The organism is Arthrobacter vasquezii (assembly GCF_029455255.1).
GTDB classification, from domain to species: Bacteria; Actinomycetota; Actinomycetes; order Actinomycetales; family Micrococcaceae; genus Arthrobacter_D; species Arthrobacter_D parietis.
The window spans coordinates 1-57,671 of record NZ_JAROKN010000013.1 but is presented as its reverse complement, the minus strand read 5'-3'; the positions used below and the strand labels follow the sequence as shown (position 1 = coordinate 57,671).

49 protein-coding genes (1 of these 49 running past the window's edge) are annotated in these 57,671 nt (G+C 60.4%); 23 read left to right on the top strand and 26 right to left on the bottom strand.

Going from position 1 to position 57,671, the window contains the following annotated elements:
* The 5 genes from P4U43_RS07510 to P4U43_RS07490 all read right to left on the bottom strand — a co-directional run.
* Positions 1–428, bottom strand: partial view of a gluconokinase gene (locus P4U43_RS07510; protein WP_277358162.1) — the 5' portion only. It extends 121 nt beyond the left edge of the window; only the first 428 of its 549 coding nucleotides appear in the window; the start codon lies at positions 426–428; the stop codon falls past the left edge of the window.
* Positions 425–1,654 carry a D-mannonate dehydratase ManD gene (gene manD / locus P4U43_RS07505; protein ID WP_277358161.1) on the bottom strand — a complete coding sequence of 410 codons (1,230 nt, stop codon included), beginning with the start codon at positions 1,652–1,654 and terminating at the stop codon, positions 425–427. The genes P4U43_RS07510 and manD overlap by 4 nt, the downstream gene beginning before the upstream one ends.
* Positions 1,655–1,679: 25 nt before the next feature.
* Positions 1,680–3,473, bottom strand: coding sequence for a beta-glucuronidase (uidA, locus tag P4U43_RS07500; protein WP_277358160.1), 1,794 nt, complete (start codon positions 3,471–3,473; stop codon positions 1,680–1,682).
* A gap of 87 nt (positions 3,474–3,560) precedes the next feature.
* Complete coding sequence (locus P4U43_RS07495; RefSeq protein WP_277358159.1) at positions 3,561–4,928, bottom strand: MFS transporter; 1,368 nt, start codon at positions 4,926–4,928, stop codon at positions 3,561–3,563.
* Positions 4,929–5,023: 95 nt separating this feature from the next.
* Complete coding sequence (locus P4U43_RS07490; protein WP_318533011.1) at positions 5,024–6,304, bottom strand: glycoside hydrolase family 1 protein; 1,281 nt, start codon at positions 6,302–6,304, stop codon at positions 5,024–5,026.
* Positions 6,305–6,352: 48 nt separating this feature from the next.
* Between P4U43_RS07490 and P4U43_RS07485 the strand changes: the two genes are divergently transcribed.
* Positions 6,353–6,976, top strand: coding sequence for a TetR/AcrR family transcriptional regulator (locus P4U43_RS07485; protein ID WP_277358158.1), 624 nt, complete (start codon positions 6,353–6,355; stop codon positions 6,974–6,976).
* A 50-nt stretch (positions 6,977–7,026) separates the two neighbouring features.
* On the opposite strand, the gene P4U43_RS07480 is transcribed toward P4U43_RS07485, so the two are convergent.
* The 10 genes from P4U43_RS07480 to P4U43_RS07435 form a co-directional block, all read right to left on the bottom strand.
* Positions 7,027–7,848: an ATP-binding cassette domain-containing protein gene (locus P4U43_RS07480; protein WP_277358157.1), complete on the bottom strand. Its 822-nt coding sequence runs from the start codon at positions 7,846–7,848 to the stop codon at positions 7,027–7,029.
* Entirely contained in the window at positions 7,845–9,668 is a 1,824-nt protein-coding gene (locus P4U43_RS07475) for a dipeptide/oligopeptide/nickel ABC transporter permease/ATP-binding protein (protein WP_277358156.1), read from the bottom strand. Before P4U43_RS07475 ends, P4U43_RS07480 begins: the two co-directional genes overlap by 4 nt.
* The gene (locus P4U43_RS07470) at positions 9,665–10,606 is read right to left on the bottom strand and encodes an ABC transporter permease (RefSeq protein ID WP_277358155.1); all 942 of its coding nucleotides are present in this window, start codon (positions 10,604–10,606) and stop codon (positions 9,665–9,667) included. Before P4U43_RS07470 ends, P4U43_RS07475 begins: the two co-directional genes overlap by 4 nt.
* A 55-nt stretch (positions 10,607–10,661) precedes the next feature.
* Positions 10,662–12,230 carry an ABC transporter substrate-binding protein gene (locus P4U43_RS07465; protein WP_277358154.1) on the bottom strand — a complete coding sequence of 523 codons (1,569 nt, stop codon included), beginning with the start codon at positions 12,228–12,230 and terminating at the stop codon, positions 10,662–10,664.
* A gap of 133 nt (positions 12,231–12,363) precedes the next feature.
* On the bottom strand, positions 12,364–13,689 hold the full coding sequence (locus P4U43_RS07460; RefSeq protein ID WP_277358153.1) for a mannitol dehydrogenase family protein: 1,326 nt from the start codon (positions 13,687–13,689) through the stop codon (positions 12,364–12,366).
* A 59-nt stretch (positions 13,690–13,748) separates the two neighbouring features.
* Positions 13,749–15,146, bottom strand: coding sequence for a glucuronate isomerase (uxaC, locus tag P4U43_RS07455; protein ID WP_277358172.1), 1,398 nt, complete (start codon positions 15,144–15,146; stop codon positions 13,749–13,751).
* Between the two features lie 331 nt (positions 15,147–15,477).
* Positions 15,478–18,057, bottom strand: a complete 2,580-nt coding sequence (locus P4U43_RS07450; RefSeq protein WP_277358152.1) for an alpha-L-rhamnosidase — start codon at positions 18,055–18,057, stop codon at positions 15,478–15,480.
* A 7-nt stretch (positions 18,058–18,064) separates the two neighbouring features.
* Complete coding sequence (locus tag P4U43_RS07445; RefSeq protein WP_277358151.1) at positions 18,065–18,964, bottom strand: carbohydrate ABC transporter permease; 900 nt, start codon at positions 18,962–18,964, stop codon at positions 18,065–18,067.
* A 2-nt stretch (positions 18,965–18,966) separates the two neighbouring features.
* On the bottom strand, positions 18,967–19,851 hold the full coding sequence (locus P4U43_RS07440) for a carbohydrate ABC transporter permease (protein WP_277358150.1): 885 nt from the start codon (positions 19,849–19,851) through the stop codon (positions 18,967–18,969).
* A 72-nt stretch (positions 19,852–19,923) separates the two neighbouring features.
* The gene (locus tag P4U43_RS07435) at positions 19,924–21,237 is read right to left on the bottom strand and encodes an ABC transporter substrate-binding protein (protein ID WP_277358149.1); all 1,314 of its coding nucleotides are present in this window, start codon (positions 21,235–21,237) and stop codon (positions 19,924–19,926) included.
* Positions 21,238–21,347: 110 nt separating this feature from the next.
* On the opposite strand from P4U43_RS07435, the gene P4U43_RS07430 reads away from it, so the two are divergent.
* The 9 genes from P4U43_RS07430 to P4U43_RS07395 all read left to right on the top strand — a co-directional run bounded on the left by P4U43_RS07430 (position 21,348) and on the right by P4U43_RS07395 (position 31,059).
* Positions 21,348–22,385 (top strand): LacI family DNA-binding transcriptional regulator, encoded by a 1,038-nt coding sequence (locus tag P4U43_RS07430; protein ID WP_277358148.1) that lies wholly within the window; start codon positions 21,348–21,350, stop codon positions 22,383–22,385.
* Between the two features lie 102 nt (positions 22,386–22,487).
* Entirely contained in the window at positions 22,488–23,984 is a 1,497-nt protein-coding gene (locus P4U43_RS07425) for a lyase family protein (protein ID WP_277358147.1), read from the top strand.
* Positions 23,981–25,549: an SLC13 family permease gene (locus tag P4U43_RS07420; protein WP_277358146.1), complete on the top strand. Its 1,569-nt coding sequence runs from the start codon at positions 23,981–23,983 to the stop codon at positions 25,547–25,549. The genes P4U43_RS07425 and P4U43_RS07420 overlap by 4 nt, the downstream gene beginning before the upstream one ends.
* A gap of 95 nt (positions 25,550–25,644) precedes the next feature.
* On the top strand, positions 25,645–26,652 hold the full coding sequence (locus P4U43_RS07415; RefSeq protein WP_277358145.1) for a LacI family DNA-binding transcriptional regulator: 1,008 nt from the start codon (positions 25,645–25,647) through the stop codon (positions 26,650–26,652).
* Positions 26,653–26,690: 38 nt separating this feature from the next.
* Entirely contained in the window at positions 26,691–27,845 is a 1,155-nt protein-coding gene (locus tag P4U43_RS07410; protein WP_277358144.1) for an enolase C-terminal domain-like protein, read from the top strand.
* Positions 27,845–29,053: an MFS transporter gene (locus P4U43_RS07405; RefSeq protein WP_277358143.1), complete on the top strand. Its 1,209-nt coding sequence runs from the start codon at positions 27,845–27,847 to the stop codon at positions 29,051–29,053. Before P4U43_RS07410 ends, P4U43_RS07405 begins: the two co-directional genes overlap by 1 nt.
* Positions 28,939–29,880 carry an IclR family transcriptional regulator gene (locus P4U43_RS07400; RefSeq protein WP_277358171.1) on the top strand — a complete coding sequence of 314 codons (942 nt, stop codon included), beginning with the start codon at positions 28,939–28,941 and terminating at the stop codon, positions 29,878–29,880. The genes P4U43_RS07405 and P4U43_RS07400 overlap by 115 nt, the downstream gene beginning before the upstream one ends.
* A gap of 19 nt (positions 29,881–29,899) precedes the next feature.
* Positions 29,900–30,223 carry an FAD-dependent oxidoreductase gene (locus P4U43_RS18065; RefSeq protein ID WP_404800712.1) on the top strand — a complete coding sequence of 108 codons (324 nt, stop codon included), beginning with the start codon at positions 29,900–29,902 and terminating at the stop codon, positions 30,221–30,223.
* A complete protein-coding gene (locus P4U43_RS07395; protein WP_277358142.1) occupies positions 30,220–31,059 on the top strand; it encodes a shikimate dehydrogenase family protein in 840 nt (279 codons plus the stop codon). Before P4U43_RS18065 ends, P4U43_RS07395 begins: the two co-directional genes overlap by 4 nt.
* 380 nt (positions 31,060–31,439) lie before the next feature.
* On the opposite strand, the gene P4U43_RS07390 is transcribed toward P4U43_RS07395, so the two are convergent.
* Genes P4U43_RS07390 through P4U43_RS07380 form a run of 3 tightly spaced genes read right to left on the bottom strand, consistent with a single transcriptional unit; the run spans position 31,440 to position 34,183 of the window.
* On the bottom strand, positions 31,440–32,207 hold the full coding sequence (locus P4U43_RS07390; protein ID WP_277358141.1) for a hypothetical protein: 768 nt from the start codon (positions 32,205–32,207) through the stop codon (positions 31,440–31,442).
* A 3-nt stretch (positions 32,208–32,210) separates the two neighbouring features.
* Positions 32,211–33,752, bottom strand: coding sequence for a relaxase/mobilization nuclease domain-containing protein (locus P4U43_RS07385; protein ID WP_277358140.1), 1,542 nt, complete (start codon positions 33,750–33,752; stop codon positions 32,211–32,213).
* The gene (locus tag P4U43_RS07380) at positions 33,749–34,183 is read right to left on the bottom strand and encodes a plasmid mobilization relaxosome protein MobC (RefSeq protein ID WP_277358139.1); all 435 of its coding nucleotides are present in this window, start codon (positions 34,181–34,183) and stop codon (positions 33,749–33,751) included. Before P4U43_RS07380 ends, P4U43_RS07385 begins: the two co-directional genes overlap by 4 nt.
* On the opposite strand from P4U43_RS07380, the gene P4U43_RS07375 reads away from it, so the two are divergent.
* The 3 genes from P4U43_RS07375 to istB all read left to right on the top strand — a co-directional run bounded on the left by P4U43_RS07375 (position 34,164) and on the right by istB (position 37,176).
* On the top strand, positions 34,164–34,709 hold the full coding sequence (locus tag P4U43_RS07375) for a hypothetical protein (RefSeq protein ID WP_277358138.1): 546 nt from the start codon (positions 34,164–34,166) through the stop codon (positions 34,707–34,709). The genes P4U43_RS07380 and P4U43_RS07375 overlap by 20 nt on opposite strands.
* Before the next feature lie 461 nt (positions 34,710–35,170).
* Positions 35,171–36,388 carry an IS21 family transposase gene (gene istA, locus P4U43_RS07370; protein WP_277358137.1) on the top strand — a complete coding sequence of 406 codons (1,218 nt, stop codon included), beginning with the start codon at positions 35,171–35,173 and terminating at the stop codon, positions 36,386–36,388.
* Positions 36,388–37,176 carry an IS21-like element helper ATPase IstB gene (gene istB / locus P4U43_RS07365; protein WP_056549599.1) on the top strand — a complete coding sequence of 263 codons (789 nt, stop codon included), beginning with the start codon at positions 36,388–36,390 and terminating at the stop codon, positions 37,174–37,176. The genes istA and istB overlap by 1 nt, the downstream gene beginning before the upstream one ends.
* A 323-nt stretch (positions 37,177–37,499) precedes the next feature.
* Here the strand turns inward: istB and P4U43_RS07360 are convergent, their stop codons facing one another.
* The 7 genes from P4U43_RS07360 to P4U43_RS07330 form a co-directional block, all read right to left on the bottom strand.
* On the bottom strand, positions 37,500–38,498 hold the full coding sequence (locus P4U43_RS07360; protein WP_277358136.1) for a hydroxyacid dehydrogenase: 999 nt from the start codon (positions 38,496–38,498) through the stop codon (positions 37,500–37,502).
* 161 nt (positions 38,499–38,659) lie between these two features.
* Entirely contained in the window at positions 38,660–39,349 is a 690-nt protein-coding gene (locus P4U43_RS07355) for an RraA family protein (RefSeq protein WP_277358135.1), read from the bottom strand.
* Between the two features lie 81 nt (positions 39,350–39,430).
* Positions 39,431–40,966 carry a tripartite tricarboxylate transporter permease gene (locus P4U43_RS07350; RefSeq protein WP_277358134.1) on the bottom strand — a complete coding sequence of 512 codons (1,536 nt, stop codon included), beginning with the start codon at positions 40,964–40,966 and terminating at the stop codon, positions 39,431–39,433.
* A complete protein-coding gene (locus P4U43_RS07345; RefSeq protein WP_277358133.1) occupies positions 40,956–41,492 on the bottom strand; it encodes a tripartite tricarboxylate transporter TctB family protein in 537 nt (178 codons plus the stop codon). The genes P4U43_RS07350 and P4U43_RS07345 overlap by 11 nt, the downstream gene beginning before the upstream one ends.
* Positions 41,483–42,493 (bottom strand): tripartite tricarboxylate transporter substrate binding protein, encoded by a 1,011-nt coding sequence (locus P4U43_RS07340; protein ID WP_277358132.1) that lies wholly within the window; start codon positions 42,491–42,493, stop codon positions 41,483–41,485. The genes P4U43_RS07345 and P4U43_RS07340 overlap by 10 nt, the downstream gene beginning before the upstream one ends.
* Positions 42,493–43,566: an Ldh family oxidoreductase gene (locus P4U43_RS07335; protein ID WP_277358131.1), complete on the bottom strand. Its 1,074-nt coding sequence runs from the start codon at positions 43,564–43,566 to the stop codon at positions 42,493–42,495. The genes P4U43_RS07340 and P4U43_RS07335 overlap by 1 nt, the downstream gene beginning before the upstream one ends.
* Positions 43,567–43,661: 95 nt before the next feature.
* Entirely contained in the window at positions 43,662–44,582 is a 921-nt protein-coding gene (locus tag P4U43_RS07330; protein ID WP_277358130.1) for an NAD(P)-dependent oxidoreductase, read from the bottom strand.
* A gap of 265 nt (positions 44,583–44,847) precedes the next feature.
* On the opposite strand from P4U43_RS07330, the gene P4U43_RS07325 reads away from it, so the two are divergent.
* The 5 genes from P4U43_RS07325 to P4U43_RS07305 all read left to right on the top strand — a co-directional run bounded on the left by P4U43_RS07325 (position 44,848) and on the right by P4U43_RS07305 (position 50,498).
* Positions 44,848–45,483: a GntR family transcriptional regulator gene (locus P4U43_RS07325; RefSeq protein WP_277358129.1), complete on the top strand. Its 636-nt coding sequence runs from the start codon at positions 44,848–44,850 to the stop codon at positions 45,481–45,483.
* 1,221 nt (positions 45,484–46,704) lie between these two features.
* A complete protein-coding gene (locus P4U43_RS07320) occupies positions 46,705–47,931 on the top strand; it encodes a hypothetical protein (RefSeq protein WP_277358128.1) in 1,227 nt (408 codons plus the stop codon).
* Positions 47,932–48,167: 236 nt separating this feature from the next.
* Positions 48,168–49,271 carry a type I restriction endonuclease gene (locus P4U43_RS07315; protein ID WP_277358127.1) on the top strand — a complete coding sequence of 368 codons (1,104 nt, stop codon included), beginning with the start codon at positions 48,168–48,170 and terminating at the stop codon, positions 49,269–49,271.
* Between the two features lie 61 nt (positions 49,272–49,332).
* On the top strand, positions 49,333–50,016 hold the full coding sequence (locus P4U43_RS07310) for a DUF2306 domain-containing protein (RefSeq protein WP_277358126.1): 684 nt from the start codon (positions 49,333–49,335) through the stop codon (positions 50,014–50,016).
* Complete coding sequence (locus tag P4U43_RS07305) at positions 50,013–50,498, top strand: GNAT family N-acetyltransferase (protein WP_277358125.1); 486 nt, start codon at positions 50,013–50,015, stop codon at positions 50,496–50,498. The genes P4U43_RS07310 and P4U43_RS07305 overlap by 4 nt, the downstream gene beginning before the upstream one ends.
* A gap of 88 nt (positions 50,499–50,586) precedes the next feature.
* On the opposite strand, the gene P4U43_RS07300 is transcribed toward P4U43_RS07305, so the two are convergent.
* Positions 50,587–51,825 (bottom strand): cobalamin-independent methionine synthase II family protein, encoded by a 1,239-nt coding sequence (locus P4U43_RS07300; RefSeq protein ID WP_277358124.1) that lies wholly within the window; start codon positions 51,823–51,825, stop codon positions 50,587–50,589.
* Positions 51,826–52,239: 414 nt separating this feature from the next.
* Here P4U43_RS07300 and P4U43_RS07295 point away from each other — a divergent pair, with 414 nt between their 5' ends.
* From P4U43_RS07295 to P4U43_RS07275, 5 genes are all read left to right on the top strand, one after another.
* The gene (locus P4U43_RS07295; RefSeq protein ID WP_277358123.1) at positions 52,240–53,217 is read left to right on the top strand and encodes a LacI family DNA-binding transcriptional regulator; all 978 of its coding nucleotides are present in this window, start codon (positions 52,240–52,242) and stop codon (positions 53,215–53,217) included.
* Positions 53,218–53,262: 45 nt separating this feature from the next.
* The gene (locus P4U43_RS07290) at positions 53,263–54,591 is read left to right on the top strand and encodes an ABC transporter substrate-binding protein (protein ID WP_277358122.1); all 1,329 of its coding nucleotides are present in this window, start codon (positions 53,263–53,265) and stop codon (positions 54,589–54,591) included.
* A gap of 84 nt (positions 54,592–54,675) precedes the next feature.
* Positions 54,676–55,683, top strand: a complete 1,008-nt coding sequence (locus P4U43_RS07285) for a carbohydrate ABC transporter permease (RefSeq protein ID WP_277358121.1) — start codon at positions 54,676–54,678, stop codon at positions 55,681–55,683.
* On the top strand, positions 55,683–56,573 hold the full coding sequence (locus tag P4U43_RS07280) for a carbohydrate ABC transporter permease (protein ID WP_277358120.1): 891 nt from the start codon (positions 55,683–55,685) through the stop codon (positions 56,571–56,573). The genes P4U43_RS07285 and P4U43_RS07280 overlap by 1 nt, the downstream gene beginning before the upstream one ends.
* Positions 56,570–57,671 (top strand): alpha-amylase family glycosyl hydrolase (locus P4U43_RS07275; RefSeq protein WP_277358119.1); only part of this gene is annotated, 1,102 nt, incomplete at its 3' end. The genes P4U43_RS07280 and P4U43_RS07275, both read left to right, overlap by 4 nt.

Below are 57,671 nucleotides of genomic sequence, written 5' to 3'. Positions count from 1 at the left end.
GAGTCGAGGAGGCTGCTGGGCATGAAGTGATGTGGGCGCGATTCCGCCCGGCGCGCAAGCAGATCCCGGTCCCCCGTCAAGTGCACGAACACTGCCTCGGGCGCGGACGTGCGGATCCGATCTCGATACGTGCGCCGTAGCGCCGAGCAAGCAATGATGGCGCCCTCTTCTGGTCGAGCGTGAGCAAGTGTTGCTCCTACCTTATCGAGCCACGGCCAGCGGTCATGGTCCGTCAGCGGTGTGCCCGCCGCCATCTTCGCTACGTTCTGTTTGGGGTGAAGATCGTCACCGTCCTTCCATGGAATGCCGGTGACCCGAGAAAGCTCTGCCGCTACTGACGACTTGCCGACAGCAGAGACGCCCATTACCACCACGAGCGGCTGATTGCCGGTGGGCGTCGGCGGGATCTCATTCGTGATGACGCTCACCAGTCGTGGACCGTTCCGTCGCTCAGACGGTTGTAGGGCAGGTAGGCCTGCTGGTACGGGAAGGACGCGGCTGCTTCCTCATTGAGCTCGACACCGAGACCCGGATTGTCACCCGGGTGCAGGAAGCCGTCAACGAACGTCATCGACTGCTCGAAGACAGTGTTGGTCTTGTCGCTGTGTTCCATGTATTCCTGGATCCCGAAGTTGTGGATCGCGAGACCGACGTGGGTCTGGGCGGCTAAGCCGACCGGGGAGACGTCGGTGGGTCCGTGGAAACCGGACTTGATCTGGTACTGCGCCGCGTAGTCCATGACCTTCTTCAACGGGGAGATACCGCCGAAGTGCGTCGACGCCGCACGGACATAATCGATGAGCTGGTCGCGGATCAGGGTCTGGAAATCGAAGACGGTGTTGAAGATTTCGCCGACTGCCAGCGGAGTGGTGGTGTGCTGGCGGATCAGCCGGAAGGCGTCCTGGTTCTCCGCCGGCGTAACGTCCTCCAACCAGAACAGGTCATAAGGCTCCAACGATTTGCCGAGTTTCGCTGCCTGGATCGGAGTCATCCGGTGGTGGCCATCGTGCAGCAACGGCAGCTCGGGCCCGAACTCATTTCGGACAGCTTCGAAGACGGTCGGGATGTGGCGCAGGTAGGCCCGGGTGTCCCAGTCCTCCTCGGTCGGCTGGGCACCGCGACCTGCCGGTTCGAAGTCGTACCGCTCCCCGGTTGCCTGGGCCTGGGCAGCCACACCGTAGAGTGCCTTGATTCCGGGGACGGATGTCTGCACACGGATGGACTTGTAGCCCTCTTCGAGGTGCTGGCGGATGGAGTCGAACAGCTCGGGAATGTCCCGGCCGGATGCGTGCCCGTACGTGCGCAGCGCCGTCCGGGAAGCACCGCCAAGCAGCTGGTACACCGGCATGCCGGCAGCCTTGCCCTTGATGTCCCACAGCGCCATGTCCACGGCGGCGATTGCCGCCATCGTCACTGGACCCCGACGCCAGTAAGCGCTGCGGTACAGGAACTGCCAGGTGTCCTCGATTCGGTGCGGGTCCCGACCTATGAGGAGCTGAGTGACGTGCTCCGTGAGGTAGGTGGCAACCGCGAGTTCGCGGCCGTTGAGGGTGGCATCACCGAGTCCGGTGATCCCCTCGTCGGTGGTGATCTTGAGGGTCACGAAGTTCCTGCTCGGACTTGTGACGATGACTTCTGCCTTCTGAATGATCATTGTTTGCCTCGTGTGGGTGGGATGGTTACTCTGCTGTGCCGGGCTTGCGGCCGTTAAGTCCGCGCCAGCGCTGCCGCAATGCGTGCGCAGCGGCTTTAGGACGGCGTTCACGGGTGAAGACCCCCTTCTTGTTACCGCCCACCCGGTGGAGACCGTCGGTGGTTGCGAAGTCGGCGAAGTTCCAGACCTGCTCGCCGACGAACTGCGGGAACCGGTCAAATACGCGGTGGTTCATGGCCAGGTATTCGGTCTGGTATTCCTCGGTCCAGACCGTGTCCCATACGGCGTGCAGACCAGGCTGGGTGTCGGCGCCGTATTCCGACATCATGATCGGTTTGTCGGCACGCTCGATCCAGCCTCGTATATCACCATCGAGCATGAGCTCGGCCGATGCAAGGTCACCGGGGCTGATGTACCAGCCGTAGTAGCGGTTGAGGCTGATGACGTCGAAGAGATCGACGATCTGGTCGTTCTTGTAGGTTGCGAACATCACCACTGAGTATGTGAGGGGTCGGGTCGGGTCCAGTTCACGAGCGAGTTTCACCAAGGGCTCGAAATATTCGCGGGCGCCGTCCTCGTTTGAGGCGGGTTCGTTCGCGATGGACCACATGACGACGGAGGGGTGGTTCTTGTCCCGGCCGATCAGCTCGCGCAGGTGCTGCTGGTGCGCGGCGTGGGTGTTGTTGTTCGCGTACTGTTCTGAAAATGTGGGGAATGGCGGGGTGCCGGTCATGCCGCCGACGACGCCCATGTTCAATCCCACGGCGGCTGTCTCATCGATGATGACGATGCCGTGTCGGTCAGCGAATTCGATGACCTCCTCCGCGTAGGGGTAGTGCGAGGTCCGGAACGAGTTGGCGCCTACCCAGTCGAGGAGCTGGAAGTCGTGCACGAGGTACGCATTGTCGTGGCCTTTGCCGCGGACGTAGGTGTCTTCGTGCTTTCCGAAACCGGTGAAGTAGAAGGGCTTGCCGTTGATCAGGAAGTCGTGACCGCGGACCTCGACCGTACGGACCCCGACCGGGAGGTCGTAGCAGTCAATCAGCCCTTCCTCGTTGAAGGCTTCAACGGTGAGTTCGTAGAGGTATGCCGCTCCGGGTTTCCAGAGTGTGACATTGGGGACGGTTAGCGATCCTGCATTGCCCCGCCCTTCGGCGACGACTGTGCCGTCCGCGTCGGCTAGCCGCACCCTCACATCGAGGCCAGCCGGGACCTGGACCGTATAGTCGACAACGCCGTTTGTGCCTTCGAAATCGGTGATGACGGTGACGTCCTCGATACGGGATTTCGGAGCGCTGTGGAGCCAGACGGATCGGGCGAGGCCGGCGTAGTTGTAGAAGTCGTGGAAGTAGACCTGTTTGGGGCGGCCGTCATACCCGACCTCGATCTTGCCGGGCGGGATGGTCTCGTTGGTCAGGTCGCCGCTGACGGCTGCCGTCAGCCGGAACGCTTGCCCTGCGGCGACGACGTCGGTGAGGTCGATGTCGAACGGGGTGTAGCCGCCGACGTGCTCGCCGACGATTTGGTCATCGACATAGATTTTTGCGGCGTGGGTGGCTGCGTCGAAGCGCAGCAGTATCCGCTCGTCGGTCCAGCCGCGGGGTACGCGTACTTCCCGCTGGTAGTACACCCACCCCACATGGTTGCGAATCTCCCGATCGATGAACAGGTCGTTGTAACTGGCAGGGACCGCGGCCTCAAGGGGCGTATCGAGCGCCGCGGTCCAGGGCTGTTCGGGGAGTCGGGAGTCGATCCCAAACCGCCATACACCGTCGAGGTTGACGAGTTCGCGGGTGGAGGTGTTTTTGGGCTTCAGCATCGAATGCCTTTCTGCGCATCGGCGCGGTTCACTGGGAAAAGTACATCAGAACAAGCAAGAATTGGCAATCGGTTGCCAGCGCACACCCTATCTCACTCCTTTAACCCGGGTAGCAATGAGGATGCCCCCGATTGCAGACAGAAGCGCAGTGGAGAGATAAAGGGCAGTGAAGTTCTGCTCCCCGCCACCGATCAGCAGCAGAAGTGGCGCGCAGACCGGCGCTATTACACCGGGAATCTTTTGGGCGAACATGTTGATCGCCATGTATCGCCCGGCCTGTCTCTCTCGATCCGGTAACACGTCGAGAACGAGTGCCTGCCCTACGGAGGAGAATGAAGCGATTCCGAGTGAACTGACCAGGGTGCCGACGATGATCGACGCTAGGTCACCGGCAAATGCGGAAATGATGGATCCTGTCGCAAAGACCAGTGTGCCGAGCAGGATGAAGGGTCTGCGCCGCGCAGTGCGGTCGCTCAACCAGCCGACTCCGATCGATCCCAGGGTCGCCGTCCCGACGCTGAGTGCCGAGGTCAGTGCCATCACACCGGCGACGTCTGGCAGTGCGAGATCCAGGCGTTGGGAATAGAAGTAGACCGAGAAGCTGGTAGTTGACGTGAGCCCGAGGAAGAAGATGAAGCGTCCCAACCAGTTCCAGGCGAAATCCGGTGAGTCCTTCGGGCGGAAGAGGTAGCTTTTGAGCACCGCGCCCGGTGTAAGGCGTTCACTGTGCCGGACGGAGCGACTGTCGGCCTCGGGGGCGAAGGCAACGAAGAGGCCGATGAGGACGACCGCGACCGCTGCCGGTATAGCGAACACAAGGAACGGCTCTCCTCGCAAGGGGGCGACGAGCAGAATGCCGACTACTGGGGAGATCTGCATCATCAGATTTGTCAGCCCGGAGACCTTTCCTCGCTGGCTCGCTGGCAGCCGGTCAGCCTGCCAGTTGCCCACCGAGGCTCCGGCTGTGCCCCATCCAACCGTTGAGAGAACCCAACCCATGGTGAGCACCCAGATATTGGGTGCCGTTGCCATGACCGCGACGGACGCAGCGCCGACAACAAGGCCTGCCACGGTGAAAGGGCGTCGACGGCCGAACCGGGAACGGGTACGGTCGCTGAGGATGCCGGTCAGTGGCGCAACAACGAGCGTCACGGCAGAGCCGATGCCGAACATCATGCCGAGGATATCCGCGCGACCGGGAGCGAGCATATCGAGACGAACCGCAAGCGAGTACGTCATGGGCACAACCATTGCCATGCCTACTCCGAAGGTCGCGGCAACCAGCAGGACTATAGTCCACGGGGGTACTGGTGGTGATTCCGTGTTCGCGGTTTCGCTCGTCAGAGTTACCTGTGAGGGCGAGTGCGGTAGGGAAGCATTGGCCGCCGGGACGCGTTCCGCGGGTCCCATAGCGACGTACTCCTGCCGCTGCTCCTCCTCAATCCGGCGGCGCATCAGTCAGTCGCTGCGCCGCCGCGGAACTGCCCGGCCGGTTGTAGGCTGAGCTTTCCTCGGATGGGTGGACCGGTATTCTCGTAGGCGACCATGGTCTAAGCGAGACCGTTGTTCCGCGCGACTTCACCCAGCCAGCCCAGGCTCGGCTTCGGCGTGCGGATGAAGGTGGCCCGGTCGACTTCGACCAGTCCGAAGGTCGGTTCCCAGTGACCCCACTCAAAATTGTCCAACAGGCTCCAGTGCAGATACCCGCGCACGTCCACTCCATCGGCCATTGCGCCGGCCAGCCCTCGCAGGGCTTCTCCTGTATAGCGGATCCGCTGAATGTCGTCAGCTGTGGCTATGCCGTTTTCCGTAACTAGGATCGGCACTCCCCCGGTCATCTTCCATGCGTGGCGGACGGCCATCTCGAGCGCATCGGGCCGGTAGGCGGTGCCAACGAGGGTGTTATCGGGCCGGATGGGGTGTGGCACGAGACCTCCCGCGTCGACTTCCTGGCTTGAATAGGCTTGCACACCAGTGAAGTCATCGCCGCGGCTGCCTTCCCAATACACATCCTCCTTGCCCCAGCGAATCTCTTGCAGCTTTTCCTCGCCGCCGGGCGCGGCCGTCAATGCGCCCGCAGCGATCGTCCAACCGACCTTGGCGCTGGTGCGAGCCCGGATAATTTCCCGTGCGGCATGGTGGATCTGCACGAACATCTTCCCGATTTCCGGATCGGCATAGGTCAGGAACTCGCCATGAGACTGCTTTTTCTCCTTGGTTCCCTGCTCGCCTTCCACCGTCGGGCTTTGCCATTGGGCACCACCGGCCTGCTCCATCCGGCGCATCGCCGTCATGATCGCGGCCTGCATGTTCGGCTCGTTCATGGTGACGACCCACTCGACGCCGTCGAGAATACTGGTCGCTTCTGCAACAAAACGCTGAAACAACTCCGAGGCATCTGAGGCCAGCCAGCCGCCGGCTGCGGCAAACCACTGCGGCGTCGTGAAGTGCTGCAGTGTCACCACCGGCGTGACACCCCGCTCGAAACAGAACTCGATCATGCGGCGGTAATGTGCGAGCTCGGCCCTTGAGAAGTGACCGCGCACCGGCTCGATGCGGGCCCACTCCAGGCTGAAGCGGTAGGACGTCAGTCCGGCCTCTGCCAGGAGTGAGATGTCCTCCCGGTAGCGGTGGTAGCTATCGCACGCATCGCCTGAGAGCTCCATGCCCGGTACCTGCTGCTCGCGTGACCACCAGTCACTGTTGACGTTATTGCCCTCGATCTGATGGCCCGCAGTGGCTGACCCCCACAAGAAGCCGACAGGGAAGTGAGTCATGAAAAAGCCCTTTTCCTCTTCGATATGAACCCGTTGCTGACAACCGGTTGCCATAGCGTATCATAAATTCGAAAGCTCTCACTACTTTTTCTGGAGAATCGAATGGGTCGGCAGTATGCGAAGACTCCCGGGCTTCGGGCCTCGATCATCGAGGCCTGTTCTGTTGCCTTCAGTGAGTCGGGCTTCCACGGAGTTTCCATGGCCGAAATCGCCCGTCGTGCCGGCATCAGTCACACAGGGCTGCTACATCACTTCCCGCGCAAGGAGATTCTGTTGACCGCGGTGCTCGAGCTGCAGGATGAACGGGGCGAGCGGTATCTCCGAGACAATGGCGTGCTGTCAGGGACGGACGATCCGGTCGCCGTTCTTCGCGGGATGATCGTTTCCCTTGTTGAGCGCGACCGCCATGCGGGCCTCGTCGAGCTGAGCGCCACCCTCAGCGGGGAAGCTACGTCTCTAGGTCATCCTGCGCATGACTTCTTCGCCGACCGGTACCGCAGGGTCCGTAGCTTCCTCACCCGCCTCTTCACGGTGATACAGGAAGAGCAGCGCCTATCCTCGGCATTACCGCCGGAGCACCTGGCCGCACTGACCATTGCGGTCACCGATGGACTGCATACCCAGTGGTTGTACGCCCGTGACGAGCTTGACGTTGAGTCAATCATTCACGATTTCCTCGCATCGATTGTGAAGGACTTCGATGCTGAGCAGCCGATTGTTCAGTGAGGTGCCACACCATTCACCCGGGCGGCACCAAGTACTCTTTCGGCCAGTTGTTACGCTGCGGTTAGTTTGCGCCGGTCCTCGCGTCGCTGGCGCTGCTTGATGGGATCAGCCACAGGCGCTGCCAGAAGAAGGCGTTGAGTGTACGGATGCTCCGGGTCGGAGGTCATCTTGGCCGCAGGACCCGTCTCGACAAGATCACCTCGGTACAGCACCGCGACGCGATGACTGATGTGTCGCACTACCGACAGATCATGGGAGACGAACAAGTACGCGACACCGGTGGCACGCTGAATCTCTACGAACAGATCCAGAACACGCTCCTGTGTGGAGAGATCCAGGGCAGACACCGGCTCATCGCAAACAATCAGCTTCGGCTCCGGTGCAAGTGCGCGCGCGATGGCTACCCGCTGGCGCTGACCGCCGGAGAATTCGCGAGGCAACCGCTGCTCAGCGTCGGCTGGAAGCCCCACCTGGTCGAGGAGGGTCTTCACTCGTGCGCGCGCGTCGCGGCTGGTCGCACCCTGAACCACAAGAGGCTCGGCCAGGATGTCCCCGATTGTCAGGGAAGGATTCAGTGAGGTGTAAGGATCCTGGAAGACGACCTGGATGTCCTTCGACAACGCACGACGCTCCCGTGGCTGCAGTCGATCGATTCGTCGTCCGTCGAAGTCAATTTCACCTCCGGACGGCTGAACAAGTCCAAGTACAGCGCGCCCGATGGTTGTTTTTCCGGATCCCGATTCACCGACGAGCCCGAGGCATTCGCCGCGGTCAACGCTCAGCGAGACCCCATGCAGGACTTCGATGGGCCGGGCGCGCCACCCTCGGCGGGGGAAGGTAACTCTTAGGTCTCGGATATCGAGAAGGCTCATGTGTGCATCCCTCCACTGAATGCCGCAACCGGTGGATCGGTGCGGACCTTGTCTTCGTCCAGAATGGCGCGCAGCAGCATTTGGGTGTACTCGTGCCGGGGATTCTGGAAGATCTCGACGGCGGATCCAGCTTCCACGACAACGCCTCGCTGCATCACAGCGATACGCTCACAGACGTCTGCAACTACTCCGAAATTGTGGGTGACGAGAAGCACGGCCAGGTCAAGCTCCGCCTGCAGATCACGCAGGAGGTCGAGGATCTCGGCCTGTACGGTGACGTCCAGGGCGGTCGTCGGCTCGTCGGCGATGAGTAGTTTCGGACGGCTTGCGACGGCGCCGGCGATCAGGACTCGTTGAGCCATGCCGCCGGAGATCTGGTGGGGGTAGGAATTGAAGGTGCGCTCGGGGTCAACGATACCGACGCGCTTCAGAAGTGCGAGGATGCGATCCTTCGCCTCCTTCTTGGAGATCCCCAATGCTGCGCGCGCTCCCTCGACGAGCTGCGCTCCCACCCGGAAGTTCGGGTCGAGGTTCGACATTGGTTCCTGTGGTATGTAGGCGATGTCCTTGCCTCGCAGTGCTCCCATTTGACGATCGGTAAGGCCCACAAGCTCCTGTCCGTCAAACAGGATGGAACCCCGTGTGATGATCGCATCGTTGGGCAGAACACCAAGGGTTGCGAAGGCGGTCTGGGACTTTCCTGACCCGGATTCTCCGACCAGTCCCAACACTTCACCCCGTCGGATCTGGAGGGAAACGCCCTTCACTACCTCGTTGAGTGATCCGTTGGGGCTTTTGTAGGCGATGCCGAGGTCCGAGATGTTCAGCAGGGAATCAGTGGCGGGATCAGTGGGGTCCTTCACCGCTGTGGCTGCGACCTGCTGACCTTTCTTCACCTTCACCGGTTTGGGTTTTGACCCCTCAAGAATGTCGCGCAGGGAGTTACCAAGAAGCACGAGAGACGCTGTGATTACTCCGAGCATGAGGCTCGGCCAGAGGAACTGTGTGGGCGCGATGTAGAGGTTGCGGAAACCGGAGGCGATCATTGCCCCGAAACTGGGGATCTGGAGTGATCCGACGCCAAGGAATGCAAGCCCGGACTGCACAGCGATTGTTGCGCCCGCGAGGAAGGCCGTGGCGATGATGATGGGACCGCGTACCACGAAGAGAACGTGTTTTCCGAGGATGCTGAGGTTGCCGAGCCCTGAGACGCGAGCAGCATCGACATACAGTTCATTCTTCACGCCAAGAACGAGGTTGCGCACGATGCGGTAGATACCCGGAGCGAGCAGCACTCCGAAAATAAGCATGGTGGCGCGATAATCTCCACCGGTGACCGGCATGAGGATGATGAGGAGCAGAACGCCTGGGAACGTCATGATGAGGTTGAATGTCCACTCGGTGAGAGCGCGGGATCTTGCACCGAAATACCCGCCGACCAGGCCTGCCGTGACGCCCACGGCGAGAGCGACACTCACGCCGATGAGCGCCGAGATTGCCGCTGTGTTGGTGGAATGAAGCAGTCGGGTCCAGATGTCACGGCCGGACTCGTCGGCGCCTAATGGATATCCAGGGGTGCCCACTGGAGCATTTACCATCTGCAGGTCGGATTCATTCGGCCCGTGTTGCGTCAGGAATGGTGTCAGGACGCCCAGTAGGAAAATGACGAGAAGGATAGCCAAGGTAATGACGGCCTGAGGATCGCGCAGCAGCCGTTTCCAGGTCGGGGTTCTGGAGGTATCGGCGGCCTTTTCGACGGTTTCGTGAAGCCCCTCCGATGTTGACGCGGGTTCGATCTGCGATAGGGGTTGGTTGCTCAATGGACTCTCGCTTTCGGATTGAGCCAGCCATTGGCCAGGTCGGTGACGAGGTTGATGACGGTGACCAGAAGGACTCCGAATGCGGTGATTCCGAGAATTACGGGGATGTCGCCTTGAAGTGACGCGTTGAAGGCGTAACTGCCGTAGCCCGGAAGCGCGAAGACGTTCTCAATGATCAGGGCTGCGCCGAACATTTGGATGAATTCCAGGGACATGACGGTAAGTGCTGGCCCGCCCGCGCCGCGCAGTGCGTGCTTGAGGATGATCGAAGTGTTGGAGATGCCGCGAGTACGGAGCGTTCGGACGTAGTCCTGACGAAGTTCGTCAATCATCCGACCTCGCACCTGCGCAGTGATGCTCGCGATGCCCCCGATTATGAGAACGATGACGGGGATCGTGATGCTGCGCAACCAGGCAGCGGGATCCTCCGTGAGTGGGGTGTAACCCGTCGCCGGCAGCAGTTTGAGTTGGACCGCGAAGATGACCACCAGTGCGATCGCCAGGAGCAGGCCCGGGACAATGTATCCGATAAGGGAGATGCCCTGCGAAATGCGGTCGATCACTCCACCGCGCGAGGCCGACAACACGCCCAGGACTGTGGAGATGACGACAGTGATGAGCAGCGCCGGCACGATGATCGACAGGGTGACGGCCAACCGCTGCAGGACCGATGGCCCGACCGGGAGCGAGGTGTACACAGATACACCGAAGTCGCCCTGAAGTGCGTTGAAAAGCCACTCACCGTACTGAACGAGGATCGGGCGATCCCATCCCTTCGACTGCATGAGTGCGGCGGTCGTTTCGGGTGTGGCTGAAGTTCCGAGGATCGTCTGGGCGACGTCCCGGAAGGACGTACCCACCAGTAGGAACGTGATGAAGGTGACGAGAAGGGCAAGGACAGTTCCGGCGGCGAGGCGGCGGAGAATGTAGGTAATCACGAGGGCTCCAGAAGTGTTCGGGGGTGCGCGAAGGCGCACCCCCGTCCAGTTATTGTTACTCGGTCACCTTGAACAGGCGGTAGGTTGACAGAGTATTGCCCTTTCCGACGTACTCCACACCCTTCTCGGTCACCCAGTTTGCTCCGGGGAAGACGACCGGTGCCACGAGAGCCTGATCGACCACGTACTCGTTCAGCTCCTGGTACGTCGGGATAGCCTCCTCGTGGTCAACCGTGGAGTTGATCTTCGCGAACAGCTCGTCCAACGTCTCATCCGTGTAACCCGTCGGGTTGGCGAACCCGGCGGGACCGTAGACGGTAGCCATATCGGCGGCGTCGGAGTTGAACCCGAGGATCTGGTAGTACAGACCGTATTCGCCGGACCGGGCCGCGGACTGAGCCTGCTGCGGCGGGACGGCAACCCACTCTAGGGTGAGGCCGATGTCGGCGAATGACTGCGACAGGGTCGACTCGATTGAGGTGCTCAGGAAGGTGCTGGGGATCTGGAAGGTCTCTCCCGCGTATCCAGCTTCCTCGACAAGAGCCTTCGCTGCCTCGGGGTCGTAGGGGTACTTCTCGTTGAGTTCCTCGGAGAAGATGTCGCCATAGGGGCTGACGGTTTGGTTGGTCTTCATGCCCGTGCCGCTGTAGATGGCCTTGAGGATCCCCTCGCGGTCAATCGACATGTTGATGGCTTGTCGGACGCTCTGATCGCCGAGGGCCGGGAACTTCTCGCCGGCACGGTCAAGAATATTGAGGAACGAGACGGCAACAGCATCGACCGTCGTGACGGTGAACTTGGAGGTGTCGAGCTGGCCCAGTACCTGCTCCTGGACAGTGGCCGCGTTCAGTTCACCGGCCTGGAGCGCATTGAACGATGCGGTGGGGTCCTGAAGCACGCGTACGGTCAGTGTCTTGAAGGGGACGTTCTCGGCGTCCCAGTAGTCGTCCCGCTTTGTGAGGACGTATGTGTTGCCCGGCACGGTCTTTGCCGTGTCCAGTGTGAAGGGTCCTGAGCCAACCGGATCCGTGGCGGTGCGTTCCTCGTCCCACGTTGCGGGATCACCGATCGCTCCGGGTCCCTGAGCCAGGTTGTCCACGAATTGTGGATCGAACGCCGTGAGGGAGACAACAACTGTTGTTTCATCGGTAGCCACGGCATCCTCGATCGACGCGAGGCGGCTCTGCACGGCTCCTGGGGTGTCCCTTCCCCTGAGCAGGGTGGCGGCCACTGCCTCAGCATTGACCGGATCGCCCGAACTGAAGGTCATCCCCTCGCGAAGGGTGAGGGTCAGCTCGGTGCCGTCCTCGTTGTACTCCCAGCTCTCTGCGGCACCAGGAATGAGGTCTCCCGTCTGAGGGTCGCGGCGGAGAAGGGTATCCAGAATCGAACCCCAAACAAACATCTGCTGGCCATCAACGACCTGCGCGGGATCGAGGGAGTTAGGGGGCGAAACTGCGGCGACCGAAAGATCCCGTTCCGCAACGGCCCCTTCGGCGCTATTGGTGCTATCTGCCTCGGGTGCGGACGATCCGCCGCAACCTGAGAGCGCGAGGGTCGCGGCGAGCACGGTCGCCGCCAGAGCCGTCAGCCTGGGCGGACGACGCCAATTGAACTCTGACACGGTTCTTTCTCCTTTGAATGAATGGCCGCTTGCAACCGCTTGACACTATTCGTGCAACGACAGGTTACTTTCAGCGCTAACGTCAAGTAAAGCAGGCAAGGTGGGTTTTGACAACCGATTGCCAAATATGTCTTTACCGTGCGGCAGATAGGATGTGCCGCACTCGATCTAGCTCATCACGCACAGCTGACAGGAAGGCCCCATCGGCCGCAAGCTTTGTACTGAGAGACTCAACGGCCAGCACAGCATGGTCCCAGCTAAATGCGGTCCCGGTATCCGCCGCTTCGATTCCAAGCGGCACCAGTCTCTGTTCGCCGGCTGCCAGCCACGAAGCGATGACCGTTGCGCATGCATCAGCTTCCCGCCCTGACTCACGCTCACGTACTGCCACAGGCATGACGCGCAGCCGTAACTTGGTTGGTGTGTCGATCGCTATCTGGGATAACTGATGCTCGATGCGTGCATTGGCGAAGCGTTCGTGCAGTGCTGACCGGTACTCGGTGAGGCCGAGTGTCGCGGGGAGGTGGCGTTCGGCCTCGTCCCAGAAGCTGTTGACAGCGTGCAGACATACGGGGTCAGTGATTGCTTCGGCGACCGTCCGATGGCCGCGAAGCTGGCCAAGGGATGCCAAAAGGGTATGGGCGCCGTTGAGCAACCACAGCTTTCGTGACTCCCAGGGCTCAAGGTCATCTGTAAATCGGGCGCCGGCACTCTCCCACGCTGGCCGTCCCGCCGGAAACTCGCCCTCAATGATCCAGTCGCTGAAAGGCTCGGCGATGACGGGAGCCCGGTCACCATAGGTTGCTGCAAGCTCCTCCTGTTCCTCGGGGGAGATGCTGGGAGTGATGCGGTCCACAGAGGTGGAGGCAAAGGACACCATTTGTTTACACCATGCGGCGGTGTCGGGTATAGCTTCAGCCATACCGAGCAGAGCCTCCCGAAGCAGGGATCCATTGTTTGGGAGGTTGTCGCAGGACATGACAGTGATGGGTCCGCTGCAGGCGCGACGACGGGCATCGAGCCCAAGAACGAGGCGCCCGATTGCGGTAGATACAGCAATGGCGGAAGGATTTGGTTCCGCTTCAATGTTGGACAGGGCTGCAAGGTCGGCACGCACGTGGGAATCGGTGGAGTCGAGGAGGCCATCAACTCCCACCCGGTATCCAGCCTCGGTGATCGTCAGGGAGATGATCACGGTTTCATCGGCGGATATGTCGGCGATGAGAGAAGCAAGATCTCCTCCTACGTGCGCTTCCACGACGTTCTCGATGATGCTCGCCCGGTCCCCTTCAGCCGATCGTTCGATGAGGGTGTAAAGACCGTCTTGGGTGGTGAGGACTTCCGCTAGTTCCCGGCTGCGACCCGTGTATGCAGAGATTCCCCAGTCGCGGGCGTCGAGCGCGCGCGCCGTGTACCACGCTAGGTGGGACCGACTGAAAGCGCCAAGTCCGAGATGCACGATCCTTACTGGAGGTGATGGTTCGAGTCTGCGCAGAACCGCCGGGGCCGTTATGCCGGTCATAGCTTGAAGACGCGCTTGGGCTGGGGCCCGACAATGTCATCGATGATGTTCTCCGCGGCAGTGATCCCAATGCGGCCTTCAGCAACCAACCGGGCGAGGAACCCCGCGTCCGTGCGCCGTGCTGTGTCATGCCTGGCGGGAATGGATAGAAATGCTCTTGTGTCATCGATGAACCCAGATCCGCGCGAGAAGCCTGCGCTCTCGGTGACAGCGGAGCGGAACCGAGCCATCGCATCCGGGGCGTCAAGGAACCACCAAGGCGCACCGACGTAGACACTCGGATAGAAACTGGCCATGGGCGCTAATTCGCGTGAATACACCGTCTCATCGACGGCGAAGAGAACGAGATGGAAGTTGCGCTCCAGCCCGTAGCGCTCCAGAAGCGGTCGGAGACCCCTGACAAAGTCAGTGCTGCGGGGGAAGTCGTGCCCCGAGTCGGACCCGAACCGCCTGAATGTCTCCGTGTGATGATTGCGAACGACTCCGGCATGAAGGGTCATGACGAGCCCGTCCTCGACGCTCATACGTGCCATCTGCAGGATCATGTGGCCGAGAAAAGCTCGCTTCTTCTCGGAAGTCGCAGTCCCCGAAAGTACCTCCTGGAAAAGCAGATCCGCCTCCCTCTCGTCCATGTCTACCGTGAAAGGCTCTTCCACGCCGTGATCAGTAGATACAGCACCATGTTGGATGAAGTGCTGCCGGCGCTCACGCAATGCATTCAGGTAGCCGGAAAAAGACGCTGCACGTCCCGTGGTATCGAGCAGGCTGGAAACGGAGTCGACAAACCCTTCGCTTTCCGGGTTCAGATAGCGGTCAGGACGGAAGGTGGGCAGGACGCGGCCATGTAGCCCGCTTGATGCTATACGGGCATGAGCGTCGAGGTTATCAAGCGGATCATCCGTGGTAGCGAGGACTTCGATGCCAAAGCGTTCGAAGAGGGCGCGCGGCCGGCACTCCGGCGTCTTCAGGAGTGCATCGATATGGTCGTACACTTCGTCCGCGGTGTCTGCTGTCAGTTGACGATCGACCCCCAGTACGTCGGTCAACGCCTCATGGATCCAATAACCGGAGGCAGTACCCGTGAAAAGGTGCCAATTCGATGCGAAGAGACGCCAGACCTCGCGCGGGTCCGCCGTATGTCCACCAAGCCCAAGCGCGGCAAGGTCGACGCCAGCAGAATGCAACAGCCTCGTCACGTAGTGGTCATGCGTTACGAGGAGGGCGGACGGATCCTGGAACTTGACGTCATCAGCAAGCCACCCTGCCGGGACGTGTCCGTGAGGACTGATGATGGGCGCGTAAGCCACTCGCTCATACAAATCCCTGGCGATGTCCCGCACCCGGCGGTCGGCTGGAAGCAGGCGGTCCCGCTCGCGTCTTTGCGTCTGAAGCATCATGAGAATAATGTGCCACGGTTATCCGCCGATGTCAATCGGTTGCCAGCCTCCACCCCGGAAATCAACGCGCTCTTACAAAGCAGTTGAACAGCTAGGCTGAAAGGCTGCTTGCATTTCATCCGGGCCAATTGGCAACCGCTTGCAGAGATTGAAGCGCCTTAGGCTTCCTGTCGACAACCGTGATGCGCCGAGTAGGCAAAGTGCGAACTAGGTTGAGGGGTGTTGTACAAGTCCCGCCCGTTGGTGTCGACTCTCGCTCCCCCGTCTCGCGAGAGAGCAGTCTCACCAGCCCTTCAGAGGGCACCGCACCGGCTCAAGTACGCAAGCTTCAAAGATCCGTTCTTATGTGATGTTCTCCGGCGCCGACTTCGAACAGATCCTGTCCGGGTAGTAGCACAGAAGCAGTTGTTCCGTTTGGGACGGTGAATGTATAGGTCAGAGACTGGCCGTCCCGCTCCCACCGTGACTGAATTTCGCCATATGGAGACATCAGTGTGCCTGCTGCGTAGCTGAAGGCTTCGGTCGGGTGAGGGGCAATCAGTATCTTCTTGTAGCCGGGCTCCAAGGGTGCTATGCCCGCCACCGAGCGGTGGAGCCAATCCGCAACCGCACCCAGCGCGTAATGGTTGAAGGACGTCATCCCGCCCGGGTTGACAGTTCCGTCCGGGCGTTGGCTGTCCCACCGTTCCCAGATCGTTGTCGCGCCCTGTTCGACTGTATATAGCCAGGAGGGACATTCCTTCTCGAGAAGAAGTGCATACGCGGTCTCAACGTGACCGGTCTTGGTAAGTGCATCGGTGACGGCCGGCGTGCCGGCAAAACCTGTGGAGATCCGGTTTTCCGCCTTGGATACAAGTTCACTCAGCCGATCGCCAGCCATCTGGAGGAGCCGTGAATCCTCGATCAGGTCGAAATTGATAGCCAGCGCGTAAGCGGTCTGCGCATCACTCACCATCATGCCGTCGTCCAAAACGTATTCGGCTGTGAAGGCGCGGCGAATGTCAGCGGCGAGCGACGCGTACTTCTGAGCATCTTCAGCTTTCCCGAGCACGTGAGCAGTCTCGCTGAACTTCTGGGTGGACCACGCGAAGTAGGCAGTGGCGACCAGATACTTGTCAGTAAGCGCGGCCGCGGGATCTTCAGGAGGAGCGTTCGGGTCGAGCCAATCTCCTAACTGGAATCCTGTGTTCCAAAGGTGACCCGGGCCGGAGAGCCGGTCCATGAGATCGATCCAGGCCTTCGCGCTGGAGTACTGGCGCTCCAGAACGGCTGTATCACCGAAGCGTTCATAAAGGGTCCACGGGGTGAGGACGGCTACGTCACCCCATACCGCCCCGGGCCGGATGGGTGTCCACATCGGGCCACCGGGGATGACCGGTACGTACCAGGGCACGGTCCCGTCAGGCAGCTGCTCGGCTGCCACATCCTTCAGCCAGGAAGAGAGCATCGCTGAGCAGTCGTAGAGGTAGGAAGCAGTGGGTGCGAACACCTGGATGTCGCCGGTCCACCCGAGCCGTTCGTCACGCTGGGGGCAATCGGTCGGGATATCGACGAAGTTGCCCCGCATGCTCCACAACACGTTCTCATGGAGCCTGTTTACGGCGGGGTCGGAGCATTCAAAGGTACCGGTCCGCTGCATGTCGGTGTGATAGACACGCGCAGTGACATTCTCGGCATTGAAGTCGTTCGGCCAGCCGCTGATCTCGGCGTATCGGAACCCGTGGATAGTAAATCGAGGTTCCCAACGGAAAGATCCGTCGGAGGCGAGGTGGATGATGTCGGTACTTCGAGCGTCACGGAGGGGGCGCGTGTAGAGCTCGCCGTCCTGGAGTACCTCTGCGTGGCGGACACTGATTGAGGTATTCGCCGTGCCGTTTCCTGCGAGCTGCAGTCGGCCAACCAGGTTTTGTCCGAAGTCGAGAAGGATGCGTCCGTCTGGTTTCCTCTCGACCCGGACCGGGGTGATTTCCTCCGTGCAGCGGACGGGCGGGCCTTCGGCAGGAACCAGGGTGTGCGGATCACGTAGGTTGGAGACAACTCCAGACCAGTCAGAATCGTCGAAGCCGGGCATCGTCCAACCGGCGTGTTCCTGGCGCTGATCGTGTTCTTCGCCGTCGTACAGCGAGCTCATGATGATTGGGCCTTTAGAAGCGCGCCACCCTGAGTCGGGACTGGAGGCGATGGTTTCCCGCGAGCCGTTGCTGTAGGTGATCTCCAGTTGGCCGATGAAGGACAGGTCGGTGCCATACAGGTTGCGGTATCCACCGTGGAAGCCCAACCTTCCGCGGTACCAACCGTCCGCCAGCCAGACGCCCATGGCGTTGGTGCCTTCGTTGATGATCTCGGTGACGTCGTAGGTGTAGTAGCGAAGCCTTTCGCCATAAACGGTCCAGCCCGGGGACAAGATATCGGTGCCCACGCGCTGGCCGTTGATCTCTACCTCGTAGACGCCGTGGGCTGATGCGTAGAGGCGTGCGCTCACCACATCGGGGCGTGCGGCGAATTCGGTGCGCAGCAGGGGCGGCTGCTTCTCCGCCTCAGGGTCTTCCTCCCAATCCGCCGAGATGGGGACAGCTACCCATTCGTCCGCGTTCAGGAGGCCCGTTTCGACGGTCGCCCAATCAGACCACTCCGATCTGAGGCCGTTCGTTCCGGTCACACGTACTCGAGCGTCGGCGCTCTCCCGGGAGCGCAAGTCTTCCGCCGGCCACGGCACAAGAATCTGATCCGATGAAGTGATCACAAAGCGATCCACCTGGCTGGACCGGCGAATCTCAATCTCGTACCCGCTCTGGACCCAGTCTGGTTCTGCTTCACTCTGCCAGGAGATGCGGGGTGATGACTCACCGATTCCGAGCGGCTCACGGTAGTGCTCGAAGGTGATCGGACGGGAAATAACTGGTGGCATGGAAGGACTACCCCTTGACTGATCCGGCTGTGAGGCCTTTTTGAATGCGCTGGTTGAGGACGAGGTACAAGACCAACGTTCCGAATACGTTGATGCAGATTGCGGCGAAAAGCGGTCCGTAGTTGGTCGCGCCGTATTCACCGTTGAAGTTGAGCAGGCCTACCTGAATGGTGCGAAGAGCGCTCGAACTGGTGAAGGTAAGCGCGATGAGCAAGTCGTTCCAGATGAAGAAGAACTGGACGAGCGCGACCGTAAAGACTGCGTTCTTCACCATTGGGAATCCGATGCGCCAGAAGGACGAAAGGATGCTGGCGCCGTCGAGCGTTGACGCTTCAAACACCTCGCGTGGAATTGAACGGAAGAAGGTTGCCATCATGAACACTGTGAGCGGTAGGCCGGACGCGGTGTAGGTGATGATAAGCGGCCACAGTGTGCCGCTCAGCCCAGTCTGGAAATAGATCGCAAAGAGCGGCAACAGGATCATTTGTCCGGGGATCATGATTCCAGTGAGGAAGGCGAGCATGACTCCGTGGCGGCCCTTCCAGATCATCACTTCGAGGGCAAAGCCCGCGGCCGTTCCCAGGATGATCATGATGATCAGCGACGGGAAGACCGCGATGACGCTGTTCATTGCGTAGAGGCCGATGTTTCCTGTCGTCCACGCGTCCGCGTAGTTGGCGAAGGAGAAAGTTTCGGGCAGCGCCCATACGGGGTTTTCAGCGAATTCGCGGTTGGTCTTGAACGAGCCGAGCAGGAGCCAGACCATCGGGTAGACGACGATCACCAGCAGGACTGCAATGGCAATTCGTGAAGGGATGCTGCGGAGGAACGCACGCCCGCGACGCTGGAGAGGGGTTCTCACCCGGGCGGTGGAGGCGTCGGTCTCTTCTTGGAGCTGGATAGACATGCTCAGGCCTTTGTCTTGTCTTGCCGGGAGGCTCGGAAAACGAAAAGAGTGGCGATCAGACAGAGGAGCGTGAGGAGCAACGCGATTGCGCTGCCGTAGCCGTACTCGCCGTAAGTGAAGGATGTCTGGAACATGTAGAGCGTGAGGGGACTGGTGTCGTTCCCCGGCCCACCGTTTGTCAGAGCGAGGATGGAGTCGAAAACTTTGAGGGTGCCGTTGATGCTGAAGATGACGGACGACAGAAGTACCGGCAGCGAGAGTGGAACGATGATGTGTCGTATGAGTTTCATCCCGCTTGCGCCATCGAGTCGGGCTGATTCGATCATGTCCTCAGGGATGTCTACCAGACCGGCGTAAAGGAGGACTCCGTAGAATCCCATGGAGCGCCAGATGTCCATAAGGGCTATGACGAAGAAGGCTGAACCGCCGTCACCGAACCAATTGACTGACTCGGCGCCGAAGACGTTCAGCAGCGAGTTGACAAGCCCATTTTGGGGGGCGATCTCAAACATCTTTTGGAAGAGAAGTGCAACGGCAACGGTGGGAAGCACGATGGGGAAGAAAACCAGAGTGCGGACGATGCTGGAAGAACGGCGAAGCACGAAAACGTAAAGCAGTGCCAGCGCGTAACCTACGAGGACCTGTCCGATGGTGATCACGAAGGCGTATTTCAGGGTGAACCAGAGGGCGTCGTGGACATTCGCGTCGCCCATGAGGCGGACGAAGTTGTCCAGGCCGGCGAATTGGAAGCCGACGATGGCGTTTCCCTCGGTGAAGGTATAGCCGAGCGACCACAGCATAGGGATGAGCATTACCAGCGTGTAGATCAGCAGGGCCGGACCTACAAGGATGAGGATGGCCTTTTTGTCACCTAGAACATGTTGCATGAGGGGTGTCCTTGCGCTCGCTCCGCGGGGACCGAATCGGGCCGATCCGGTCCCCGCGGAGGCTCTAAGCAATTAGTTGTCGAGGTCGTTCTGCACGAGTTCCATGAACTCCTGCGCAGTGATGGAGCCGGTCACCAGTGGTGCGGCGTTGACCTGGCTCGTGTTGGTGGCCTTGGTGTTCATGAGCGCCTCGAACCAGAGGACGGTTTCATCCGTTGCCGAAATCTGCTCCTGCACCTCCTGGGTAAGCGGCGGCAGGTCCTCGACCGGCGTGTTGACCTTGAAGCCTGAAATCAGGTTCTGCTCTTCAAGGGCAGTGGATCCGTAGTTTTCCGCGATGCATCCCAGCCAGCTACCGACGTTTTCGCCATAGGTATTGGCGTTGAAGGTCATCGGGAGTCCAACGTTGGCGGCGAGCTGGCTGCGGTCCCCAGCACCACCGGAGACACCGGGGAATGGCATGAACCCGATGTTCTCCTCACCGATCTGGTTGCGCTCAGCGTCTGCAAAGTCACCCAGCGCCCAACTGCCCATGTAGTACATTGCCGCGCTGCCGTTCATGAACTCGTTGACGGCGGTGTCGGCGCTGATCGATCCGACGCCTTCTCCGAAGAAGCCAGCGGCGCCCAGGTCGGCGATGGCTTGGGCGGCTTCGACGTACTCAGGGTCAGTGAGTTTCGCTTCGCCGTCCGCGACCTTCTGCAGCGCATCTGGACCGACCGTGCGGAAGATGTAGTTGCCGATCAGGCGGGTGATGGGCCAGCCCTGCTCGCCACTGGCCGCGAAAGGAGTGACGCCTGCGGAATCGAAGGTTTCCGCGGCTGCAACCAGGTCGTCCCACGTTTCTGGGATGGCGACGCCGTTTTCCTCGAAGAGTTGCTCGTTGTACCAGATCCCCTCGATGTTGTACTGGTACGGCAGAACGTTGAAGCCACCGTAGAGGTTCTCAATGGTTGAGATGGCAGCCGGCTCAATGTTCTCGATCGCGTTGAGGTCGGTCAGTGCTTGTTCGAAATCGAGCACGTAGCCCGACTCATCGAGCGTCTTCGTCAGCGCCGGCGCATTGCCTGCAGCGAACTGAACGGGAAGCCCGTTCTGACCAGCTAGGAGCTGCAGACGCTGATCGAGACTGGTCTGGGGCACTGTCTCTATGGTCAGCGGCAATGTCTCGTTCTGGGTGGCACACTCTTCCTCCGACAAGGAGGTGAGTGCGTCAGGAATCTCGGTGTTTTCCGCGTTGACGAGGAAGCTGAACTCGGTGGCTTCCGATGCGGCTGGGTCGCCACCGGAGCCACCACATCCGGCAAGTGCGATCGCCAGTGTTGCGGCGCCGAGAGTCATGACAGCGGGGCGGGTCTTGCCAATGGTGAGTGTCTGGTGTGACACGATTCCTCCTTGAATCTTGAGATGATTGAAGCGCTTCAAAACGATAGTAGACTACGATGTGTGAGCAAAGCAACACTTCTTCATAACGTTTCAAGTGCCAAGGTGACCCGATGACTACTACTTCTTCCGGCCGTCGCCCACCGAGCATGAGTGACGTCGCCCGCCATGCCGGCGTGGCGCTAGGGACTGTCTCCAACGTTCTGAATGCCCCTGAAAAAGTGTCAGAAAGGACGCGCCGGCGGGTACATCAGGCTGTAGAGGACCTCGGATTCGTGCGCAATCAGGTAGCCCGCACTCTGGCGGCAGGGTCTGCCGATCTGTTCGGATTCGTGATCGTAGACATTGGCAACTCGTTCTTTGTCGATATTGCACGCGGTGCTGAGCAGAGCGCGGTCGAGAACCAGTACAAGCTTTTGTTGGCCAATAGCGACGTGGATCTCGTACGCCAGAACCTCTACCTTGACCTCTTCAATGAAAGCCGAGTCAACGGAATCCTTCTCGCTCCGCTCGACGCCCCACTCGATGCAGTGGCCCGCGTCAGGGACCGCGGCTGCCCTGTAGTACTCGTCAACTGGCCGGGTGAACCCGGCGAATCCTGCGGCGTCACGGTAGACGAAGAATATGGAGGCTACCTTGCCACTCAGCACCTGCTTCAGCAGGGGCGACGGCGAATCCTGTTCGCTGGAGGACCGCTCAGCCTAACGGCCGTCAGAGAGCGCTACGAGGGCACCAAACGAGCGATAGCCGAATCGAACGTGGACGCTCACTTGGAGCTTATCGAAACGACCCGATTGACCGTACCGGCAGGACTCGACGTTGGCCGGGAACTGGTTTCGCGGCCTGTCGGCGAGAGGCCCGACGGCATCTTTGCCGCTGCTGACGCGTTAGCAGCGGGATGCGCGCAGGCTCTCATTTATGCCGGAGTGTCAGTTGCGAAAGAGGTCGCGATCATCGGGTATGACGACAACCACTTCACGGCAGATCACGTCGTCCCTATCTCAACCGTCGGACAACCGGGCCATGAAATGGGGAAGATTGCTTTGGAAATGCTCATTGATGAAGTGAAAAACCCAGATCACCTGCATCGCACCGTGGTTCTGCAGCCGAACCTTCTAGCTAGAGCGAGCACGATGTCGGAGTTTCGATAGTCACACTTCCCCGTTGAGCGATCTAATCCGTAGGCAATTGAGAAGAGCGCGCAGCTGGGACTGCTTCGTATGCATTTCACTTGTGACGGTTGACACCAATGGGTGACACGCGTCATAGTTGAACAATCGATTGACCACCCGCCCGAATGCGGTCATTCATTTGATCAATCGATTGATCAAGGAGGATCCATGAATACTTCGATTTCTACAGATAAGCAGCCGTTCAGTCTGTTGACCTGTCTCTATGGCGACGCTGAAATGAGCGAAACGCTCTCCGCCGAGAGGTTGGTGGAGTTTTGGTTGAAGACAGAGCAGGCATTGGCTAGGGCTCAGGCGCAGGCGGGGGTTATTTCCCCAGAGCATGCGTCGGCGATTTCCGCTTTGACAGTCGGTCAGTTGGACATTTCCGCGCTGTGGGACGGCGCGCAAAACGTGGGTTACCCCATCCTGGGCTTGGTCCGTCAGATGTCGGCTTTGCTTCCTGAGGGAGCGAATGGTCGTGTGCATTTCGCGGCCACCACGCAGGACATCATGGACACCGGCACGGTCCTGCAAGTGTCCGCTGCCGCGGATCTTTTGTTGAAGCGGGTCCAGACAGTGGGTAACCTGCTCGCTGCTCATACGCGCGAACACCGCTCGACGGTGATGGCCGGGCGAACGCATGGGCAGCAGGCTGTTCCGACCACTTTCGGGGCGCATCTGGCACCCTTACTGGCGGAGTTCACCAGAGCAATCTCCCGACTTGAGTCGGCACGGCATGGTGTCGCGAAACTTTCGCTCTATGGTGCCGGTGGCACATCTGCTGCCGCTGGTGAGAGCTCCCGGAAGGTACGCGCCCTGATGGCTGAGGAGCTTTCTCTGGCAGCCGATGACGTGCCCTGGCATACTTCACGCGACAGCCTCATCGTCTTGGGTCAGGTCGCTTCGCTCCTTGCCAGCGCATGCGCGCGCCTGGCACGCAATGTGATTGACCTGTCCCGGACGGAAATAGCCGAGATCCAGGAAGCGGCCGGATTACACCGGGGCGCTTCTTCCACAATGCCGCAGAAAGCAAACCCGATCCTTGCTGAGGGGATCATCGGAATGTCTGCGGTCGTGGCTCCACTGGTTTCTTCCCTGGCGCGTGCATCCGAAATCCCACAGGAACGTGCGGCCGGCGAGTGGCAGATCGAATGGCATGTCCTGCCTCAGGTGCTGCTTCTCTCATCGAGTTGTTTGACCGCCTCCGCAGAACTGTTGGACGGGTTACGTGTCGATTCAGTTCGCATGCGCGAGAACCTCAATCAAGACGGCGGCCTGATTATGGCCGAGGCATACATGTTCCAGCTGGCTGGGGCTCTCGGCCGGGAAACAGCTCATGACATCGTCTACGCAGCTGCCCGCGACGTGCGAGACCAGGGCGGCACCCTTGGGGATGCTGTCGCCGCAGAGCTGTCACGACAGGGCCACGCTGGCTCTGCCGTATCACCCATCGATCCCTCTGACTATCTGGGTGAGGCCGCGAACATCGCCGATATGGCGGTGCGGCAGTGGAAGGAAAAGGATCTGTCCGGCTTCGAGGCCGAGTCGGCCTCGTTTGAGGTTAAGGAACTGGTATGACTGCTCAGAAGTTGGATACTCGCGTGGACACCGAGGACTACGACGAGGTAGGAAACACGTTCGACAAGACGCGGAAGACGATTGGGCTCATCGTCGGGCCTCTCATCTTCCTCATGATGCTGCTACTGCCTCTGCCGATCACGGACCATCAGCAGTCCCTTGCCGCGGTCATGGCCCTGGTCTTCATTCTTTGGGTGACCGAAGCCTTACCGATCCCGGCCTCGTCCCTGCTCGCAATCGGCCTCTGCGTAGTTCTTCAGGTTCCTGACCTCGCCCCTGACGCCGGTGACTCTGCTGACTTCATCTACTCAGCTTTCTCCTCATCGACACTGTTCCTGGTCATCGGAGGATTCATCCTGGCCCGGGCGATGACCGTTCACGGCTTGGACCGCCGGTTCGCGCTCTTCGTTCTCTCCATACCGGGAGTGGCTAAGTCAACGTTCCGCGTCGCCATCGCCTTCGGGCTTATTGCCGCCCTCATCTCGGCCTTCATCTCCAACTCGGCAGCAGCAGCGATGCTTCTGCCGCTGGGCGTCGGGATCGTCAGGGCTGTCGGTCCCGAGGTCGCGTCCAGCGCAGGCATCAAAAACGCCACCAAGACGAAATTCGCCACATCGGTGATGCTCATGATTGCCTACGGCGCCAGCGTCGGCGGCCTGCTCACGCCCATTGGCAGCACGGCGAACGTCGTGGGCCTGGGGTTCCTGCAGGAACAGACCGGCACCGAAATTTCCTTCCTGCGCTGGTCTTCACTGACCGCCCCAATTGCTGTCGTTCTTTTCATCGTGTTGTGCATCGTGCTCCTAACCATGAACAAGCCCGAGATCGGCCGCCTGCATAACGCACGCGACTACGTGCTGGAAGAACGCGGAAAACTGGGGCAGCTCAACCGCGGCGAATGGAACACCCTGGCCTGCTTCATACTGGCCATCATCATGTGGGTCGGCCCGAGCGTCTTGTCCACCATGGAAGCGGAACCCGGCAGCCTCCTGGCAGGCTTCCTCGCCCTGGACATCGGCACTGCAGCTGTCCTTGCCGCCAGCCTGCTCTTCTTCCTTCCGACCAACTGGCCGAAACGCGAATTCACTCTCTCGTGGAAGCAGGCAGCAAACATCGACTGGGGCACTGTCCTCCTCGTTGGGGCCGGCCTGGTGCTGGGCGCGTTGATGTTCAACACCGGCCTGGCCGAAGTAGTGGGCACAGGCATGGCCGAAGGGCTCGGACTTGATAGCCGCATCGCGGTTGTTGTCCTCTCTGTCATCCTCGCGATCGTCATCTCCGAAACGACCTCGAACACAGCGAGTGTCGGAGTGGTCGTTCCGATCGTGATTCCGATCGCTCTGGCCGTCGGTCTGGATCCCACCATCCCGGCCCTGGCAGCCGTCTTCGGTGCCTCCTGTGGATTCATGCTCCCGGTTTCGACGCCTCCCAATGCGATCGTGTACGGCTCGGGAATGGTTCCCATCACGAAAATGTTTCGCACCGGTTTGGTGTTCGACATCATCGCCGTCGTGGTGGTTTCGGCAGGCGTGCTGGTCACCTCCGCGCTCAACCCCTTGAGCTAGGAGGGTTCACGATCTTGGTGCCGTGTGCGGGTGAGGAAGACCGGTCGCTTAGGCTGAAAGCCCACACACGGCACCGACATGTGAAGGAACCGAGCATGCCAAAGCGGCCCACTCTCGCTGACGTCGCAGCACTGGCGAAAGTAGACCGGACAGTGGTCTCCAAGGTAGTCAGCGAGGACCCTAACCTCCGTGTCCGGGATGAGACGAGGGAACGCGTGAAGCGAGCGGTAAAGGAACTGGGATACCGGCCCAACAGCCTGGCTCGCAGCCTTCGAATCTCGCGGACTGGCACACTCGGCGTCATTCTGCCCTCATTCAGCAACCCCATCTGGGCCACCATGCTCGAGGGCGCTGAAGCTGAAGCGCAACGCCGCGGATACGTTCTGCTGGCTGGAACCGTCGATCGGACCACCAACGCGTCCTCCCGTTTCCTGGAACTGGCCCGCACGGGCGCCGTCGACGGGGTGCTCGTGGCCGCCGCCCTCACAGACGAAGATCTACCAACGATGTATAGCCAGCTACCCTGGCTACTCGTCAACCGACGCACAGTGTCCAGCCACCGGCATGTCCTCCTCGACGATGAACGAGCAGCCCTCATCGCCACCGACCATCTGTTGCAGCTGGGGCACACCCGGATCGCCCACCTATCCGGACCATTGGAAGTCGATTCCGCTCAACGACGGAAACGAGGTTTCCTCCGGGCCCTACAAGCCTACGATCTGGAACCGGGCCCCATCGTCGATGCCTCCAACACCTTTGAAGGCGGACAGCGGGCACTGACTCAGGTGCTCACAGAAGACCCCACCATCACCGCGTTGGCGGTCGGAAACGTTGCCGCGGCAACCGGTGTTCTGGCCGCCGCAGCACAACGCGGCATCCGCATCCCCGATGACCTTTCCGTCATCGCGATACACGACATCGATATCGCCGCCGCGCTCAACCCGCCACTGACAACTGTCCGTATGCCGCTCGCAGAACTCGGTGCTCAAGCGATCTCCCTGCTGCTTGATCGTCCCGCGGATGAAGCGATCGAAGAAGTGATCTCAGGCCCGTTGGAGTTGGTGAAGCGATTCTCGACAGCACCACCCCGCAGGAACTCATAGGGGCCCTCAGGCGGGATAACCGCGTTGGAAGGACACGCATGCGAATCGTCGAAAGCAGAGAACTTACCGTCCACCTGATAGGAGGGGGAACTAATGCGGTAGTCGATTTCTCCCATCACACTGTCTCCCTTGTTGCTCTGATCAGCGACGTTATACGCGGCGGCCGGCCAGTCACTGGTGTTGCTTTCAACTCGATCGGACGCTTCGGGCAAGCCGGCATCCTGCGCGAGAGGATGTTCCCCCGCCTCCACGCAGCGGAACCAGATTCACTACTCACCGAAGGACAGTTCGACCCCGCCAAAATCCTTGCAGCAGTTCTGGCGAACGAGAAACCGGGCGGGCATGGTGACCGGGCCTCGGCCGCAGCGTCGATCGAGCTCGCCGCGTGGGACCTCCGAAGCAAACTGTCCGGTCGACCCGCCTGGGATGAAATTGCCCGCTATCACGGTCACCAAGAACCGGCGCAAACCGTTCCGGTTTATGCCGCGGGCGGCTATTACTACGACCGCGCTCAACATTCGCTCACCGATGAGCTCAAATCGTACGCCGACCAAGGATACTCAGCGTTCAAGATCAAGATTGGTGGAGCTTCCCTTTCAACTGATCTAGGACGGATCGAGCGGGCCCTTACCGTGGCCGGCAACGGTGACAATCTCGCGGTGGACGCCAACGGCCGCTTCGATCAGAGCACCGCTCTTCAGTACGCGCACGCCCTGGAACCCTACGGGTTGCGTTGGTTCGAGGAACCAGGAGACCCGCTTGACTTTGAACTTCATCGAATCATCGGGGAGAACTACGGCAAGCCGTTAGCAACCGGGGAGAACCTGTTTTCCTCATCCGACGTCCGTAATCTCGTCCGTTATGGTGCACCACGCTCCGCGGACATCTTTCAAATGGACGCCGGCCTCAGCTACGGCCTCACCGAATACCGGGAAATGTTGAAGGTGGTTCAAGGCCATGGCGTTCGGAACACGCAGATCCATCCGCATGGTGGCCACCTGATCAACCTGCACATCGTCGGTGGTCTCGGCCTCGGTGGCTGCGAAGTCTATCCGGGCGTTTTCCAACCGTTCGGCGGATACCCGCACACCTGCAGTGTCGACGATGGGACAGTGAGGCTGCCGGAGCAACCCGGCTTCTGCCTGGAAACGAAGCCCGAACTTACTGAACCGATTCGGCAGCTACTGTCCTGATGTCATCACCAGTTACTGGCCGCAGGCACACCGTCACGACGTTGCTGCAATCAATTTTTGCAACGACGTTGGGGGTGCTCCCCGCTTATCTGCTCGGCGCTCTCGCGGTACAGATGCGGTCCGATCTTCACCTCAACCCGTCTGACATCGGCATCGGAGCAGCCCTACTCTTCGGCGTCACCGGACTGCTCTCACGCCCAATGGGCCAACTCGTCCAAAAGCGCGGCGCGACGTGGGGAATAGTTGTGTCCTCAGGTCTCGCACTAATCGCACTGCTCGGAGTGGCCGCGGCACCGTCTATTCCCATCCTGTACACCGCGCTGACGATTGGCGGCGTAGGAAACGCGATCGCCCAGCCCGCGGCGAATCTCGGCGTATCGGCGGTGATCAGCCCGAGCAGACTAGGGCTGGCGCTTGGCATCAAACAAACCGCCATCCCCGCTGCCACGCTTATGGCAGGGCTGGCTGTCCCTGCGATCGCCCTGACCTTGGGGTGGAGATGGGTACTGCTCATTTTCGCGGGTGCCGCAGCAGCACTCACGATATGGGCTCTCCTGCAGCGCACCGACGCCTACCACCCGGCGCTAGAACTCCCCGAAACGGACCGTGGCACTCCCCGTGCCGGGTTGATCATCATCACCACGGGCGCGGGCCTCGCCGCCGCAGCAGCGACCTCGCTTGGGGTATTCCTTGTCGACTCGGCGGTGCAAACCGGCATGACTCCAACGGCCGCTGGATTACTATTCGCCGGATCCGCGTTGCTGGGGATGATCGTGCGGGTACTCCTCGGAGCAGCGATGGATCGCTTCGCTGGACGTAGTCCCTACGTTCTGGTCTTCTATCTGCTCATCGTAGGATCTGCGGGATTTGGCGTACTGTGCTTCGGCGAGGGGTACTGGCTTGTCCTCGGATCTCTTGTTGCCTACAGCGCCGGATGGACCTGGCCCGGTCTCATCCATTACGCGATAGTCAGAGACAACCGCAGAACCGCAGCATCAGCGACCGGCGTCCTACAAACAGGCATCTCCCTTGGAGGCGCGGCGGGCCCACTTCTATTTGGCTTCCTCGTCGACGCCACCTCCTACGACATTGCCTGGGTTGCCGCAGCTCTTACAGCTGTCGCATCCGCCACGATCATCAGATTCGGGCGCCGCTCAATTTTGCGCCGTCGCCTCGCGCTGAAGCACCCACAAGCGTCTGGCGCCTAATCGCCGCATCGCAGGCGGCGCCCCCGAATCACCACCACGCTCACGGACGGCCACAACCCGATGAACGGAAAGGAGTTATCGACCGTGCCGCGTCTGTTTTGTTCTCTTTCAGCGTCCGACGGCCGCGGATGACATTGGGAGAGATCGCACAGACGGCGGCTCTGCCGCCTAGCACAGTCCGGCGGCTTCTTGTTCAGCTCTCGGAGGGCGGGCTCATCCAGCAGGATCCGCAATCGGGGCATTATTCGCTGAGTCTGCGCTTCGTACAGCTGGGTGCAGTTGCATTGGAAACCGTTGACATCGTTCGTCTCTCACAGCCGATCCTGCAGGAGTTGTCCTTCGAGACGAAAGAAGCCGCGTTCCTTGGCCAGTTGGAGCCGCAAGGAGTCGTTTACCTCTCCGTCTGCCAGCCGTCGGTCCCGATCAGGGTCTCGACGCGCGCCGGCGAGGTCCGCCCGGCGCATGTGACATCAATCGGCAAGAAACTTCTCGCGTTCCTACCTGAACACGAGTTTCATGAATGGCTCGAGAGTCATCCCCTCGAAGCCACGACGGGACATGCCCTCACCACGCCTGGCGAACTAATCGCCGATCTGGAACAGATCAGAGAACGCGGATACGGGATTAACTATCAGGAATCAAGTATGGAGTTCGCTTCCGTCGCGGCGCCGGTCCGCGATCACAACAGGGACGTGATAGCCGCAGTCGCAGTCTCCGGCCCCGTCTACAGAATCGACCAGACGGATATCCCGGGCCTCGGCAGTGCCGCCGTTGAAGCCGCAAAGCAACTTTCAGCACGGCTCGGCAATGTAGCCGCAACCGCATAAAACTCATGGGGCCGGTCCCATCGACCTCCACCACGGTGACACCGTAACACTCTCAGCGCCGGAGAAACCCTTCGCCGTACCGTACGGGGTTTTGCTACCCCGCGGCGCAAACAATGTAACCGTCACCGGTCGAGCCGTCAGCGCGGAAGGATCGGCGATGGACGGGCTACGCCACATGGGTGGCATGATGGCCCTCGGTCATGCAGCCGGCACAACCGCAGCCCTAGCCTCAGCCGCTAACTGCTCACCCGCCGAGCTTGATGTGCAGGAAGTAAGAAGCGTGCTTCGTCGCCAAGGCGCAATCATCGACCCGCCCGTAACCAATCCGGAGAAACCATCATGACGAGCCAACCTGGAAAGCCCCGCCTTCTCATAATTGGTTCGGACGCATCCCACGCGATGTCACCGGCTTTATGGTCGCCCGTGCTCACTGAACTTGAGACCGGCTGGACATACGAGCCACTGGACGTTCCGGCCGACTCCGACATGAGACCTTTGCGTCAACATTTGCTGGACACCTCCGTCATAGCGGCGAATGTGACGATGCCTCACAAGCAATGGGCAGCACAAACCGCCGACGCTGCCTCCGAATCCGTCAAACGAAGCGGCGCTTCCAACCTGCTCATACCGCTTCAAGGACAGTTGCAAGCACACAACACAGATATCGACGCGTTCATCGCGTTGACCCCAAAAATGAGACAACAGCACACGCTCATACTGGGCGCCGGAGGGGCCGCCCGGGCATCAATCGCCGCGCTGACAGGTCTCACGGAGCAGCTAACCCTTACCGACCTTGATCCACAAGTTGCCGACCGACTTGCGAGGCACGCCACATCATTGGGAATACCGACTCAGGCCATCCCATGGAACGACATCCCGCGTATAACACCGGAGGTGTCCATGATTATCAACGCCACCCCCATCGGCAAACTTCAGACGGATCCACCCGCATGGGGTGATGCCGAGATATCACCGGGAACTTTTATCTATGACTACGTCTACGCAGATCACGAAACAACCACAATTGTCGCAGCTAGAGAAAATGCGCTGCCCTATAGGGACGGCTGGGACCACCTGCTCGGTCAGGCAGTGGCCATGATCCCCCTACTAGGCCTGCAACCTCACGCAACCAACCTCCTCCAGACGACTTTGACGACCATCCGCAGCAAAAAGCCTTAGGCCCCTACAACTTGATCATGCTGACGCCGCTTCCCATGCTTATTCTGAGGGCTCTGTAACGCATCCAAGAGGGTTCGTTGACTTTTCAGCATCCTTAGACATGTCAACGCGCGTACTTATTACCTGCACAGTGAGGCGGGACGTGCGATCCCGCTCAATTGAGCAGGACCTCCCGTTCTTCTCCCGAGCGCGTTGTGTAGGTATGGGAAGCCGGCGCCCGTCCCCGGCGATCACATCTACAGACCTGGCTCCCACCTGCACGAGAGCTCCCCCACGTGGGATACGGACACCGCCTGTTCCATTAGTTCCCCGGCAAGGGAGGACGCCGTACGGCTACGTCCGCGTGAGGCGATTTTGACATCGCGTTTTGTCATTGCTGCCTAGCCAAGTCCAACTTCACGTTCCCGGGCCGTACCTCGGCTGGTGAACTTCTTCCCCTTTATAAGCTTGTGCCCACTTCTAACACTTTCCCGGGGGTGAGTGCCTTGGTCTCGGTCTGCGGCGAGAACGGCGGTGACGGCTTCTTTGCCTTCCTCGGTGTTCCCGAACATGCCCATGAGCCGCTCTGCGAGTTTCACCCGACGGTCACCGGTATCCCACATGTCCGCGGCTTCCCTGGCAGCGTTCTGTGTGTCGACGTCGTTCTGTAGGTCTCCCGCAGAAACCATTGCAGACAACCGTTCAGCTTCGGCAGAGTCTTGCTGTGCCTCCTGTCCCTCGGCTGATTTCTCCTGGGTTCTATCGACACAGGCCTCCGGTACTGCTGCGGTCCCGTCAAGGAACTGCTCCGGTGTGAGGTCATATCGGTTCTTGATTTCGTCGTGCATGTGTTCGCGGGACATCCGCGCCATGTCGTCGATGGGTTCCCATTTCTGCGCGAGAGCGTAGTGGGTGGCGATGTCTTGGGGTTGTGCAGCCTCCCAGAACTGCGGCTGGTGTGCTGCGCTTAGCTGCGTGCGCATCACGGCGCGTTCGGCTTCGAATCCTTCTTCGAGCTTGAGGCGTTCCTCGTTGGTGGCTCGCTGCAGTTCTTGTTGCCGCTCAGCCCGCTGGCGGGCGAGCATTTCCCCGAGCCTCCCGGCTACAGCTAGCGCGGCCTGCGCTTGCCCGCGCAGCAGGTCATTGGCTCCATCTGGTGTGTGGTCCACGATTTATCTCCCCATCCCTTGATCGTGCGTGGCGTGTTGTTCGAACTGGCGTTGTCGTGCCGCGTACCCATCGACCTCGGTCAGGGCTTTCACCTGCCGGTTCGGTCCGTCATGTGCGGGCTGCAGCTTCGGCTCGGGAACATCCGGCAACGGTCCTGCGACAGCGGCCAGCTGGTTTCGGATCGTTTGTGTCAGTACGTTGGCCTCGCGAAGTTCCTTCCCCGCTTCGTGCATGGCGCGGATTGCGCCGAAGGTGCGGAGCATCTGCTGCATGATGAGAGCCTGAGCTACCGGTGACGGTGCGCTCGTGGCAGCCAGAAGGAAGGCTGTGGTGCCGGCCATCCGCAACGGCGGATCAACGGGCTCGGTGATCTTCAGCCCGCTCCGGTGAGCGGACCGGGCCACCGCCCGCGAAGCTTCAGCGAGTGGCCCGGGCGTTGCTTCAGTCGCCCGCGACCAGGCACCGAGCAGACCGGAGGTCTCACGTGCCACATGCGCCCATGACTGGTGATCCCCTGGAGCGACCTTCGTCATCGCTCGCCGGGCTTCTGCCAACTGCACAGCAAGCTTCCTGGCCAGGTCCTCATCGAACGCCTTCCCAGCCACCGACGTCACGGGGGATCCTTGTTTCATGTCCGGGGCGTCCGGGTTCGCGATCCTGTGGTGGCGCTTCGCAGCCCACCATTCCTCCGCTGCTTCCTGCGCCTGCTGCGGCGTATCCGGCCAACTGGTTCGCAATGCGGGAAGGGTGAGGTCTTTGGCGAGTTTCCCTCCCCCGAACCAGATAGGACGTGTGCCCTTCGGAGGCCTTTCAGCCACCGAGTAACCCGTGACAACACTTCGCCCGCCGTCCGCGAAACGGGCGCTGACCAGCAGGCCGCTGCGACGAAGGCGGCGCACAAACTCTGCCTCATGCTGTGAGGCGACCGCGCTGGAACGGACCAGGCGTTCCATCCGGAACCGTGCCGGCTCCTGTCCGCGACCGGCAGACAGTTCGGCTGGTTTGAAGCCGCGCTCGGCGTACTGTCCCAGCTCCATCAGCCCGTACTTCTTCTCGATGCCACGGGCCGTCCGTTGTGCCTTTGGATAGTCGGCGCCGTCGTGCCATTTAGTGCCATCGGACCGCACACGGGAGGCCACGATGTGTATGTGGTCATTGCCGGCGATGCTCGTTCCGTGGTGGACAGCGACCCACTGCACGGGCGCTTTGCCGCTCGTCTCCGTGAGGCCCATTTCGTCCATGAAGTCCTGGGCGATGTCGGCCCACTGTTGCCCGGTTACCGGCCGCTCATCGGCGCGCAGCGAGAGCGAACAATGCCACACGTGATTGGGGACTTCCATGTCGAATGTCCGCCGGTTCAGGTCCAGTTCCTTCGCGATCATGACAGCGGATCCCTCGTCCAGCTGCACGTCATCGAACCACGCCATGATCGTGGGGCTGCCGGTCACCAGGTGCGGGTCGGTGTGCTCATTGCGCTTGCCCGGGCCAACCAGATACTTCATCAGTCCGACCGGACGGTCACCCTTGGTGATGTTCGGGATCATGGCTTCAATTCCTCGATGACGTCGACAATCTTCGCCATCACCTCACGGGCTTCCTGAACTGCTGCCCGGCCATTCGAAGCCATCTCCCCCGTCGTGTTCTGGTGACGTGCCACCTGGTTCATGTTGTTCGCAGCTGTAGCAACCAGGTATCGGATTTCCAGAAGGGTTGCCAGTTCCTGCTTGCGCAGCTGCAGGGAAGCCGGGTCGCCAGTACCCAAGGCCGCGTCAACAAGAATCGCGGAAGGTGACAAACCCGTTTGCGCCTCAAGCTTCAGCAGCTTCGCGCGCTCCATCTCCGACATGGAGACCCGCACGTACTGGGTCTTACCTTCAATGCGCTTGCGCCTGGAAGACCAGACCCGACGCGACGGCCTCGCGGCAGCATCGGTGCCGTCGTCTTCTGAATCCGGGATGGGTGCAGCGGATCTCACCTGGTTTGGATCTGGTTCATTCACTGAAGCGGTCCAACGCTTGAAGCTTCCAAACGTTAAGTTCTCACCGCACTACCTATGGGACGCTACTCGTCACAGCGAGCCAACGGTCAACGCAGCAACGGTGCAGATACCACCATCACGGCTGCCAGCGGCCATTGCCCATTTCGCTGAAGTAACCGGAATGCCGAGGTTACCTTCAGATAGTTGGCCTGTTGTCTATCAGACGTTGGAGTCTTATGCGGCCTTACACGTCTTCAACTTCACGGAAGCCTCAAAATGGTCGCGGGATCAGGCTACCGAGAAAGGCTTCGGTATCCCCCGCGCGGCCTTCACCTTCGTAATTCGGGCTTGCCAGAACGAGGGCACCAAACTGAACGCGGATCCATCGCCGGAAGCGACGGCAATTGCCCGAGCCCTGTTCAACAGCGTTCTAAAAAGAGCTGAGCTTGCAGGCCTCGAAATCAACGAAACAGAGAAACGCGAACTAGCCGACTGGATTCATCACCAGGACCAGGGGTTTTAGGGAATTTTTCCTCGGACAGTTCTTAACTCCCTCGACGCCGAGCGGTATGACTCAATCGCCCGCTGCTGCTTTCGTGAAGTTCGGCGCACAGTGTGCTGCAACCCATGGGATGCAAGACAAAAGTACGAGACAGTTTCGCTAGGTGTGCTCCGTTCCGATTAGGATTTGTCTCGCAGCAAGTCTATGTACCGGTGGACAAATACCGACTGTTCCGTGCACGGGATGAATCACGGTGATGGTTTGGAATACGCTCGTATTCGAGTCACCGGCGGCGCGAACCAAAACTACGTTCTGGATCTGAACCGCAGGACCGACGGTTGGGAACCTTCGAAATGGACGAACTCTTGCTCACATCCGGCACAGTAACCGTAAACATTGAGGCTCAAAGTGTCGGTGACGGTCGAAAAGTGAGCCGTTGTGACGGTTGAAAACTGAGCCACCTGTTCCAAACGATTGGGTGGGTGATCACAGTGGAGGATTGGGCTCTTATTCGGCGGTTGCATCTTGCCGAGGGTGAATCGATGAGGTCGATAGCGGCGAGGTTGGGTGTCTCCCGGAACACTGTTGCGAAGGCGGTGAGTGCTGATGGTCCACCGGCTTATGTTCGTGCACCGCAAGCCTCCGGGATCAAGGCGGTGGAGCCGGCTGTTCGGGCTCTGTTGAAGGAGAACCCGCGGATGCCGGCGACGGTGCTGGCGGAGCGGGTGGGCTGGGCCGGGTCTCCGGCATGGTTCCGGGAGAACGTGGCTAGGATCCGCCCGGAGTACGCCCCGGCTGATCCCGCCGACCGGATCAGTTACGAACCGGGTGATCAGGCGCAATGCGATCTGTGGTTCCCTGAGGTGCGGATACCGGTCGGTGAGGGGAAACCACGGGTGTTGCCGGTTCTGGTGATGGTGTCCTCGTATTCGCGGTTCATCCTGGCCCGGATGATCCCGTCCCGGATGACCGGGGATCTACTGGCCGGCATGTGGGAACTCATCGGGCGTCTGGGTGCTGTTCCGCGGCGGCTGATTTGGGATAACGAAACCGGTATCGGGCGGCGGAACAGTTACGCTGCCGGGGTCGCAGCGTTCGCGGGGGTTCTGGCCACCAGGATCTTGCAGGTCAAACCGTACGACCCGGAATCCAAGGGTGTGGTGGAGCGGGCGAACCAGTTCCTGGAGACATCCTTCCTGCCCGGCCGATCCTTCACCTCGCCGGAGGATTTCAACGCTCAGCTCGGCCTGTGGTTGCCTCGCGCCAATGCCCGGCTGGTCCGGCGGACCGGGGCGCGGCCCGCTGAGCTGATCATCCGGGATAAGGCGGCGATGTTGGGGCTGCCACCGGTTCCACCGGTGACCGGTTTCAGGACCCGGGTCCGGCTGCTGCGGGATTACTACGTCCGGATGGCATCGAATGACTATTCCGTGCACCCGCAGGCGATCGGTAGGTTCGTCGAGGTCACCGCGGACTTGGACACCGTTACGATCGCCCTTGATGGGCGGTGCGTTGGGAGCCATCGCCGGTCCTGGGGAACCGGTCTGACGATCACCGACCCTGACCATGTCGAGGCTGCCGGCGCTCTGCGTAAAGCCTTTCAAAACCCTGCACCTGCCATGGATGTCTCCGGGCTGCGGGACCTGGCCGATTACGACCGGGCTTTCGGTGTGGTCCTTGATGACGGGCAGGTGGCCTGATGCTTGAGGCGAAGGAGACCATCAACCAGATTGAGTATTACTCCCGGGCGATGAAGGCGCCTCGGATACGCGAAGCGGCGCCCAGGCTCGCCGGTCAGGCCCGCGATAACAACTGGACGCATGAGGAATACCTCGCCGCGGTGCTCTCACGCGAGGTCGCCGCACGCGAAGCCTCCGGAGCCGAGACCCGGGCCAGAGCCGCAGGGTTCCCTGCCCGCAAGTCGTTGGAGGACTTCAGCTTCGATCATCAGCCCGGCCTTAAACGAGACACCATCGCCCATCTGGCCACCGGTGCGTTCCTCACCGAAGCATCCAACATCGTCCTGCTCGGGCCGCCCGGAACCGGGAAGACCCACCTGGCGACCGGGTTGGGGCTACGCGCCACCCAGCTCGGCCACCGGGTCCTGTTCGCTACCGCCACCGACTGGGTCGCCCGCCTTCAAACCGCTCATCAGAATGGGCGGCTGCCGCAGGAACTGGTTCGGTTACGCCGTTACCGGCTCATCATTGTTGACGAGGTCGGCTACATTCCCTTTGAGCAAGACGCAGCAAACCTTTTCTTCCAACTCGTGTCCTCACGCTACGAGCACGCCTCGCTGATCCTGACCTCGAACCTGCCCTTCGCACGCTGGGGAGACGTATTCGGTGACCAGGTCGTCGCCTCGGCCATGATCGACCGCATCGTCCATCACGCCGAGGTCGTCACCCTCAAAGGCTCTAGCTACCGGCTCAAACACACCCAGGCAGAGTCGCTGCCCTCGACAAGGCCGGAAAATACGGCAGAATAACCAACGTCAAAGTGGCTCACATTTCAACCCACAAAACGGCTCACTTTTCGACCATCGCTGACACAAAGCCTGAATGCTGACGGATCAATAAAGGTCGCCGGACTTTTACTCACCCGCGAAGCTGGCGCATCTGGCAGCTGAGCAAAAGCAGCTGATAGCGGACCGGATCACCAGAGGGCGCATGCAGAGTGAACTGCTCCCCGGAAGCTGGACTGAGAAATTCGGTTCCGGCTCCCGGGGAGCAGCTTTATGCATGCAGGTAGTTCACTATCAGTGGCACACAGCTCTGTGTATACGGCTGCTGCGCTTGTGTGGTGACAATGTCAGCTAGGCATATGTGCCGGTTGCAGAACCCGAGCGTTGACCGTGCGCTTGGGCGGTCTTCCGCTCAGTACGTCCTGTACGCTTTCCCATGCTAAGTTGCCGGCTTCGAGAAATGCCTCGATCGTTTGGCCCGCTATGTGGGGAGTCACAGTGAGCCCTTCTCGTTCGGCGGCTGCCAGAGTGCTGTGTGGGAGTGGGTTCCTCATGTCGACGTTCTCGGCTTCGAGAACGTCTAAGGCTGCGCCCGCAATGGCACCGGAATCGAGGGCGGCCAAGAGCGCGTCCTCGTCGATGAGTCCCCCACGTGAGGTGTTGATCACAAGGGCCGAAGGCTTCATCAATGCGATCTGGTCCCGCCCGAGAAGATGGCGGGTCGAGGCCAGAAGGGGAAGGTGGAGACTCACCACATCACAAACCCTAAGAAGGTCATCCAACTCAACAGAGGCAGCACCGGCGGCCTCAACGTCGACCGCGCTTGCGTATGGATCGAACACTAGGACCTTCATACTAAGCCCCACGGCCATCTGCGCTACGCGCCTGCCAATCGATCCGAATCCGATGAGGCCGAGGGTGCGGCCGGATAGCTCGAACCCGATCAGGTTTTCTTTGTCCTCGGACCATTTCCCTGCCACGACTGCGCGCTGCGCCGAAGACAGTTTGCGGGCACTGGAGAACAGAAGGGCGAAGACGTGTTCGGCGACGGCGTTGCTGTTAGCGCCTGGCGTTGAGGTGACCCAGACTCCGTGTTCGGATGCAGCCTGAAGGTCTACATTGTCTGTTCCAACGCCGTGTCTGGCGATAATCTTTAGGCGAGGGGATCTAGCGATCATTTCGCTAGTGAAGGTCTCACCGCGCAAGATCACGGCATCGACTGTGTCGGCGACATCAAGGTAGTTCACTTTGGATAGTCCGAATCCAAAGCGCAGAGTGCAGATACTTTGTACCTTATTCAGAACGTCGGGGTGGATCGGGTCTGACACATATACGACTGCTGTCATTGGTTCCTAAACATGGTGGCGCGATAGGAGCTTGAGTCCGACCGATCCGAGCTGATCCCAAAGCTGATGGAGCGGTAGGAATTTATCGGGTGAAGGTTCAGTCAAGAGTCCGTCCTGGGTTGCCCGAATTTGTCCCCGTAATGCCAGACTGTGAATTTGGTTCAGTTCGATGAAGACGCTTGGACGTTCACTATCTTCAGCCCTTCATCGATCCAGGTTCTGTCCCAGTTTCCAGCGAGTATGGCGGCGCTTTCCGCGGCCTCAGCCTCCCCTTTGGCTTCGGCTGCGGTGATGAGTTCCTCGCCTCTCGCTCGGGGCAATACAGCTATGCCGTCTTCGTCGCCGATGATGATGTCGCCGTCGAGCACTGTGAGTCCTGCGACGGAGATGGGGCAACGTAATTCGCCTGGTCCGCTCTTATAGGGGCCCAGATGACTTATTCCGGCGGCGAAGACAGGCGGCGAAACACGATCCAGGTCTGACCTGTCGCGGACCGCTCCATCCACGATGATGCCAGCGAGATCTTTAGTTTGTGCGTATTGGCCCATAAGGCCGCCGAGTATGGCTCTGTCGGTTGCCCCGCCGGCGGCAATCACGAGGATTTCACCGGGGCGGGCGATGTCCAATGCTTTATGGACGACGAGGTTGTCGCCGGGGCGGGTACGCACGGTGAAGGCGGGACCAGCGATCACTTGGCCGGGGGCCAGTCCGGAGACTGGAAGTAGTCCTGGTGCGCCGGCCCAACGTCCGAACACGTCGGACACCAAAGACGAAGCGAGGCCCTTAAGACGTTCGATCAACTCTGTTGGCGGCATGGGGCTGGCGGGGTAGAGGCGGCATTCAGTTTGCATTGGTGATTCTCCTTTGAGCTTGCGCTTGAACTCGGCTGTGGGCAGTCAGCTACCGGGGTGGAATTCTGACAAGTACGGGTGTTAGTCGCCTTGTCCCGCCGTGGGGACTTCCTCGCGGACCTTCTTTTTGCGTACTTTCGCCAGAATCGGCGGAGCAAGCAGGGTCAGCAACGTCAGGATTATGAGTCCAACTGTGATGGGGCGCTGGAGGTAGAAGGCCAACAGCGGTGAGTCTGCTGCCATGATGAGGGACTGGCGGAACCCGGTTTCGGCGATTGGTCCGAGGATTAGCCCGAGGATGACGGGGGCAGGGTGTATGTCTGCCTTCTTCATCAGGTAACCAATGGCACCGAAAGCGACCATCACACCAACGTCGAAGATGTTGTTGGCCATCGCGTAGGAGCCGATCACTGAGAGAACCACGATCAACGCGGCGATGATGCCATTGGGCACGGAGGCGACTTTCACGAAGTAGCGTGCGCCAAGGAGGCCGATGACGCCCATCACGATAGTCGCGAGAATGAATCCGGAGATCATGCTGTAGGTCTCTACAGCGAAGACCGTGAACAGCTCGTGCCCGGGAATCATTCCTTGCATGATCAAACCGCCGAGGAGGATGGCTGTGGCCGTGCTACCTGGAATGCCGAGAGTGAGCATGGGAATCAGTGCCCCACCGACGACTGCGTTGTTCGCTGCTTCTGGTGCCGCTACGCCCTCGATTGCACCCTTGCCGAATTCATGTCGGCGTTTGCTGGAGCGTTTGGCTTCGTTGTAGGCGATCCAGGATCCGATGTCGCCGCCGGCACCGGGGAGGATTCCGACGAAAGTTCCGATGATGGAGGACTTCCCGATCGTTGGGGTTATCCGCCGGAGTTCGGCCTTCGAGGGTAGGCTGCTTCCGCGTACGGAGCTCGGCGTCGTGATGGTCTCCCCGGTGTTCCCGCGAGATTCGACCAGCACCATAACTTGCGCCATGGAGAACAGGCCGATCATTGCGGGAATGAGGGAGATTCCACCCTCGAGCGACGCTGCGCCGAAGGTGAACCGCGGGTACCCCGTGAGGAGGTCTATCCCTATAGTGCCGAGAAGGAGTCCGACAACGGCCGCTGCTATTCCCTTTGCCATCGACTTACCAGCTAGGCCGCCCACGATGGTAAGGCCGAATACAGCGATCATGAAGTATTCCGGTGCTCCGAAGGCAAGCGAGACCTGGGCTAACTTCGGGGCGACGAAGAGCAACGCGATCCCGCTCAGAACCCCACCGACCACGGACGCTATCGTGGCGACGCTGAGAGCTTTCGCTCCCTCACCTTTCAGGGTCATCTGGTAACCATCGAGGCTGGTGGCGGCGGAGGACGGAGTTCCAGGAGTCTGAAGGAGTATCGCCGAGATACTTCCGCCATATACGGCGGCGGTGTACACGGATACCAGAAGCACGAGACCGGGGATGGTTTCCATGCTGAACGTTACGGGAATTAGCAGAGCGATCGCCATGGTGGCGCTCAACCCGGGTAATGAACCAATGAGGATTCCGCCGAGCACGCCCAGCAGCATGACGAGCAGGACATCCAAAGAGAACAGTTCAGCTAGAACACTTACAAGCATGTCACCACTCATTGGTTCCTCCTTCCATGTGCGCGGCGAATAGCTCACCCATCGGCACCGGTACGTTTAGTTGGTAGACGAACAGGAAATAGATGAAGGCCAGGAAGATTCCGACCAGCAGGACGTACTTCAGAACCCCGCGCACTCCTGCGTATAAGAAATAAGCCACCATAAATAGGGCTGACGCTGGGAAGAACCCGACGAAGTAAACGGCAACGACGTAGGCGATGGTCAGCAGCAGTACCGTTGCTGGCGCGCGCACGTTTCGGCGGGTGAGGAGCTGGGCATCCGTGTCGTACTTGCGCCCGTCGGCATAGGAACGCGCAGCTTTAAGTAGGACGAAGGTACCCAGAAAGATCAGCAGAACACTGAGCGCAAAAGGGAAGTAGCGCGCTTCTCCCGGAATCCCGAGACTCAAGACCGTGACGGCAACCCCCACAGCAGCGATGATGGTGCCCACTGCAATGTCCTGCTTCGACAAGGCTTTTTCTAATTGCACGATGCTTTTCTCCTCGTTGTCGGTGCTGGTTATTGCCATCCGAGGAGGGGGAGCAGGTCCATGAGGTCTTCTTCCTCTTTTTTCAGCATCTCGACGTACTCGTCGTGGCCCTTGTAATCGATGAACAGAGCCTGTTCATCCATCTCGGCTTGATGCTCGGGCTTAGTGATTGCCGTCTCGAACGCTTCGCTCAATACTTCTTGTACGTTCTCGGGGATTCCTGCGGGAGCGGCAATCCCTCGGGCCGACCAGTTGTAAATGTCGCCGTAGCCACTTTCTTCAATGGTTGGAACGTCTGGAAGGAAGGCTGAGCGTTCTTCAGACATGACGCCTAAGATGCGCAGGTCTCCGCTTTCTGCTTCCAGCGCAACTTCGCCGACATTGGCGAAGTAGGCGTCAATGTGTCCGCCTAGAACCCCGGCTTTGCCCTCGGCTGCTCCGGTGCCTTGAACGGTTTCGAGCTTTGTACCGTTTTCCTTGTTTATTTTCAACGCTGCGATGTGGTCATCGCTGGCCAATCCGGATGAAGTGGTGGTCACTTGGTTTTCTTGCGCGTATTTGATGAACGCATCAAGATCTGGGAATCGATCATCGTCGGCGCGCACTGCGATAGCACCAGGATCCGTAATGTGGTTAGCGATGGGCCAGAAGTCATCGAGGCTATTGGAACGGTCGAGCTCCGGATTCAGATAGCCGGTCATGAGGTTGGGCGTATTGATATAGCCGAGGGTATAACCATCAGGATCGGCCTTCACCAATGAAGCCCAGCCGACCCATCCCGCTGCGCCTGGCTGGTTCACAACCTGAACAGGAACGCCAAGTTCATCCTCGAGATGTGTCGCGAGAATTCGGGCGCCTGTGTCGGTTCCGCCACCCGGGTCAAAAGAGACGATGAGCTGGATGGGCTTGGAAGGGTAGTCGCTGCCGCCACCGCTTTCGTTGCTTCCGGCAGTGTTCCCCCCGCCACAAGCGCTGCTGGAAAGTGCGATCGCTGCGGCCATCGCTGCGATGCCTGCACCTTTGCTTATGCGTGTCATCATTACCGTGCTCCTTTGCTGGTATTTACCAAGTTGTGGTTTGTTGTGACGCCATATTGGCGAGCGGTTGTTTCGAGGAGAGCCGTGACTTCCTCAGTGAGCGGAATCCCCTCGGACCGACGCTTGTTCGCGGTGCGTTCTTCGATCTCGCCGGGTAGTAAAATTTCCGTCGAGCCGGAAGCCAGTGCGACACCTTTTATTTCGGCAATCAGTGCCTCGGTGTCGGCATGGAAATCCTCTACGGAACGAAAAAGGTCGGCGCGTACAAGCACGAATGCGTGACCTAAGTTTTGGTCATGCTCAAGATCTTTATAGAGATCCGGGATGTGGGGCCCGAAGTTGCTGCCAGTTAAGATCCCACTGAGGATTTCAACCATCAGTGCTATCCCGTAGCCTTTCGGTCCGCCCACAGGAAGGACGACGCCATCGAGGGCTTCTGCAGGGTCAGTCGTTGGATGTCCGTCCTTGTCCAGCGCCCATCCCACTGGAATCGACGTCCCGTTGGTGCCCGCCAGGATGATTTTTCCGCGGGCGACCACGCTGCTAGCCATATCGAAGATGATCGGGGGCGCGCCGTACCTTGGGATGGCATAGGAAAACGGATTCGTTCCGAGGTACCGCTTGGAGCCTCCCCACGGGGGCATATTTGCCGGAGCGTTTGTCATTCCGATTGCAATGAGGCCTTGTGACGCTGCCCGGCCGGTGTAGTCGGCCATCATGCCGCAATGGCTGGAATTGCGCACCCCGACCATGCAGATTCCAGTCTCTATCGCTTTAGCGACGCCCGCATCTATCGCTTCAGTGGCGTTGAGTATGCCATGCCGGGACATGCCGTTCAGGAGGATGGATGAATCCGTTTCGCGTTCCACTACGGCTTCATCAGCCGTGCTTGTCAAGCCGGCGGACAACCTTTTCGCGTAGATTTCTACGCGAGACACTCCATGGGAATCGACTCCACGCAGATTTGCCAGTACCAGATGCTGTGCGATCTTCTCACTCTGTTCCATCGGAAAACCAGAGGCTACAAGGATCGAGCAAGCAGCGTTCTGAAGCTCGACGGAATCAACAAACCTCATCGATGCGTCCAGATCCGGACCATGATTATCTCCTTATTTGATGGACATCAATTGGTCGAGCACACCGAGTCCAAGAGCCGATGTCGCTCTCCCGACTAACTATGCTGAGTGAGTCGCAGAGACGGCCCAGACGTGTCCTCTGCTTCGGCCTGGTCCGTGGCTCCTTTTGCCGTAATCTCCAACCAGGCCATAGACGCCTCGAAAGTGGAACTGGTCGGCGCTCCGAGGCGGCTGACGGTGTCTACAGTGGTCGAAAATTTCTCTGCAACGTGCTCGGTTAGCGCTGCGGGGTACCCCGCTCTGCTTAGCTGCCCTGCAGCTTCAATCACTTCGGCACGCCGACGGACAGCGTGGTCCGGATGAGTTGCCACCATGCTCTCGAGAAGGCTGGTGAACGGTGCCTGGTCCACATCCTGGAGCACCGCGTAAAGGTGATCGAGTACGCCATACGAACGGGCTGCGGGAAGGGCCTCGATAGCTAGCGCCTCCAAACCTTTCATGATTACCGACCGCAAAAGCTTCACAGTCACTGCATCACCGGGTGTGCTATCGGGGAGCAGCCGGAATGGTGCCCCCACGTTCAGGAACATTTCCTCCACCGAGGTATTACGCTTTCCCGCGCAAAGCAAGGGTGTGCGCACGCCGCTGAGAGCGACGGCGCCAGTGATGGCGACGTCGAGATACCCGACATTCGACGCCTCTATAAGTGCGGCGGCTTCGCGCTTGGCCTGAGCAGCAGCCGTTGTCATATCAACGACAGTCGCGCCAGCACTCACATGGCATGCGAGGGGGCCACTCAGCAGAGGCAATACCGAACCCGGAACGCACATCAAGACGAGGTCCTGGCCACCGATCCACTCCGAAACCTCCGGGCGAATCGGAATGCCCGTGCTTTCGGACCAGGTCCTCGCTATTGCCGGCGGATGCGGATCTGAGACAGACACCGTGTGAGTTGCGCTAAGGGCCTCTGCCCAACACAGACCAACTTGACCCAAACCGATGATCGTGATGTTCAAAACAACCCCTTCGTTGTGTGTGATGTTGCTAACAGTACAATTTAAATACCATTCTGCCAAATCCCATTGGCCGGACGGGGGAAGAGACCAAGGTGGTACTTTTATGGTTCTCTAAGGATGCCGCGAGCATGACGCGAGGACGGAACGAAAGCATTCGGGTGTAGTCGCTGATGAGAGGTGGCGCACTGCTCGGTTCTCAGTCACTCGAGACTAGGCTTGACACGAAGTTCATCTTGATTCACGCAATATCGATCTCGGGAGAGTGATGGGGACACGGAGCCATGACGTACTGCGGGATCTTCGCGCCAAGATAACCACTGGAAAAATCCCACCCGGAAGCCACCTCACCGAGCGCGACCTATGCGCCGAATATGGCGTCAGTCGAACCCCAATCAGGAGCGCGCTGAGAAAGCTCGCAGATGAAGGGCTCGTTGTGATATCACCCCACCGTGGCGTGTTCGTTGCAGAGTGGACCAACGCCGATGCTGCAGAGGTGATGTCCATACGAGCACTGCTGGAGTCCCATGCTGCCGGGCTGGCTGCACGCAATCGTTCGGAGTCCCAGATCGAGACCTTGAATCAGTTGTGCGACCGTATGGAAGTACTCGTCGATGAGCAGCCCGACGGGTACCGAGCCGAAGTTGCAGAACTCAACCACGAACTCCACCTGCTCATCCTCGAAGCAGCCGCCTCACCCCGGCTGTTCAACATCGTCAAGGATCTAGCCCTCGCCCCACTGATGTCGGGTTCTTTCCAGTACTACTCGCATGCTCAACTTCACCGAAGCCTGCAAGACCACCGACTCGTTGCTGACGCCATCACGAAAGGCGACGAGCTACGCGCACGTGTCCTAATGGAGGGGCATCTGCGCAATGCCTATGCCGCGCTCACCAGTCGGTAAACAAAATGGCCGAATCACCCCCAAAGTGATGGCATGACCAGCCCGCGGGATGCGATGCGTCCAGGGACTCGGAATACCCTCAAATCCTTGGGCGACTTGCACATAGTGGAAGTGCGACGAGGCCGAACGCCATGCTGCCCGGGTCGAATGGCTCGCAAAGCCAACGCTCCTCGGACCTCCATGCCAACAGTCGAAGCTCGCAGGATCACTGGCACCCCGATCCCGTAAGACCTGCCGGAGAAGGTGCACGATGAAGTTCCGGCGTCTGCAACATCCACTTGTCTTGCAACTCTAGGGTTGCAACACACTAGGACGAGACAACCCCACTCCCCGCCACTACTCACTTCATGTCTTGTTACTCCGTCTCCTAAGTAGGGCCGTTCCTTTTGAACTGAGAAGTAGGTTGCGAGTCACCTTCGGCACCAATCGATTGGGAGGGGCCGCATGGGCAAGCGCCGCCGCCATATTCGCCAGCAGGCCATGGCGTCACAACCCGCGGCAAACGCTGAATTCTCATCTTCGGGAATGAGCTTGGCGGTGCGGTAGCGATCGAGCAGGGCGATGAAGGCACCGGGTGTGTGTCGGTTCCCGATCAAGCCAGCGTCTCGGCTCTTGCCCACGTCCGTGACGTCCTCAATATCGCGCGAGCCTTCATAGCCCTCCCATTCGACGCCGCAATTGGCGGCCAGCTTCGGCCACATCTTATCGTCGCCGAAATATATCGCATCAGACGATGTTGAGGACTCCGTGGGCGACGGCAGGCGTTGTGGCGGCCCACACCATGTGCTCGGTAAGGACCCGGCGTCGGTCATATCCGTCTACCCGTTTCAACGGGCATCTAAGCCCGGGAACACGAACGGCTCGCCTTTCACCCTGCAGAGAGTTGCTTGCGCCGCCAGGGGAGCCCTATGGTTCATGGCATTCCCCATAGCAACCGATCGCAGTGCGCGCCGTGCACCGTGCACCGTGCACCGCCAGGTGAAGCCCTGCCTAGCTGCCGCTGCGAACAGCTCATCCTCCTGCGCGAAGGAGAAGTTCCGGACGGGCAGGCGAGGTTACTTGTCGCGGAAAGGGGGGCCGGACATCCCCTGACATATCGTTTGGGCGCGGGATGGCTGTCAGCCGTGGGCATGAAGGCACCAGCTGAAGGAGGATGAGCTCATTTTGCATGAGACATGCTAAACAAGTGCTCGTCAGAGAGATGGAAAAGGGCAAAAACTCATGGTTGAAAGCAACTACACCCCGCCGCCAAGGGAATACATCCGCCCAGGCGGGCGATACATGATCGAATTAGGCGGTGCATCGACATTCGATAATCACTTCGTCAGAGGCGCGTTCTTCCACGGGTCCGTGTTGGCCGATTACCGGAGAAGGACTAGCATCACCGTCGAGCTGGTGCCCGAGCCCGGGAACCCCCATGACCCCTGGGCAGTTGCATTCCATGTTGAAGGCAGACGCATCGGTTACATGGCGTCTGCCTTTGCCGCCGGCGTGCACGAGTACGTAGCCGGCCACAACAGGCTTGGGCGAGCAGTTCAGGCCCGCGGAGAAGTGCGAGTTCATCCCGAAACCGATGCTCGATCAGCAATTGTTTTCCTGCCTTGGTGGAGAAATCAGGATCGCTTCCACCGGGATTCGGGCATTCCTGCTGAGTGCAACGCGTTGATCGATGATTTGCCAGCCGAGATACAGTTACGGGCGATGCAAACGTCGCAGGACCTAGCCAAAATAGACGTGAGGGCAATCCGTTCGAGGGAACACCTTGCGCCTGGCCTTGTATGGTCGAAACGACGCGGCGTTCAGATTCCTTTTGCTCTGCGTCAGCAGCTGATCTTTCGGGATAAAGAGCGAAAAGAAGAGGCGCGCCAGCAAAGAATCGCTGCGACCAAAGATGCGGAAAGGGCCAAGCTCCTCAAAATGGCGCGAGAAGCTGAGGAGAAGCGGGATCTGGAGAGATCGATCACTGAACTGGCGAGTCAGGGACTTCCCAAGACGGCCATAGCGAGAGCACTCAAGTGTTCAGAACATCAGGTACGGTCACTGCTGAGAGCACGCGGTATTCCAGCACCCGATGCGAACGAGATTAGCCGAAGCGCTCGCCTGAACCGCTGTCATCAAGCCTTGGCTCTTCAACAAGACGGATTAACGCGAAATGAGATAGCGCAATTCATGGGATGCAGCTTCGAAACAGTTAAGGGCATGCTCAAAGACGCGAAGTTCTTCGAGCATCCGTCCTCTGATCCGCAACGCTTGGAGCGTGCACAAGCAGTCAAAGTAGCTGCAAACGTTGTCAAGCTAGCTGATGCGGCCGCAATTCTAGCTTGGACAACTAAAGCAGTGAAAGATGCTCGCAGCGATGCCGCTACTCTGCAAAGCTTCCCTGTGAAGGGCCAGGCGCGTTGCGCGTTCGACGTGAACGAACCTCGGATCGAGCACACCGTCATCTGAGGTGAACTCAGTCGAATCCCACTACATGGCGGCCCTGATGACCCGCGAATTCGGTCTCAACAGGAACTGAAGGCAATAGCCTCGGGCGGAAGCTTCCTTCCTGACCTTGAGTCCGAGCATGGGTAGCCCCGATGTGGCCGTCCATCGCGAGATGAATCCCCTCCCGCGAACCATGTTCCAAATCATATGTGAAGCGTCTTATGGCTACTCTGAGGAGAGACCACCTAGGGGGAACAATGGAGTTTGCAGAACGCCTGACCGCGCTGGCCGCAAAAGTGCGCCAGCAGAAGGGCCAGATCGAGACGGAAGAAGCGACCAAGAACGCATTCGTCATGCCATTCATCTCGACGATTCTCGGATACGACGTCTTCAATCCACTTGAGGTCGTGCCTGAGTTCATTGCCGAGGTCGGCGTGAAGAAGGGCGAGAAGATTGACTACGCGATCATGCACGGTGGCACGGTGCAGATCCTCATGGAGTGTAAGAAGTCCAAAGAACCACTCCGTATTGAGCATGCATCGCAGCTCTTCCGCTACTTCGCAGTGACGAATGCACGGATTGCCATCCTCACCAACGGCGAGGTATACGAGTTCTTCACGGACCTGGACGCGCCGAACCGGATGGATGCCAAGCCGTTTTTGGTACTCGACCTGAATGACGTTGATGAAACGCTTATCCCGGAGCTGATGAAGCTCTCCAAGGACGAATTCGACCTCGATTCCATTATCAGCGCTGCCGGCGAGCTGAAGTACATCGGCGCCATCAAACGAGCTATCGCAGCGGAGTTCCGCGAGCCCGCGGACGACTGGATCAAATTTCTTACTTCCAAGGTCTACGACGGTCCGTTCACCCAGAGAGTCCGGGACCAATTCACGGGACTCGTCACGAAAGCAACGAAGCAGTTCCTCAACGAGCAGGTTAATGACCGTCTCAAGACCGCACTGGGCGCTCCAAACTTTCCAATGGCCAACGATGCCGAGATTGCGGCGACGGTCACTAGCGAAGCATCTGTAGAAGAAGACCCTGTCGAGACAGGTATCGAGACGACCCTCGAAGAGATGGAGGGCTTCCATATCGTCCGCGCCATCGTCTGCGGGGATGTGAAGCCGGCCCGGATTGTTCAACGTGACGCCAAGTCGTACTGCGCGGTCCTTCTCGACGACAACAACCGCAAGCCAATCGCTCGTCTGCACTTCAATCGCATGCAGAAGTACCTCGGACTGTTCGATGAGAACAAGGCGGAGACTCGGGTACCGATCAGTTCATTGGACGAGATTTACGAGCACACGGAAGCGCTGCGCAGTTCGGTGAGAGCGTACCTGGAGCCTTCAGCCAACTGAGGTTCGCGCGGACGCACCGTAGGCCATTGACACCCAACTCACATGGTGCAACGATCCGCTGGTGGCGGAGAAGCTGGCGGTTGCAAGCCCGCGGCTCGTGCGTCGTGCCGCAATAACAATCGGCGTGCTGGTCACGATCGTGCTGGTCTTCGCGGCGATTCGGGTGGCGTCGGACTGGCCCAACATCCTCGCCGGAACCACACCCGACGACGACTTCGGCGTACGGTACGTCGCCCACCCATGGCTTGCTTACCTCCATATCGCTCCGGGCGTCATCTTCCTCCTGGGAGCACCGCTGCAGCTGTCACGCCGGTTCCGAAGCCGGCACTACACCGTGCATCGGTGGCTCGGACGGGTACTGCTCAGCTGCGCCCTTCTGTCCGGACTGTTCGCACTCCTCTTCGGCATCCCCAACGCCTGGGGAGGCGCACCCGAGGCCGTCGCGACCCTACTCTTTGGCTGCTGGTTCCTGGCCTGCCTCGTGCTCGCATTCCTCGCGATCCGGCGTAACGAGGTACCGCAGCATCGCCGCTGGATGATCCGCGCATTCGCCGTTGGACTCGGCGTCGGCACCATCAGGATCTGGGTCGGCATCTTCGAGGGCATCGAACAGGCAACCTCCGGAGGGACAACGCCAGCCACCCCGGACCCGACGATGTTCGGCATCGCCTTCTGGCTCGCGCTCTCGATGCACGTCGCCGTCGGCGAATGGTGGCTGCGCCGCACCCCCGCCCTGACAGGATGAGCACCAACGAAGCTGTGCCGAACGGCATATCGATCGTCTCGATCCCGTATAACTCACCCGATGCGGCCGCCCTGGTCGAAGGATTGCAGGACGAGTACGTACAAATTTACGGCTCGCGAGATGACAGCCCTGTCGACGCGGACCAGTTCGCGCCGCCCCAAGGAGGTTTCGCCGTCGGCTACTTTGACGGCACCCCCATTGCCATCGGAGGCTGGCGACTGCACGATGACGGCCGCGCCGAACTCAAACGCATGTACGTGGCGGAAGCACACCGAGGAAACGGGTACTCCCGAGCCATGTTGCAGTGGCTGGAACGGTCAGCAGCCGCAGCCGGCATTGGCATGATGGTCCTCGAGACGAACCAACAACACGCCGCTGCCCTGAACCTGTACTGGTCAGCCGGCTACGAACCCGTATCCGCTTTCGGCATCTATGCGGATGATCCGGGATCGGTCTATCTTGGGCGAGACCTGACGCACTGACCGCTTCGACCATGCAGCGGAGTGCCGCCGTCGTGCTCCCTCATCTGCAGCCCAGCGGCTGACACGAGGGATGGGCGCGGATGCCTAACTAGAGCAGCGTCCCGGAACGGGCGAAGAGCTTGTCCGTTGCGATCTGGGCACCACGACCAAGTGACTCGAGCTTCGCTGCAGCAATCTGCGGGTGAATCCTGCCGCCCAGACCGCAGTCGGTAGAGGCAATGACATTCTCCCGGCCAACCAGCGAAGCAAAGCGCTCAATGCGCTGGGCAACCAGTTCCGGGTGCTCGACGACGTTGGTCGCATGGGAGACGACGCCGGGAACCAGCACCTTCCCGGCCGGAAGGTTCGTGTCCTGCCAAAGCGCCCACTCGTGTTCGTGGCGAGCGTTCGCGGCCTCGAAGGAGTACGAGCCGGCGTTGATCCCCAGTACCAGATCGACGATGTCCTTGAACTCGATGTCCGTGGTGTGCGGACCGTGCCAGGAACCCCAGCAGATGTGGAGCCGGACCTGCTCCTCGGGAAGCCCGCGAATGGCGTAGTTCAACGCCTCTGCCCGGATCTGGGTGAACTTCTGGTAGTCCTCGACGCTGGGCTCCGGATTGATCTGGTCCCAGTTCTCGGCAATCGAGGGATCATCGATCTGCACGATGAGTCCTGCTTCGACGATCGCCTTGTACTCCTCGCGCAGGACATCAGCCCATGCGTAGATGAACTCTTCCTCCGTGGCGTAGTAGTCGTTGCCGATCCTGCTGGCGGATCCCGGCGAAAGTGCCGTGATGAATCCGGTCGGAATGCCCGCAGCGCCCAGCCCCGACTTCAGGTTCGCGATGTCGCTGGCGAGCGCCTCCTGCCCGGTATACGAGATAGGCCCGGTAGCGGACGGGAAAGCGGTAGCGTTCTTGCCGATCTGAATGCCGCTTTCAGGATCCTGATACGCCGCTGCGAAGCGGGTCCAGTCGCGGCGGTCAGCGAAAGAAGTCAATTTGATCGCGCCGGGTTCGCTGCGGACAGGTTCTGCAAGGATCGGGTTGAAGTCCGTCAGTTCGAGGCCCGCGGTGCGCTGAAAGCTGTAGGTCCACCAGGCGCCGTAATCGACCGCGTTGGACATCGCCTTCCCGTACTCGCCATCGCCCGGGATCGTGATCCCGAGATCCTTCTGCCGCTGGACCAGATCGATTACTGCTGCGGTGAGCAGGCCCTCGAATTCTGGCGTCCGCTCGAGGGTGAAGCCGTCTTCGGCGAAGGTACGTGCGGCGTTGGCCTCGATGAGTTCGGGCGTGCGCGGCAGTGAGCCCGCGTGGCTGGTGTGAATGCGATCAAGTGTCATGAAGCTTTCCTTCCATCGGTCCTACCATTAGCACCCTTCCGGACAGGGAAATCCGGGGGAAGCTGCAGCGTCACGGAGGCAGGTCTCTCAGCTGCTCTGGATGGTGTGGCTTAGGGCTCTAAATCCACTGGTAACGCAGGCACGCCCCCTCCACAGCCGAAACTGAGCACCAATCGGAGGGGCTATTCACCATCATGGACGGCAACGCCGTCGCTCACGAAAACATGACGTAATGGACCCGACTCTCACCGGCGGCCACTTCCGTACAAGCCGCTTCACCGGCCCTTTCAGTCCTCCCTTCAGCGCACCGTTTACAAACGTTCACGGATCACGCAAACGTTTGCGTAGTGTGGGTGCCGCAGATCACGAAACCGTTTACGTAAACCGTTTGCGCTCAGACACGGGAGGAGGACTATGACGACTATCAGGGACGTTGCGAAGGACGCCGGCGTATCGGCGGCCACTGTCTCGCGGGTCGTCAACGGCCTCCTGGGATACTCCGAGGAAACGCGGCAGCGCGTCGAGGAAGCTGTGCTCCGCCTCAACTACGAAACCGACTTCATGGCCCGTGGCCTTAAGACGCGGCAGACCTCGGTGATCGGGCTCCTCGCCCCCATGGTGTCCGATGCGCTCGCTTCAGAGGTTATGCGCGGCGTCGAGGAAGCCGCCCGCGAGCACGGCTACGCCGTCATGCTGGGTCGGACGGGATCACAGTCGGTTTTCATCGACGGTTACCTACGAACCCTGCGCACCTACCGGGCCGCCGGCGTCATCCTGATCTCCGCGGTCATTACCCAGGAGATGCGGCAGCTCCTCGGCCCAAACATCCCGGTCATTTCGGTCGCCATCAGCGACAGGTCCGGTCCCCCAAGCGTCTCCATCGATGACGAGCGGGCTGCCTACGACGCCACGCGTCACCTGCTGTCCCTAGGGCATCAGCGGATTGGTTTGCTCGCCGGGGACCCGACGTCAATCTATGTCGCCCATCCACGGCAGCGCGGCTACGAGCGGGCCATGAGCGAGGCCGGCCGCACACCCGTCGTGGCACACGGAACCTTCTTCTACGACAGCGGTGCCCCCGGCCTCGATGACCTGCTCAGGCAGGAGCCGAATCTCACCGCGGTCTTCGCCGTAAGCGACGAGATGGCCGCCGCCGTCGTGAACGAACTACAGGAGCGAGGACGGCGCGTCCCGGACGACGTCTCGGTGCTCGGTTTCGACAACACCTCAACGTCCCAGCACGTCCACCCTCCCCTCAGCACCGTCGCTCAGCCCCTCGAAGACATGGGCAAGACGGCGGTCAACAAAATCCTGCGCGCCCGTGACCTCGGACCGCGCATCATGCCGCACTCCATCATTTCCCGCGGCAGCACCAGTCCACCCCATCAATAACACCGACCCCGAATTAGCAGTACCCCACTCGTAAGGAGCACAAACATGAGGCAACGACGCCATTCCCGGCAGATCCTCCTCGGAACAGCAGCACTGACCATTTCCGTCCTCGCACTCACCGGCTGCGGCGGAAGCAGCGAATCCGGCGGCGAGGCAGAACAGCAGCAGGATGCAGCCGCTGCATTCGAAGGCCGTGGACCCATCAACTACGTTTCGTCCCGAGACGCCTCCGGCGCCGCACAGGACAGCATCGACAAGTGGAACGCGGAACATCCAGACGAGCAGGTAACGTTCATCGAACTGCCCGATTCCGCGGACCAGCAGCGCCAGCAACTGGTGCAGAACGCCCAGATCGAGTCGGATACCTTCAGCGTCCTGAACCTCGACGTCGTCTGGACCTCGGAGTTCGCCGCGAACCGCTGGATCCTGCCGCTGCCCGAAGACGCCCTGCCGACGGAATCGATGATTCCAGCGACGGTTGAGGCCGCGTCCTACCGCGACACGTTGTACGGCGCCCCGTACTACACCGACGGCGCACTGCTCTACTACCGCACTGATCTCCTGGAGGCTGCCGGAGTCAATGCTCCTCCCACCAACTGGGAGGAAATGACGGCTGCCTGCGAGAAGGTGCTTGCCCTCCCCGAGGCTGCGGACATGTCCTGCTACGCCGGGCAGTTCGATAAGAACGAAGCCCTGACCGTGAACTTCACCGAAGCCGTCGGTTCCGCCGGCGGCCAGGTGTTCGACGCCGAGGGCAACCCGACAGTAGACACTCCGGAAGCCCTCGCCGGCCTCACCCAGCTCACCGAAGCGTTCGAAAAGGGACTCGTCCCCAGCGATGCCATCACGTACCTCGAGGAGCAGGGCCGCCGCGCCTTCCAGGAAGGCGAGCTCGTCTTCCTGCGCAACTGGCCCTTTGTCTACTCCTCGCTCACCGCGACGGATGGCTCCAGCGACGTCGTCGACAAATTCGGCATCAGCGCCGTTCCGGGCATCGGGGACAACCCCGGCGTATCCACCCTCGGCGGCAGGAACCTCGCTGTGTCACCCTTCACGGAGAACAAGGCAACCGCCCTCGACTTCATCAAGTTCTTCACCAGCGAGGAAGAGTCAAAGGCACGCCTGGACAAGAGCTCACGTGCGCCCGTCTACCCGTCGCTCCTTGAGGATACCGCCGTCGTCGAAGAGCGTCCGTTTTATCCCACGCTCCTCGAATCCCTCGAGAATGCGCAGCCGCGTCCCAAGGTAGTCCAGTACGGCGCGACGACGACGGCCATCCAGGAGGAGGCTTATGCCGCCCTCACCGGGGAAAAGACCCCCGAGCAGGCCCTTGCCGATATGCAAGCGAAGCTCGAAGAACTGTCAGCCGAATAGTCGGCGGCGCAGTGGCCGTCGCACGCATGTGCGGCGGCCGCTGACCCGGCCTCGTTTCCACGAAACACGCTCAGTGAGGACCCCATGAGTACCAGTACCCCTGCGCGCCCGCATGCTCGGAGCGGCCAGCTCCCCCACAAGCGCAAACCCGGTACCCGCAGCCCAGGCGAAGGCAGGATGGCGGCACTGCTGCTCTCCCCCACCCTGCTGGTGCTGGCGCTGGTCATTGCCTACCCCCTCATTTCTGCCCTGTACCAGTCGCTCTTCCGGGAGGAATCCGGGCTGGACGAGAGCGGCTTCGTTGCAGAGGGCGAGAAGTTCGTCGGGCTCGCGAACTACACCGATATGTTCGTCGGCGATTCCGGCGGAAGATTTCTGAATGCGCTCGCCAACACCACTTTCTTCACCCTTACCACCGTCACGCTTGAGACTGTCCTCGGCCTGTGCCTCGCATTGGCGATGAACCGAGCGTTTAAGGGGCGCGGCCTGCTGCGAGCCAGCATCCTCATTCCCTGGGCGATACCTACCGCCGTCTCCGGCCTGCTCTGGCGCTGGATCTTCCAGTCGGACGGCATCGCCAACCACCTGATCGGCAGCGAGATCCTATGGACCGCCGAGGGATTCCAGGCGAAAGCGGCGGTGATCATCGCCGAAGTCTGGAAGACAGCACCGTTCATCGGGCTGCTCGTCCTGGCCGGAATGCAGGTCATCCCCGAGGAAGTGTACGAGGCCGCCCGCATCGACGGCGCCGGCTGGTGGCGCCAGCTGGGCTCCATCACCCTCCCGCTCGTGAAGCCGACGCTGCTTGTCGCCGTCCTCTTCCGGCTTCTTGATGCCCTGCGGATGTTCGATCTCCCCTTCGTGCTGATCGGCCCCGGCAAACAATCTGTGGAGACCCTCTCCATGCTTGCGTGGGATGAGTCGAACCAGCTGCGCTACGGATCGGCATCGGCGTTCGCCATCATCCTCTTCCTCTATGTGGCCCTCGTTGCCATCGTCTTCGTGAAGCTGCTCGGCGCCGATGTCGCCGGAACCAAGGAGGTGCGCGCCCTCCGCAGGGCCGGCCGCACCCGGAAGGCAAAGGCACTCTAATGACCCAGATTCCCGTTCTGACACCCACCGAAACACCCGACGACGCCCCGCAGCGCAAGCTCAAGAGACGCGGTTGGAAGACCTACCTCACGTACGTCGGCCTCGCAGCGATCTTTGTCTACTGCCTCGCACCGTTCTACTGGATGCTCGTTTCCAGCTTCCGCCGCACGGCAGACATCTTCGAGAACAGTCCCATCCCCCAACCGTTTTCGGCCGAGAACTACGTCAAGGTGTTCGACGGCGCCACGCTGTTCGGCAGGGCCCTCGTCAACAGCTTGATCGTCGCCGGCGTCACCACCACGGCAGCGCTGGTGCTCGGCATCTTCGCGGCGTACGCCATCTCGCGTCTGAACTTCCGGTTCAAGTCCGTAATTCTCGGCGTCATCATCGCAACGTCGATGTTCCCCGGCATCTCCGTGGTCGTGCCTCTGCTGCGCCTGTTCACCGACATCGGGTGGATCAACACCTACCAGGCGATGATTGTGCCCAACCTGTCCTTCGCCATCCCGCTCGCGGTCTGGAACCTCACCACCTTCATGAAGGCACTGCCCTTTGACCTCGAAGAAGCGGCGATGATCGACGGCTGCACGAAGTGGCAGGCGTTCCGAAAGGTGCTGCTGCCGCTGGCCGCCCCGGGCGTCTTCACGACGGCGATCCTTACCTTCATCCATAGTTGGAACGAGTTCATCATCGCTCTCTCAATGATCAACGATCCCAATCTCCAGACCGCCACGGTCGCTATCTCGAAGTTCACCGGAGCCACTGAGTTCCAGGCCCCCTTCGGAGAGCAGATGGCAGCCGGTGTGATCGTCACCGTTCCTCTGGTCATCATGGTGCTCATCTTCCAGCGGCGCATCGTTGAAGGCCTCACATCGGGAGCCACCAAATGAGTGACGCAACGTCGGCCGGTCAGAGGCCCCGCTGGTGGCAGGACGCCGTCATCTATCAGGTGTATCCCCGCTCCTTCGCCGACGGCGACGGCGATGGCGTCGGGGACCTCGCCGGGCTACTGTCCCGCCTGCCCTACATCGCATCGCTCGGCGTGGACGGCATCTGGATGACACCATTTCAGCCATCCCCGCAAGTGGATCAGGGCTACGATGTCAGCGACTACTGCGGCGTCGATCCGCTCTTCGGAACCATGGAGCAGTTCGATGAACTGCTCCAGGCAGCTCACGCGCTGGGCCTTCGGATCTTCCTCGACGTGGTGCCCAACCACTGCTCGTCGGAGCATCCCCTGTTCCAGGCCGCAGTCGCCGCCGGACCTGGCACTCCCGAGCGGGCAATGTTCCACTTCGCGAACGGGCGCGACGCTGACACCGCGCCGAATAACTGGCAAAGCGTCTTCGGCGGCCGCGCGTGGAGCCGGGTCAGCCCAGGCTCGGACACAGACCAGGAGTGGTATCTGCACCTCTTTTCCCCGCAGCAACCGGACTGGAACTGGCGCAACCCGGCGGTGGGCGACTACTTCGAGGGCGTGCTGCGGTTCTGGTTCGACAAGGGAGTGGACGGGCTTCGCATCGACGTCGCACACGCGCTCTTCAAGGCTGACGGACTGCCTGACGCCGTCAATGCTGACTCAGTGGTCGACGGCTTGCGCTCCAACCTCCACGTATCCGACCAGGAGGATGTGCACGAGGTGTACCGGCGATGGCGCAGAGTCGCCGACTCCTACTCCGCGGAGCGGGTGCTCGTCGGTGAAGTGAATCTTGACCCGCATCGCGCCGCCCGTTACACGCGGCACGACGAGATGCACCAGGCATTCGCGTTCGCTTTCGTGAAACTGGGCTGGGATGCCGCTGCTTGGGCAGCCGTGGGTACCGAACTTGAGGCAGCGCGCAGGGAGCACGGCGCAGCTCCAACCTGGGCGCTCGAGAACCACGACATCGTCCGCTCCGCCACACGGTTCGGCGGAGGTGAGCGCGGAGCCCTGCGAGCACGTGCCGGCCTGCTCGCCGTCCTCGGGCTGCCCGGTGGCGCGTACATCT

What these genes read in the sequence shown, in the direction of transcription:
- P4U43_RS07300 (WP_277358124.1), bottom strand. Translation starts at nt 51,825, where the DNA reads ATGACACTTGATCGCATTCACACCAGCCACGCGGGCTCACTGCCGCGC.
- P4U43_RS07305 (WP_277358125.1), top strand. Translation starts at nt 50,013, where the DNA reads ATGAGCACCAACGAAGCTGTGCCGAACGGCATATCGATCGTCTCGATC.
- P4U43_RS07495 (WP_277358159.1), bottom strand. Translation starts at nt 4,928, where the DNA reads ATGCGCCGCCGGATTGAGGAGGAGCAGCGGCAGGAGTACGTCGCTATG.
- P4U43_RS07345 (WP_277358133.1), bottom strand. Translation starts at nt 41,492, where the DNA reads ATGGCAATAACCAGCACCGACAACGAGGAGAAAAGCATCGTGCAATTA.
- P4U43_RS07350 (WP_277358134.1), bottom strand. Translation starts at nt 40,966, where the DNA reads ATGAGTGGTGACATGCTTGTAAGTGTTCTAGCTGAACTGTTCTCTTTG.
- P4U43_RS07385 (WP_277358140.1), bottom strand. Translation starts at nt 33,752, where the DNA reads ATGATCCCGAACATCACCAAGGGTGACCGTCCGGTCGGACTGATGAAG.
- manD (WP_277358161.1), bottom strand. Translation starts at nt 1,654, where the DNA reads ATGATCATTCAGAAGGCAGAAGTCATCGTCACAAGTCCGAGCAGGAAC.
- P4U43_RS07430 (WP_277358148.1), top strand. Translation starts at nt 21,348, where the DNA reads ATGACTACTACTTCTTCCGGCCGTCGCCCACCGAGCATGAGTGACGTC.
- P4U43_RS07445 (WP_277358151.1), bottom strand. Translation starts at nt 18,964, where the DNA reads ATGTCTATCCAGCTCCAAGAAGAGACCGACGCCTCCACCGCCCGGGTG.
- P4U43_RS07315 (WP_277358127.1), top strand. Translation starts at nt 48,168, where the DNA reads ATGGAGTTTGCAGAACGCCTGACCGCGCTGGCCGCAAAAGTGCGCCAG.
- P4U43_RS07355 (WP_277358135.1), bottom strand. Translation starts at nt 39,349, where the DNA reads ATGCAAACTGAATGCCGCCTCTACCCCGCCAGCCCCATGCCGCCAACA.
- P4U43_RS07450 (WP_277358152.1), bottom strand. Translation starts at nt 18,057, where the DNA reads ATGCCACCAGTTATTTCCCGTCCGATCACCTTCGAGCACTACCGTGAG.
- P4U43_RS07325 (WP_277358129.1), top strand. Translation starts at nt 44,848, where the DNA reads ATGGGGACACGGAGCCATGACGTACTGCGGGATCTTCGCGCCAAGATA.
- P4U43_RS07485 (WP_277358158.1), top strand. Translation starts at nt 6,353, where the DNA reads ATGGGTCGGCAGTATGCGAAGACTCCCGGGCTTCGGGCCTCGATCATC.
- P4U43_RS07420 (WP_277358146.1), top strand. Translation starts at nt 23,981, where the DNA reads ATGACTGCTCAGAAGTTGGATACTCGCGTGGACACCGAGGACTACGAC.
- P4U43_RS07410 (WP_277358144.1), top strand. Translation starts at nt 26,691, where the DNA reads ATGCGAATCGTCGAAAGCAGAGAACTTACCGTCCACCTGATAGGAGGG.
- P4U43_RS07295 (WP_277358123.1), top strand. Translation starts at nt 52,240, where the DNA reads ATGACGACTATCAGGGACGTTGCGAAGGACGCCGGCGTATCGGCGGCC.
- P4U43_RS07375 (WP_277358138.1), top strand. Translation starts at nt 34,164, where the DNA reads ATGGGTGCAGCGGATCTCACCTGGTTTGGATCTGGTTCATTCACTGAA.
- P4U43_RS07415 (WP_277358145.1), top strand. Translation starts at nt 25,645, where the DNA reads ATGCCAAAGCGGCCCACTCTCGCTGACGTCGCAGCACTGGCGAAAGTA.
- P4U43_RS07285 (WP_277358121.1), top strand. Translation starts at nt 54,676, where the DNA reads ATGAGTACCAGTACCCCTGCGCGCCCGCATGCTCGGAGCGGCCAGCTC.
- P4U43_RS07320 (WP_277358128.1), top strand. Translation starts at nt 46,705, where the DNA reads ATGGTTGAAAGCAACTACACCCCGCCGCCAAGGGAATACATCCGCCCA.
- P4U43_RS07360 (WP_277358136.1), bottom strand. Translation starts at nt 38,498, where the DNA reads ATGACAGCAGTCGTATATGTGTCAGACCCGATCCACCCCGACGTTCTG.
- istB (WP_056549599.1), top strand. Translation starts at nt 36,388, where the DNA reads ATGCTTGAGGCGAAGGAGACCATCAACCAGATTGAGTATTACTCCCGG.
- uidA (WP_277358160.1), bottom strand. Translation starts at nt 3,473, where the DNA reads ATGCTGAAGCCCAAAAACACCTCCACCCGCGAACTCGTCAACCTCGAC.
- P4U43_RS07490 (WP_318533011.1), bottom strand. Translation starts at nt 6,304, where the DNA reads ATGGCAACCGGTTGTCAGCAACGGGTTCATATCGAAGAGGAAAAGGGC.
- P4U43_RS07480 (WP_277358157.1), bottom strand. Translation starts at nt 7,848, where the DNA reads ATGAGCCTTCTCGATATCCGAGACCTAAGAGTTACCTTCCCCCGCCGA.
- P4U43_RS07280 (WP_277358120.1), top strand. Translation starts at nt 55,683, where the DNA reads ATGACCCAGATTCCCGTTCTGACACCCACCGAAACACCCGACGACGCC.
- uxaC (WP_277358172.1), bottom strand. Translation starts at nt 15,146, where the DNA reads ATGCTTCAGACGCAAAGACGCGAGCGGGACCGCCTGCTTCCAGCCGAC.
- P4U43_RS07340 (WP_277358132.1), bottom strand. Translation starts at nt 42,493, where the DNA reads ATGATGACACGCATAAGCAAAGGTGCAGGCATCGCAGCGATGGCCGCA.
- P4U43_RS07290 (WP_277358122.1), top strand. Translation starts at nt 53,263, where the DNA reads ATGAGGCAACGACGCCATTCCCGGCAGATCCTCCTCGGAACAGCAGCA.
- P4U43_RS07395 (WP_277358142.1), top strand. Translation starts at nt 30,220, where the DNA reads ATGACGAGCCAACCTGGAAAGCCCCGCCTTCTCATAATTGGTTCGGAC.
- P4U43_RS07440 (WP_277358150.1), bottom strand. Translation starts at nt 19,851, where the DNA reads ATGCAACATGTTCTAGGTGACAAAAAGGCCATCCTCATCCTTGTAGGT.
- P4U43_RS07405 (WP_277358143.1), top strand. Translation starts at nt 27,845, where the DNA reads ATGTCATCACCAGTTACTGGCCGCAGGCACACCGTCACGACGTTGCTG.
- P4U43_RS07335 (WP_277358131.1), bottom strand. Translation starts at nt 43,566, where the DNA reads ATGAGGTTTGTTGATTCCGTCGAGCTTCAGAACGCTGCTTGCTCGATC.